Origin of the sequence: Oribacterium sp. KHPX15 (assembly GCF_900107835.1) — a bacterium.
Lineage (GTDB): Bacteria > Bacillota > Clostridia > Lachnospirales > Lachnospiraceae > Oribacterium.
Map to the genome: position 1 here is coordinate 1 of NZ_FNRG01000007.1, position 57,671 is coordinate 57,671.

Annotated in this window: 44 protein-coding genes and 1 tRNA gene (1 of these 45 running past the window's edge); 11 read left to right on the forward strand and 34 right to left on the reverse strand. The window is 43.3% G+C overall.

What is annotated here, in order from left to right; translation table 11 throughout:
* Positions 1 to 109: 109 nt before the first annotated feature.
* The 15 genes from BLV86_RS06125 to BLV86_RS06195 all read right to left on the reverse strand — a co-directional run bounded on the left by BLV86_RS06125 (position 110) and on the right by BLV86_RS06195 (position 16,740).
* Entirely contained in the window at positions 110 to 1,243 is a 1,134-nt protein-coding gene (locus BLV86_RS06125) for a cobalt-precorrin 5A hydrolase (protein WP_175456454.1), read from the reverse strand.
* Positions 1,240 to 2,022 carry a precorrin-4 C(11)-methyltransferase gene (gene cobM / locus BLV86_RS06130; protein WP_090815660.1) on the reverse strand — a complete coding sequence of 261 codons (783 nt, stop codon included), beginning with the start codon at positions 2,020 to 2,022 and terminating at the stop codon, positions 1,240 to 1,242. The genes BLV86_RS06125 and cobM overlap by 4 nt, the downstream gene beginning before the upstream one ends.
* Positions 2,023 to 2,174: 152 nt before the next feature.
* The gene (locus BLV86_RS06135) at positions 2,175 to 3,452 is read right to left on the reverse strand and encodes a cobalt-precorrin-5B (C(1))-methyltransferase (RefSeq protein WP_242873251.1); all 1,278 of its coding nucleotides are present in this window, start codon (positions 3,450 to 3,452) and stop codon (positions 2,175 to 2,177) included.
* Positions 3,453 to 3,869: 417 nt separating this feature from the next.
* Complete coding sequence (locus BLV86_RS06140) at positions 3,870 to 4,868, reverse strand: helix-turn-helix transcriptional regulator (protein WP_090815664.1); 999 nt, start codon at positions 4,866 to 4,868, stop codon at positions 3,870 to 3,872.
* A gap of 2 nt (positions 4,869 to 4,870) precedes the next feature.
* A complete protein-coding gene (locus tag BLV86_RS06145; protein WP_031554653.1) occupies positions 4,871 to 5,347 on the reverse strand; it encodes an NUDIX hydrolase in 477 nt (158 codons plus the stop codon).
* 172 nt (positions 5,348 to 5,519) lie between these two features.
* Complete coding sequence (locus tag BLV86_RS06150) at positions 5,520 to 6,470, reverse strand: DNA-directed RNA polymerase subunit alpha (protein WP_029199875.1); 951 nt, start codon at positions 6,468 to 6,470, stop codon at positions 5,520 to 5,522.
* Between the two features lie 264 nt (positions 6,471 to 6,734).
* Positions 6,735 to 7,586, reverse strand: a complete 852-nt coding sequence (locus BLV86_RS06155) for a replication initiation protein (RefSeq protein ID WP_031554650.1) — start codon at positions 7,584 to 7,586, stop codon at positions 6,735 to 6,737.
* Between the two features lie 1,074 nt (positions 7,587 to 8,660).
* On the reverse strand, positions 8,661 to 10,142 hold the full coding sequence (locus BLV86_RS06160) for a hypothetical protein (protein ID WP_090815666.1): 1,482 nt from the start codon (positions 10,140 to 10,142) through the stop codon (positions 8,661 to 8,663).
* Between the two features lie 18 nt (positions 10,143 to 10,160).
* Positions 10,161 to 10,490, reverse strand: coding sequence for a hypothetical protein (locus BLV86_RS06165; RefSeq protein WP_090815668.1), 330 nt, complete (start codon positions 10,488 to 10,490; stop codon positions 10,161 to 10,163).
* Positions 10,491 to 10,622: 132 nt separating this feature from the next.
* Entirely contained in the window at positions 10,623 to 11,726 is a 1,104-nt protein-coding gene (locus BLV86_RS06170; protein ID WP_090815670.1) for a sigma-70 family RNA polymerase sigma factor, read from the reverse strand.
* Positions 11,727 to 12,092: 366 nt separating this feature from the next.
* Positions 12,093 to 12,716 carry a rhomboid family intramembrane serine protease gene (locus BLV86_RS06175; RefSeq protein WP_044917167.1) on the reverse strand — a complete coding sequence of 208 codons (624 nt, stop codon included), beginning with the start codon at positions 12,714 to 12,716 and terminating at the stop codon, positions 12,093 to 12,095.
* 19 nt (positions 12,717 to 12,735) lie between these two features.
* Positions 12,736 to 14,211: a transglutaminase domain-containing protein gene (locus tag BLV86_RS06180; RefSeq protein ID WP_090815672.1), complete on the reverse strand. Its 1,476-nt coding sequence runs from the start codon at positions 14,209 to 14,211 to the stop codon at positions 12,736 to 12,738.
* Between the two features lie 133 nt (positions 14,212 to 14,344).
* Positions 14,345 to 15,712 (reverse strand): S1C family serine protease, encoded by a 1,368-nt coding sequence (locus tag BLV86_RS06185; RefSeq protein ID WP_090815674.1) that lies wholly within the window; start codon positions 15,710 to 15,712, stop codon positions 14,345 to 14,347.
* A gap of 180 nt (positions 15,713 to 15,892) precedes the next feature.
* Positions 15,893 to 16,417, reverse strand: a complete 525-nt coding sequence (locus BLV86_RS06190; protein ID WP_090815676.1) for a hypothetical protein — start codon at positions 16,415 to 16,417, stop codon at positions 15,893 to 15,895.
* Positions 16,418 to 16,551: 134 nt separating this feature from the next.
* On the reverse strand, positions 16,552 to 16,740 hold the full coding sequence (locus BLV86_RS06195) for a hypothetical protein (protein WP_090815678.1): 189 nt from the start codon (positions 16,738 to 16,740) through the stop codon (positions 16,552 to 16,554).
* Between the two features lie 192 nt (positions 16,741 to 16,932).
* On the opposite strand from BLV86_RS06195, the gene BLV86_RS06200 reads away from it, so the two are divergent.
* Positions 16,933 to 17,178, forward strand: a complete 246-nt coding sequence (locus tag BLV86_RS06200) for a thioredoxin domain-containing protein (RefSeq protein ID WP_031554636.1) — start codon at positions 16,933 to 16,935, stop codon at positions 17,176 to 17,178.
* On the opposite strand, the gene BLV86_RS06205 is transcribed toward BLV86_RS06200, so the two are convergent.
* Positions 17,132 to 17,713 (reverse strand): hypothetical protein, encoded by a 582-nt coding sequence (locus BLV86_RS06205; protein WP_031554635.1) that lies wholly within the window; start codon positions 17,711 to 17,713, stop codon positions 17,132 to 17,134. The two genes, BLV86_RS06200 and BLV86_RS06205, sit on opposite strands and share 47 nt — an antisense overlap.
* Before the next feature lie 153 nt (positions 17,714 to 17,866).
* Here BLV86_RS06205 and BLV86_RS06210 point away from each other — a divergent pair, with 153 nt between their 5' ends.
* Complete coding sequence (locus BLV86_RS06210; protein WP_090815680.1) at positions 17,867 to 18,490, forward strand: DUF4317 family protein; 624 nt, start codon at positions 17,867 to 17,869, stop codon at positions 18,488 to 18,490.
* A 114-nt stretch (positions 18,491 to 18,604) separates the two neighbouring features.
* Here the strand turns inward: BLV86_RS06210 and BLV86_RS06215 are convergent.
* The 9 genes from BLV86_RS06215 to BLV86_RS06255 all read right to left on the reverse strand — a co-directional run bounded on the left by BLV86_RS06215 (position 18,605) and on the right by BLV86_RS06255 (position 30,930).
* Positions 18,605 to 18,677: transfer RNA gene (locus tag BLV86_RS06215), tRNA-Thr, on the reverse strand.
* A gap of 181 nt (positions 18,678 to 18,858) precedes the next feature.
* On the reverse strand, positions 18,859 to 18,942 hold the full coding sequence (locus BLV86_RS18615; RefSeq protein ID WP_242826581.1) for a putative holin-like toxin: 84 nt from the start codon (positions 18,940 to 18,942) through the stop codon (positions 18,859 to 18,861).
* Between the two features lie 123 nt (positions 18,943 to 19,065).
* A complete protein-coding gene (locus BLV86_RS06220; RefSeq protein ID WP_090815682.1) occupies positions 19,066 to 21,222 on the reverse strand; it encodes an ATP-dependent helicase in 2,157 nt (718 codons plus the stop codon).
* A gap of 202 nt (positions 21,223 to 21,424) precedes the next feature.
* Positions 21,425 to 23,467 (reverse strand): HelD family protein, encoded by a 2,043-nt coding sequence (locus BLV86_RS06225; RefSeq protein ID WP_090815684.1) that lies wholly within the window; start codon positions 23,465 to 23,467, stop codon positions 21,425 to 21,427.
* 97 nt (positions 23,468 to 23,564) lie between these two features.
* Entirely contained in the window at positions 23,565 to 24,593 is a 1,029-nt protein-coding gene (locus BLV86_RS06230; protein WP_090815686.1) for a GTP-binding protein, read from the reverse strand.
* A gap of 71 nt (positions 24,594 to 24,664) precedes the next feature.
* Entirely contained in the window at positions 24,665 to 25,465 is an 801-nt protein-coding gene (locus BLV86_RS06235) for a sigma-70 family RNA polymerase sigma factor (protein ID WP_175456455.1), read from the reverse strand.
* 137 nt (positions 25,466 to 25,602) lie between these two features.
* Positions 25,603 to 27,075: an SseB family protein gene (locus BLV86_RS06240; RefSeq protein WP_090815690.1), complete on the reverse strand. Its 1,473-nt coding sequence runs from the start codon at positions 27,073 to 27,075 to the stop codon at positions 25,603 to 25,605.
* Positions 27,076 to 27,470: 395 nt separating this feature from the next.
* Complete coding sequence (locus BLV86_RS06250) at positions 27,471 to 28,316, reverse strand: HAD-IIB family hydrolase (RefSeq protein WP_139297887.1); 846 nt, start codon at positions 28,314 to 28,316, stop codon at positions 27,471 to 27,473.
* A gap of 607 nt (positions 28,317 to 28,923) precedes the next feature.
* Entirely contained in the window at positions 28,924 to 30,930 is a 2,007-nt protein-coding gene (locus BLV86_RS06255; protein ID WP_090815696.1) for a methyl-accepting chemotaxis protein, read from the reverse strand.
* Positions 30,931 to 31,088: 158 nt separating this feature from the next.
* Here BLV86_RS06255 and BLV86_RS06260 point away from each other — a divergent pair, with 158 nt between their 5' ends.
* Positions 31,089 to 31,613 (forward strand): cysteine hydrolase family protein, encoded by a 525-nt coding sequence (locus BLV86_RS06260; protein ID WP_090815698.1) that lies wholly within the window; start codon positions 31,089 to 31,091, stop codon positions 31,611 to 31,613.
* 26 nt (positions 31,614 to 31,639) lie between these two features.
* On the forward strand, positions 31,640 to 31,996 hold the full coding sequence (locus BLV86_RS06265) for a helix-turn-helix domain-containing protein (RefSeq protein WP_090815701.1): 357 nt from the start codon (positions 31,640 to 31,642) through the stop codon (positions 31,994 to 31,996).
* Between the two features lie 119 nt (positions 31,997 to 32,115).
* Here BLV86_RS06265 and BLV86_RS06270 read toward each other — a convergent pair whose 3' ends face one another.
* The 5 genes from BLV86_RS06270 to BLV86_RS06290 form a co-directional block, all read right to left on the reverse strand.
* Positions 32,116 to 32,520, reverse strand: coding sequence for a hypothetical protein (locus BLV86_RS06270; RefSeq protein WP_090815702.1), 405 nt, complete (start codon positions 32,518 to 32,520; stop codon positions 32,116 to 32,118).
* Between the two features lie 51 nt (positions 32,521 to 32,571).
* Positions 32,572 to 33,621, reverse strand: coding sequence for a class C sortase (locus tag BLV86_RS06275; protein ID WP_090815704.1), 1,050 nt, complete (start codon positions 33,619 to 33,621; stop codon positions 32,572 to 32,574).
* Between the two features lie 110 nt (positions 33,622 to 33,731).
* Positions 33,732 to 35,363 (reverse strand): SpaH/EbpB family LPXTG-anchored major pilin, encoded by a 1,632-nt coding sequence (locus BLV86_RS06280; RefSeq protein ID WP_090815815.1) that lies wholly within the window; start codon positions 35,361 to 35,363, stop codon positions 33,732 to 33,734.
* A 196-nt stretch (positions 35,364 to 35,559) separates the two neighbouring features.
* Positions 35,560 to 41,154, reverse strand: a complete 5,595-nt coding sequence (locus BLV86_RS06285; RefSeq protein WP_090815706.1) for an LPXTG cell wall anchor domain-containing protein — start codon at positions 41,152 to 41,154, stop codon at positions 35,560 to 35,562.
* Between the two features lie 75 nt (positions 41,155 to 41,229).
* On the reverse strand, positions 41,230 to 42,027 hold the full coding sequence (locus BLV86_RS06290) for a sortase B protein-sorting domain-containing protein (protein ID WP_090815709.1): 798 nt from the start codon (positions 42,025 to 42,027) through the stop codon (positions 41,230 to 41,232).
* Positions 42,028 to 42,743: 716 nt separating this feature from the next.
* Here BLV86_RS06290 and BLV86_RS06295 point away from each other — a divergent pair.
* From BLV86_RS06295 to aguB, 6 genes are all read left to right on the forward strand, one after another.
* Positions 42,744 to 44,204, forward strand: coding sequence for an aminotransferase class I/II-fold pyridoxal phosphate-dependent enzyme (locus BLV86_RS06295; RefSeq protein WP_031554600.1), 1,461 nt, complete (start codon positions 42,744 to 42,746; stop codon positions 44,202 to 44,204).
* A 61-nt stretch (positions 44,205 to 44,265) separates the two neighbouring features.
* Positions 44,266 to 45,126 carry a polyamine aminopropyltransferase gene (speE, locus tag BLV86_RS06300; protein WP_031554598.1) on the forward strand — a complete coding sequence of 287 codons (861 nt, stop codon included), beginning with the start codon at positions 44,266 to 44,268 and terminating at the stop codon, positions 45,124 to 45,126.
* Positions 45,123 to 46,382: a saccharopine dehydrogenase family protein gene (locus tag BLV86_RS06305; protein WP_031554596.1), complete on the forward strand. Its 1,260-nt coding sequence runs from the start codon at positions 45,123 to 45,125 to the stop codon at positions 46,380 to 46,382. Before speE ends, BLV86_RS06305 begins: the two co-directional genes overlap by 4 nt.
* A gap of 182 nt (positions 46,383 to 46,564) precedes the next feature.
* A complete protein-coding gene (locus BLV86_RS06310) occupies positions 46,565 to 47,860 on the forward strand; it encodes a carboxynorspermidine decarboxylase (protein ID WP_242873252.1) in 1,296 nt (431 codons plus the stop codon).
* Positions 47,861 to 48,051: 191 nt separating this feature from the next.
* Positions 48,052 to 49,155, forward strand: a complete 1,104-nt coding sequence (gene aguA / locus BLV86_RS06315; RefSeq protein WP_031554592.1) for an agmatine deiminase — start codon at positions 48,052 to 48,054, stop codon at positions 49,153 to 49,155.
* A 158-nt stretch (positions 49,156 to 49,313) separates the two neighbouring features.
* Positions 49,314 to 50,186 carry an N-carbamoylputrescine amidase gene (gene aguB, locus BLV86_RS06320; protein WP_090815711.1) on the forward strand — a complete coding sequence of 291 codons (873 nt, stop codon included), beginning with the start codon at positions 49,314 to 49,316 and terminating at the stop codon, positions 50,184 to 50,186.
* A gap of 161 nt (positions 50,187 to 50,347) precedes the next feature.
* Here aguB and BLV86_RS06325 read toward each other — a convergent pair whose 3' ends face one another.
* From BLV86_RS06325 to BLV86_RS06335, 3 genes are all read right to left on the reverse strand, one after another.
* Positions 50,348 to 51,619, reverse strand: a complete 1,272-nt coding sequence (locus BLV86_RS06325) for a dihydroorotase (protein ID WP_090815713.1) — start codon at positions 51,617 to 51,619, stop codon at positions 50,348 to 50,350.
* A 333-nt stretch (positions 51,620 to 51,952) separates the two neighbouring features.
* A complete protein-coding gene (locus tag BLV86_RS06330; protein WP_090815714.1) occupies positions 51,953 to 52,741 on the reverse strand; it encodes a hypothetical protein in 789 nt (262 codons plus the stop codon).
* A gap of 228 nt (positions 52,742 to 52,969) precedes the next feature.
* On the reverse strand, positions 52,970 to 55,468 hold the full coding sequence (locus tag BLV86_RS06335) for a bifunctional diguanylate cyclase/phosphodiesterase (protein ID WP_090815716.1): 2,499 nt from the start codon (positions 55,466 to 55,468) through the stop codon (positions 52,970 to 52,972).
* Between the two features lie 205 nt (positions 55,469 to 55,673).
* On the opposite strand from BLV86_RS06335, the gene BLV86_RS06340 reads away from it, so the two are divergent.
* On the forward strand, positions 55,674 to 56,711 hold the full coding sequence (locus BLV86_RS06340; RefSeq protein WP_090815717.1) for a lysylphosphatidylglycerol synthase transmembrane domain-containing protein: 1,038 nt from the start codon (positions 55,674 to 55,676) through the stop codon (positions 56,709 to 56,711).
* Here the strand turns inward: BLV86_RS06340 and BLV86_RS06345 are convergent.
* Positions 56,663 to 57,671 carry the 3' portion of a glycosyltransferase family 2 protein gene (locus BLV86_RS06345; protein WP_090815719.1) on the reverse strand. It continues 26 nt past the right edge of the window, so the window shows 1,009 of its 1,035 coding nt (coding positions 27-1,035); the start codon falls outside the window, past its right edge; it ends in the stop codon at positions 56,663 to 56,665. The two genes, BLV86_RS06340 and BLV86_RS06345, sit on opposite strands and share 49 nt — an antisense overlap.

Sequence of the window (57,671 nt, forward strand, 5' to 3'; positions counted from 1 at the left end):
TATGCGGTAATCCCTGTTACCTTTGTCTTATCAACTTTAGTATACAGGTAAATCCACGTTGCTACAAAGAGGAGGTCATTACATATTGTCTAATAATAGTTTAAATATATTATACAGACACCGCAACTGCCAATGTCACACTTCCGTATATCTGCTTGTGAATGAGGATCCGCTCATGTCCGTTTCGCGACGCGGCATAAGCAGCCGACCGTTCGCAGACATTGGACACCCCTGTTACACTTTCCACAAAGCTGCTTGCCGCAAAGTCCCCATCCATGGATTTAAGCTCAGCCGCCGTATAAGTCACAAAGGGAATCTCCCGCTTATAACTGAAGGTCAGTATCCCCTGCTCATTCTTTTTTAAGTCAATGCTTACCAGGGCATCCACTGCATCACCTGATATCCCCGCTGACTTAAGGCAGTTATCATAAGCCTTTGCCACATCTTCCTCAGAAACGCCCTTTCTTGCGCCGATTCCTACATATACACGCTTTGCTATAAGCTTAAGGCCTATGGCATTAAAGGGTCTCACCACCGGATCAGCCTTATCAAGAAGTTTACTCTGATAGCTTATGATGATATCTGCTTTGTCAATGTCATTTATCCCCACCGGCTCATATTCACCTATACCGGGTCTCATGTTCAGATGCTCCATGCCAATGTCACTGTATATACGCAGCTTCTCACCTCTCAGTACCTTAGCCGAAGCCTCCTTTGCTGCCCCGAAATCAGTGATGATAAGGCCATTCTCCTTTGCAAAAACATCAACAGAAAAAGCACCTTCCAGATCTGACGCTGTGGTTATCACAGGCTGAGCCTTAATAAGATCCGAAACAAAAGACGTAAGCTCATTGGCACCTCCCAGATGTCCGCTGAGAAGGGATATGACAAAATGCCCGGCTTCATCTATAACAAGTACCGCAGGATCCTCCGACTTGTGGGACAGGAAGGGCGCTAATGCACGAACCGCTATGCCGGTGGAGCCTATGAAAATTATGGCATCGGAATGATCAGAAAACCAGGATCCCACTACTTCATTTAAATCTCTTGTGTCTGAAATATCCGGAAGAGCTTTGGTTTTCGCATGAAGACATATTTCAAGCTTCTCATCCTTTTCTGGCATCCATGCTCCAGTTCTTCTGAAAAGTCCCTGTCCTTCCTTCTCCGCTTCCATCCAGCGATTCTTTAACTCCTCTGAAAGGCTGTATCCTTTTTCAGTAAATGCAATTACCTGAACCTTCACCTGGACTCCTTTCCTCTGTAACATGTAACAAAATCACGGTCATAGAGTTTTGAGTATTCATAGACTGTTTTATCGTCAATTGCTCTTCCAACTATTATCAAGGCCTGCTTCATGTTTCCGTCGGCTCTTCTTGCTTCTTCTCTCTTAAATGCCTCAGGGATTTTCTCCAATGTCGTCCAAACCACCTCTTCATCCGGCCAGGTGGCTCTGAATACCACAGCTGAAGGAGTATCCTCAGGATAACCTCCGGCTATCAGCTCCTTCCGGACCTTTTCTGAAAGTGTGGCTGATAAAAATATTACCATGGTGGACTGATGCGCCGCCAGAGCACTAAGCTTCTCCTTCTCAGGAACCGGGGTTCTTCCCTCAGCTCTTGTTATGATAACTGTCTGTGTTACTCCCGGAAGTGTATACTCTTTTCTGATTGCTGCTGCCGCTCCTGAAAAAGAACTGACTCCGGGACAGATATCATAATCTATTCCATTTTCCTTAAGCCAGTCCATCTGCTCCCGGATGGCACCGTACAGAGACGTGTCTCCGGTATGGAGTCTCACCACATTCTTTCCGGACTTTTCAGCTTCCTCAAAAACCTTCAGCACCTCCTGAAGATTCATTTTCTTGGAATCGTAGATTTCTGCATCACTTTTACAAGCCTTAAGGATATCAGCATTAACCAAAGATCCCGCATATACTACGATATCTGCTTCTCTTAGAAGCCTGAGTCCCTTTACAGTTATAAGCTCCGGATCCCCCGGTCCCGCTCCGACAAAATAAACCATTTATCCCCTCGTACATTCAATTCTTTTCCCGAAATCTGACTATTATTCTTTCATCTGTGTATATAGCTTCATACTCATCACTTTGAACTGACCTGTGATAACAACCACTATTGTCATGCTCATCATCTATCACAAAGCTTATTAGTAAATCACTAAACTTTGAGTTTCTCCATCAGATTATCCGAATTTCCTGTCCTTCCGATCATCCCGAACCTCTCGGAATATACTATTACACCGAACCTCATCCGACCCTTTATCCGCTGCTCCATATGAAATTCAATCTCCTTCATAATGGATTCCATAACAGCCTCTCTATGCCCCATGTCATCAAGAAGTGTAAGCATTTCCTCCGTGGTAGGTGCTTCCTTCATAGCCCTCACCTGAGATGCATTTCCTCCGCAAAGCGCCAGATGTGCCGCAAATATCTCCCATCTACCGTCAGCCACCTTGCTGTAGGTATTCATGATCCCTGCAGCAAGCTTACAAAGCTTTCCGATGTTTCCCACCAGCAAAAACTCCAGGCACCCATAGGAAACCGCAAGGTCTATGGCATCTCCTATATAATTTGAAACCGTAACAACCCGCTCTGTATCAAGCCCAAGCTTTTCAACATAACGCATTCCGTAATTTCCCGGAACCGCGATGATACTTAACGCTCCATCATTAATCTCTGCAGGAACCCCGGTCATATGATCATTTTTAATCAAATCTGTTTCCATATCAGTTGTATCAACTTTTGATAACTGACTGTTTTCCTTACACTGACAATACAGCTTCTGCCGTATTTCCGTCTCAATTGTGGCAACTATCGAAGCTTCCGACATAGGCTCAACTATCCCTGTGGTTCCCAGTATAGATATGCCCCCCTCTATTCCAAGCCTCGGGTTAAATGTTTTCTTCGCAATCTCCTCCCCCTCCGGAACAGAAACCGTAATGAGGAAACATGATTTTTCAGTTTCACTACTTTTTCCTTCTAAATCTTCAAACTCCCTATTGTTATCCTCTGTAGATTTAAACTTCATGTTTGATCTACAGATATCCTTAGGGAATTCTGCATCTTCCTCGTACATTTCCAGCACATCCATAGCTGCCCGGAATATCATCTCTCTCGGTACAGGATTAATGGCACTCTGCCCCACTTCCTGCTGAAGCCCCGGCTTGGTTACAGTTCCCACACCCTTACCACCAGTGAGAAACAGCCTATCACTCTCCTCGCATCTAAAGGCGTTTTCCGTAACTTCTTCATGACTTACAACCCGAACCTCAGCATGCACCTCAGTCCCATTAGTCACATCCGGATCATCCCCGGAATCCTTGATCGTATAAAACTCCGACTCCCCCACAGGATACACACTTAGTGTTACTATTTCTCCCCCCGGCAGTACTACATTTACCTTCTCTGCAACGTTACCGGTCATAAGCCTCTCCATTGCAGCCCTCGTACACGCCGCCGCACAAGTCCCCGTAGTCAACCCACGTCTCAGTTTTTTCTGATTTTTGCAAATATATTCATTCATATAAATCGATACTCTTCAGTACTTCATCGTAAACAAAAGTATACAAAACTCTAAAATCCGGATATGAGTCAATGTTAAGTCCGATTCTACATGACCCATATCACCAAAACACAAGATATGAGTCAATGCCAAGTCTGATTCTACATGACCCATATCGCGAAACACCGAATATGAGTCATTGCTAAGTCTGATTCTACATGACCCATATCACCAAAACACAAGATATGAGTCAATGTTAAGTCCGATTCTACATGACTTATATCCCCGTAAATCAGATTATGAGTCAAGCAAAAGCCTGGTCCACCGGCTGAACTGTTACCATTTCACCACCTACCGGTATCTCTTACTCATACCCTCAATATCCTCGCGGATCTTCTCCCTGAGGCTTTCCGGCTCCAGGACAGTGACCCTCTTCCCGTACTGCAGCGCCCAATACTCCATTGCCTGCTCATTACAGTAAACATGAATCTCCATCATATCCACGCCGTCTTCTGTGTACTTTTTCATTATCTGAAAATCTTTTCCGAACCAGTCCACAAGATCATTCATGAACTTAGCATCGGTCTTCAGAAGCACGCTCACAGAATTGCCGGAAAACATATAAACATGCTCAGCCATATGCTTGGGAAGATTAAGCCCGTTTTCCATGCCCTTTATAAGCCTGGTATCCTTTATGGGCTCCTCCAGAAGCTTCATCTCAGTCATCCTGTCTATACGAAAATGAGATATAGTGTCATACTTATCGTAATTTCCCACGAGATAATAGTGACCGTTGGACATGACCACCTGATAGGGATTAAAAACGAAGGGCTCCTTCCTCGTGGGATGCATCTTGAAATCCGTGCCGTAGACATTGTAAATAAAAGAAATCTTCTGCTTTTTGGTCATGGCATCATCAATGATATCCAGATTTATCATCACCTGCTTGTTTTCGGTATGCTGAAGATCCGTATAATTCTCGATATAGGATAAATGTGGCGAAAAATACTTATTACCCTTATTTTTGAGCTTTTCGATAAGTGCCGCGGACTGCGCCCTGGTAACACCCTTTGAAAAAATAACCGAATTAATCAGGAGCTGTAGTTCCGCATCATCAAATTCCCTTGAAAGAAGACAATACCCATCATCAATACTAATGTCATAGCCCAAATCTATCAGGTACTCCGCATTGTTCCTGACAGAACGCCTGTCACATTCAATACCGTAATTATCTTTAAGCAGTTTTAATATCTCCTGCTGTGTAAGTCTGTGATCCCCATCCGTATATTTTTCCAATATCTCAAGGATCAGCATATTAAGCATTTTCTTATTGCCTCTGCCCTCGTACATATTTACTCCTTATATGGCTTTCCATCCAGTATCGCTTCCATCAGTCGGTCCTCTTTATCATATACGAGTTTCAACGAGAAAAAGCTGTCCCTCTCCAGAAGAAGCTTCAGGAATATGCGGTCCCCCGGCCACACATTTAGCTCAGACACATCACTTTTGTTCACCCATTTAAGCTCTCCTTCATCACATTCTGTCTGTTCCCCGGTAAAACCGTCAGCTGTGAAAAGATGCATGTATTCCGACTCTGCCCTGCCGGATATAAAGGTTACTATCCCCCGGTATTTCCAGGAGGTTAATGTATATCCCGTTTCCTCCATCACCTCTCTGACCAGGCACTCCTCCGGACTCTCATCCTTTTCAAATTTTCCTCCTACTCCGATCCACTTGGCGTGGTTTAGGTCATTCTGTTTCTTTGTCCGGTGAAGCATGAGGTATTTATCATCCTTTTCTATATAGCAAAGAGTTGTGAGTATAGCCATTTCTCCTCCGTTTTTGCATTTTCAAATATTCCGAAAGAATCTTCCCTAATGATACTAATTTTACCAAAGATATCTCTGCCTGTCTCAGTTTTAACGAATTGAATATTTTTTTAATCACAAAAAAAGCGGCCTTCCATATAGGAAAACCGCTTTCGTAATTTCATATATTCAATTATTCTGCATCTCTGCTGCTAAGTGCAAGTCCCATAGAATCAAGCTTTCCGAGAATCTCATCGATAGACTTACGACCCATGTTACGAACCTTTGAAAGATCTTCAAGATTCTTGTTGCAAAGATCTCCAACAGTATTAATGCCGGCTCTCTTGAGACAGTTATATGAACGAACACTAAGCTCAAGCTCATCAATGTTCATATTCATAAGGTCATTGGAATCACTGCTGCCTGCATCCTCAACCTTAACTTCGTTATCTGTATCAACATCCATATCAGCAAAAAGCTTAAGATGTGAATCAAGAATACGTGCTGACAGTGAAACGGCATCATCCGGAGCCATAGTTCCGTTTGTAGTTACATCAAGAGTAAGTTTCTCTTCGTTTGTACCTTCGATAGGATCGATAACGATATTGACCTTTACTACAGGACAATAAATAGAATCCACTGCGATAACACCGATGGCCAGATCGCTGCGGTCACGTGTGTTTGCACCGTCATATCCACGACCCTTAGTTATCTTTATCTCAATATAAAGTCTTGCTTCTTTTCCGGAAAGTGTAGCAATAACCTGATCTTTATTAATGATCTCTACTTCAGAAGAAACCTTGATATCAGAGCCGCGAACAACTCCTTCACCGGCATAATCAATATATGCCATAACCGGATCATCGCTGGATGATGTATTTTTAATAGCAAGCTTCTTTAAATTAAGGATGATATCACTTACATCTTCCTTTACTCCGGGAATTGATGAAAATTCATGATAAACGCCCTCGAACTTTACCTCACTTACTGCAGCACCAGGCATAGAGGAAAGAAGGATACGTCTTAATGAATTACCGATGACTGTACCTTCGCCCTTAGCAAGCGGAGCACATACAAAACGTCCGAACTTCTTATCATCTGTGATTTCCTCAACTTCAAGAACCGGTTTGATTTCTACTGCCATTAGCCCACCTCTTTATATTAAATCATTGAAACAAATTTCTTTGCATGATCATAAAAAGTTTCTGTCAAAGAACATACTATCTCTATTATTTTTAGAATCAAGCTATTCTATTATAGCGTGTTTTTTTTGCATGTCTAGGGTTTTAGGAAAATTTATGAAAAAAGTGGATGCTATTTATTGCATCCACTTAAAAACGTAGTAAAATTTTATCTTTATAAGAAAAAACCTCATATACAAAGATTTCCGGACAGCCTCAAAAAAATCTTATGCTATCTCAACCAGCTTTCCTGAATCATCAAAATTGAGACTTAACTGACCCTTGAACTGAAGATTTCTCTTTTCTATCTTGCTGACTGTCTTGTTATATGTAGCAAAACGATCAAGTGTATCCTTGTTCTCTATATAAAGTCTGATATGAGTTATTCTCTTTCCCTGAAGTCTTCCTTTAACAAGTTCCCCCTTATCTGTAATACAGTCATAGGTAACTGTTATATCGGTATATTCATTGATCTCCTTTATGGCCGGTGACAGAACTCTCTGCTTGAAATTGCCAAAAGCACTGTAAACGTCTGCCATGAGGTTTTCCCTCAATGTATCGATAGGGATATCTACATGCCCTTTATAAGCATAGGACTTTGCAAGCTCATATAGTCTCGGAGAATACTTGCTTGTCATGGAAAGTATGTTATAAAGCTCATATTCCGTAAAATTGTTCTGAAGACCAAGAAGATATGTTTTTATACGACTGTCAAGAAGGAGGCTTATGGTTCCCTTTCGTTCATTATACTCAGGCTCATTGAACCATCTCAGCTTGATAACTCTGTTATCAATATTTACCCAGAATGCCTTTTCATCAATGGAATCGATCATATTCCTGAAATCACGATAAACATTCTTCGGATCAATACCGCAAAGCCTCGCAAAATCAAGTGCACGGATCTCATACTTTTTAAACTCTTCTTCACCGGGTTTTATTAAGGTGATAACAAAATTTACAAGCTTCTGCTCATTAGCAGTAAGATTGTACTTGGCTTTCTGTATGAGTGCGTTATCTTTTACAACAAGATATGTTCGTTGATCCTCAACTTTTTCTTTTTGCGTTTTAAATGCTGACATTTTTAAGAACTCCGTTTCTTTCGCATGTCAATATAGTAAAACTCTTAAACTGAAAAATCAATCACCGTAATTTTGTTATATCTCTATTCTGACCTGAATTTCCTGAAAAGGTAAAAATTATTGCATTATACTGGCCTTATAACCTCAAAATCTGCATCTCAAAGACATGTTATTATGCTTTTCTGACTCGCTTTCCACACGCGCAGGATTGTATTTTTTTATGTTTTGTTTTTTTATTTTATATATTTAATATTATATATATTTATATTATTTAATAGCGGATCACCGCAGAATAACGTCATTTTTTGTCCACATAAATAACAAAAACACGGTAAGGCATAACATATTAACGGTGACTCCTAACAAAATAACGGCAAAAGATAACAAATAAACGGTAAAAGCCCAAAGAGGTCTTTTTGAATACGGCGACAAATATTAATAACCGGAAAAAAGGAGTCTAAGCATGTGGAGGTCATGGTTATATTGTCAAAAAGCACTAATCGACCATCTGATTTTTGTCAAAAACGTCTTATAACAAAATTACGGTGATTCTAAGAGACAGATAACATCATTACGGTAATTAAGGTAAAAACATAACAGAATTACGGTAGAAACCTAAGGAATCAATTTTACCGTAATTCTGTTATAAACCTGTCTTTCAGCAGAGCAAATAACATTAATACGGTCAATCGTAAGAAATACTTAAGCCGTAAATTTGTTACAAGTTTTCCGGGAGTCTTCTTTTTGATGAACTTTATAACAGATATACGGTGATTAATACCTTTATTGGAAAAAAATAAATCAATGAATTCAGACATATAACAAATACACGGTATAAAAATAATGACTTAATTATATTTTAATGGTTCAGAAGATTTTTTTGGGTTTTGGATTATAACAAATAAACGGTATCCTTCAAATAATGAAGAATACCGTCAATATATATAGGTTTCAACCGTAAATATGTTATAAAGTCTGGATTTAAAACCGTAAAACTGTTATAAGTGGTCTATATCATTTAGTAGAAAGCCGGAGAAATATTTTTAAGTAACTGCTCTCCGGCTTCTATCAGGTTCAGATGTCAATCTTCTCCAAAAGTGCCTTGATATCCTCTGAGGGCTCAGCCTCCTTGAGATGCCATACAGCGTATTTTACAGCATTGGAAGGAACATAATCGTCCTTCAGCCACTCTTCCAGAACGCTCAGAGCCATCTGTCTCGTGCCGTTTACCGGAGAATTAAGGGAAGCAATTATAAAATCCTCTCCTTCTCCCGCTGAATCAGAAAGATTCTGTACCAGGAAACTTAGCTGATGATAAGGTCTGTATTCTTCTCCTGCTCCGAGATTATCCTTTGGCCCCGAAGCCATCATATCAAGTGGCAGCTTCTTTCTGAAAATGGAAAACACCTTGGAAAGTGTTTCACTGTTTTTGGGAAGAATGTCTACGAGAGAAGCATTGGCACTAAAATCCTCTTCCATGGCTGCAAGAACTTCTTTGGTGCAGTCTATATCCATACGTTTTGCAAGGCGGAAGTCTTTATTTTCAGTTAAAAGCCTTGATGCGAAGTCCTTTAATTCCTTCGAGTTAAGGATATTCTCAAGTTTTTCGCCAAGTTTTCCGCTTTCATTAAAGATGTTCCGGTTAAGATAATCCCTGAGATCAAGTAAAGTACTGAGAGCTTCAGTAGTCTTTACCCTGTGTTCTGACTGTGTTATATAGCCTGAAAGTATTTCTGTGCGGTCTGACATTGAGGAAATACCCTGGAGAGTTCCTTCATCCAGAAGTCCTTCAATGATGGGACGTGCCAGAAGATAATCATCATCATTAAAAGCAGGATTCAAAAATACTTTACCAAGGTTTATCTTCTCTGCTACAGTGCGTGCAGAATATGCGGCACCTACATTGTTCCGTACACCTTCGCGGAACAGCCAGTCCTTGATCTTTCCGGAGACAGCATCAATATGTTCAACACAGTGTATGCGGCCCCAGCCCTTTGTATGCTTTGCAAAATCCAGGATAGCTTCATTTCCGTCCTTCCAGGTTTCAGCTACCATTATGGCAAAAAGGGTCAGTTCTTCGGATCTTGAAAGTGTTTTAACAACATTCTTTACTGCTTCATTATCATCGGTATCCATCATCTCAAAAAGCACAAGGGCAAATTTGAGTGCTTCCGGGTTATTGGTTTTGATGATGATATTGGCGGCGAACTGAAACACTGCTTCGGCATCTATGTTTCCGGCGTTATCATTGACCCACTTCTCAAGTTTATCAACCAGCGGAAGCATGCGGACCTCCGGTGTGGAGAAGAAGGAATCAAGATCATATTCTGCCGATTCAAAATCATGCTGCGAAGCTTCATTTATTACATCGATAAGTGTTTCTTCATCGCTGTCATCCTTCATATCGTGGTATAGGTACATGCCGTCCAGGGCACCCTCCACAAGGCGGATGCCGAGTTTCCCTGAGGAAGTATCCCTTGATATACGGAAGTCCTCAGGAAGAGTGTCATCCGGTCTCAGGTTATCGCAAATTGATTCATATATTGAATTTGACATTAAAAGTTGCCTCCGATATCAATAGCCGTAATGCTCACGCTGTGTGTCTTCGTCGTAAACTTTTTTATAAGCTGCTGTTCCCTGATGCATTATCTTTATGAGATACCACTCGACACCTTTGATGGTCACCATCTCACCTACTTCCTTCTTTGCAAAAGGATGGCTGGGAAGGTTGATTCGGGTGGTTACTTTCTTTTTTCCATCGGAAATGACAATGTAATCTCCCTGCTGTGCGCCGGACTTGGCTTTAAGCTTTGTTTTGAAAAACGGACGCTGGCTGTTTTTGCCGGGCTGGTGGGACTTTTCGTTTTTGGATTTGTTAAAAGGACGTGGTTTCTTATTATTCATTTATCACCTCAGAAATCATGTGATTGGCGGTTTTTTCGCCAATAAAGTTTTATGCCGTGAATTTGTTATAAGTTATCAAAAAAAACAAGAGCTTTCTGTGATTATAACAGAAAGCCCTATATAAGTATCTAATCAGTTCTCAAGGAATCCGTCAAGCTCGCGCTTATATTTCGGATTCTGGAGTTTATGTAATGCTTTATTCTCGATCTGACGGATACGCTCACGGGTAACATGGTACATGGTTCCGATTTCTTCAAGAGTTCTCTCGCGGCCATCCACAAGACCATATCTCATCTCAATGACTTCACGTTCACGCTCACTGAGGTTTACCAGAATCTTTTCAAGCTGCTGCTTCATCATTACATTATTAATATTCTGTTCCGGTGAAGTTATCTTGTCATCGGCTATAAATGAGCCAAGATCTGAATCCTCATCCTCTCCCACCTTGCTGTCAAGGGAAGCAGGACCGGCATCGTAGTTGATAACCTCCTGAATTCGATCTTCAGGAATGTCAAGTGCTTCACTAAGATCATGAGTTGTTGGCTCATGTCCAAGCTCTAATGCCAGCTGACGAGAGGTTTTCTTTATCTTATTTATGAGCTCCACCATGTGAACAGGTACTCTGATGGTTCTTGACTGATCGGCAAGGGCTCTTGCTATTGACTGACGGATCCACCAGGTTGCATATGTAGAAAGCTTAAAACCTCTGTCCGGTTCAAATTTCTCTACTCCACGCATGAGGCCAATGTTTCCCTCCTGGATGAGATCAAGGAAATTCATACCACGGCCGGTATAGCGTTTTGCGATAGAAACCACAAGTCTCAGATTACATTCCACAAGCTCCTGTTTTGCAGCCATATCGCCGTTTTTGCAGCGGATTGCAAGTTCACGTTCACGTTCCGGAGTAAGGAGCGGATAGCTTCCGATCTCTTTAAGATATATACGTACAGGATCGTCAGCGGAAACATTTTCCAGATTTGTCAGAGCCTCCATATCCAGGGCTCTTACTTCCTTATCTTCCTCAGAAAGCTCTTCGTCAGATATATCCTCGTCAGAAAATTCGTCTCTTTCCGAATTGATACTTGTCAGTGAAGACTCTTTTATTTTTGCGATGGCATCAGAGTTGTCATCAAACTCACTATAACCACTGTCTTCCGGAGAAGTTACATTATAATCATCTGAATCAATGAATATAGTGTGCTTTTCCTCCAGAAGTGCTCTATCATTTTGTATCATAAAAACTTCCTATTATCCCCATTTATTACTTCTAAACAGCCTTGCTATTTTATTTTGAAAACAAATATATTGCAAGACATAAGGGGGATATTTAGGAAAATAATACATAAATCTTATTTATGATATATATAAATTTGTGCACAAAAAATCCCGGTAGGCGTCCCGGGATTTTTTATAAAAGGATTATAATTTGAAATTTGTAAAAAAAGGATCGTGCATTTATTTCGTTTCTTTTCTTAACTTGATTCTAATATACACAATCCTTGAAAATAGTGATTGAAGAAAAACGAAATCTCTGATTATGAAATTCTTAAGACGTACATTAAGAATTTATGAAGGTGATTTTGACGATAGAAGAATCTGGTTTTACCGTTGTTTTTTTGCGCTGTACCTTAGTATCTCCTGCATTATAAATGCAAGGATAAGACCGCCTCCGAAGCCGCCTACATGGGCCATAAAGTTTATGTTAGGATCCATGCGTCCTGCTATCAGAGAAAGGGTAACGGAAATAAGAACTCTCTTAATGGGGAACAGCTTTCTCAGGCGTGGGTTCATGGCAAACAGTATAAATACTGAGAGAAGGCCAAAGATTGCTCCGCTGGCTCCGGCTGAAACTACAAAATCCTGTGATATTCCTTCATATAACATGGTCAGCATATTCCCGGATATTCCGGAAAAAATGTACAGGACAAGATAGAGAAAGTGTCCATAATAGTGTTCTACATAGGGGCCCAGGGCAAAAAGAGATATCATATTACTGCCCAGGTGTTCTACTCCGAAATGAAGAAACATAGAGGTGATAAATCGGTAAAGCTGACCATCATAAATAACATAAGGCGTGAAGAAGGCGCCAAAAGCGAGGGAAGTTTCTATATCTTCACTTCCCCCAAGGATTTCTTCAGCGATAAAAACTATCACATTAAGAGCTATAAGATAGTAAGTTACATAGGGCGCCCATCTACGGGGCGTTTTAGCATTAGTGTTTTCCATAGAAATGATTATATTACACTTAAAAGATTATTACGATGGTATCTTTCGAAGCATTCAAAACATAGGTGCAGGAACTTACGTTTTCAAGGTAATTGTAAATCTTATGTTCCGTAAACAGCTTGTTTGTGACTTCGGACATGATGTCAGCATTGGCAGTTCTGAACTGGACAAGGTTTTCTCCGTTGTTCTGGGCGGAACTTATCTTTGACCCGATTGTTTCGATATCAGAACTTGAAAAGTAGTTACCGGTGTAAATGTAATAATTGTCATTGTATGAAGAGCAGGTGGGAACCGGAATATTTGCATCCGGGGTATGATTTACATACATTTCGTCATCCGTAAGTCCAAAATAGGAATAGTTTATGAAGGAGGTTGCTGAATCCTCGGTTGAGACCGTTGATTCTCCGAAGGTCACATCTATCTGGTACCAGCCTCCGTCCATGAGGATCACATTCCATGCATGAGGACCATTTTCTGCATAACCTGTAACAAGTATAGACGGGATACCCATGAGCTGGGACAGGTACTGGAGGGTTTTTGCGTAACCATTGCATACGGAACGATGGTAAAGAAGAACTGAAATGATATTCTGGTTCTCATCTGCACCTTCTTCATAGTCGGTAGTATTGACAATGTGATCATACAGATACTTGATCTTTGTGTAATCATCCGTTGAAGTTCCGTCCTTGAAGCCGGGAACTTCCGCCAGCAGGTTTCCGATCACCTCGGTCAGAGAGGCTTTATAGGAGGAAACCTCCTCTTCCGACAGGGTATACTGCCCTTTCACGGTTATGGAGGTGACAACACCGTTTATGGATTCCACGGAATAATGTATTCCGCTTGTGTAGAAAATTTCCGGATGGTCTGACATAACATAATTGTAGACAGTATTCAGTTCTTCGGAATCAAGAGTTGATACAGCCCGTTCTTTCCGGTTTGTTATAGAATCAAGAATCTCCCTGTAAACCGTCTTGCCCTTGTCACTAAGAAGATTGTAACAGTAGTAGCCTGCCTGGCTTTCATCTGTAATGTCACCGGTATCACCAAATCTCGCATCAAGGCTTTCCTGAAGATCCTTAATGATTCCTGTATTATCCTGAGTTTCCTTTGAAACATCGGTCTCTTCCGAGGGGGGAATTACTTCTCCTTCGGAAGAAGATTCTGCAGGTTTGTTGTCTGGTGTCGGATTATCTGCCTTGGGCAGTGAAACATCTCCTTTCAAAAGGGTCTTAAGTGGTTCGGGTAAAGAAGAAATCAGGTCACCGATTCCAAGCTGTTCCGAATAATAAGAAACTACGTAGTTAACAATAGTCAGGGGCGACCGGTTATAGTATCTGCCAAGCCCTATAAAAAGAACGGCGGTTAAAAATAAAATACAGAGAAAAACAGAAAAACAGCCTCCACCGGTGTTGCGACGTCTTCGCTTTTTCCTGTGGCGCTGTGGTGTCTCATTATATGGGTCTGTATAGTCATAATGTCTATAAGGGTCTCGCATTAATCAAAATCCTTTCTGTATCTGCCTGTGACAAATAGTATAAACTTTATAATCAAAATAGGGAAACGCTATTTGAGCGTTTCCCATGAATCCGACAGGATTCTGTCCTTGCATTCTATCAAAAAAGATTATCTTAGTTAGAAAAATATTGTGGGATTTCCTGTACAAAGTTACGGAAGTCCTGGTTACTGTCTGATGTATTTTCTCTCCTGTCAGCTGCCTTGTCCGGATTAGCTGTCAGGGTGATGGAGACAGTTACTTCATCGTAGTCACTTCCGTGAGGTCGCTTTACTGTAAGGTTAATGGTCTCACCGGCTGCATATCTGTTTAGAAGCTCCTGCATGTCATCCAGACTTGTGACGCTCTGGTCATCAAACTTAACGATGATGTCCTTCTCCTGAAGATCTGAGTTTGCTGCGGCAGAACCTTCGACGATCTTGTAAACATATACGCCCTCTATCATGCCATAGGCTTCCGCTGTTGCTGAATCTATGGTCTTTGCCTGAATGCCAAGATAGCCTCTGTTTTCTTCTGATACCTTGGATCTGGTTTCCTTAAGGGCCAGTGTATTGATAACCTCTTTAGCCTTGTTGCTTGGGATGGAATAGCCCATACCCTCAACGTCTGTGCTTGAATATTTGGCAACATTGATACCGATGAGCTGTCCTTCCATATTGAGAAGGGCGCCGCCGGAGTTGCCGGGATTTATTGCGGCATCAGTCTGAAGAAGTCCGGATTCTGTACCTTCACTGGTTTCCACGTCTCTGTTTTTAGCGGAAATGATTCCGGTTGTAACGGACTGACCGTAGCCGAGAGCATTACCGATGGCTACTACCTGATCTCCTACCTGAAGGGCATCGGAGTCACCAAACTCGGCAATTTCGATGGCAGAAAGTGTGTCTTTAGACATATCAGAGAGCTTTACAGCTATAACAGCCAAATCTGCCGAAGAGTCTTCTCCCTTGATTTCTGCTGCTACTGACTCCCCATCCACAAACTGGACACTGAGTTCGGTTGAACCCTCTATAACATGATGGTTTGTTACGATGAGAAGCTCGGAATCGGTCTTTCCGACGATGACACCTGATCCGCTGGCAGCAGCCTCTGTCTCACCGCCGTTTCCGAATATGGAATAACCGTACTGCTTATATCTTATGGTATTTGTTATGGAAACAACCTGAGGCATGGCATCCTGTGCTATTTCGGTGACAGATTTTACCGCGCCTGTGGTGGATGTTGTCCGGACGGTGGCATTGTCATCATTGCCTGAGAACAGAGCGTTACTTACAGTGTTGTTTTCCTGTCCTTCAATCATTTCACCGGCACTGTTTTTTCGGTCAAATGCATCTGATGCGGAAGCATCGTCAGCGGCCTCTGCATGAGCCTCTATAGTCTGCGAAGCTCTGGTTACCCCCACCATGGCAAGTCCTGATACAGAACCAAAAACTAAAGCACTAAGAACGATAGCTGCTACATTTTTTCCTAAGTTGTGTCTATACATAATAACCTCCGTTGTTAAGGTAAATTGATTTTGATGGTTGTATAGTAAGGAAAAAGTGTGACTTGTTTTTGTTGATTTGGTGGAGATTCTGTGACCAAAATGTCAAGAAAATGTGTCCTGCCCGGGAGTAAATGCCAAAGAACCGCAGGATTTCGGCTGATGTAGAAATCCTGCGGTTTTTTAAATGTTTTTAATATCGGCCAGGAGCAAAAGGCTCGAGATGTGCATGGCAGTAATGCCGGCGCACTGGAGCTTATCCAGGATCCTTATATCATCATCAATGAAGAGATGCGGAGTTTCCAGGCCATTGAACCTTTTTTCAAGGGTTTCTTTTACAATTGGGGTTTTGTCTGAACCTCTGGTAAAAAGGATGTTTTCCGGAGGGAACAAACCGGGATAAACCCTGTTGATGAATTTAACTTTTTGAGCATCCTGAGTATCGCAGCTGGATAAGCTTATAACAAAATTACGGTTAGGATCTGTGAAGCGGCTTATATACTGTTTCATTATCTCAGCTCCTACTGCGGTTTCATATATGTCATGCTCTTCTACAAAAGCATCAAATTCTTCATCACTGCAAACATTTATGCCGTCGGAACCGTATCCGTAGATCGCCAGCACACCGTCCACATCAAAAAAACGTACCAGATCCTTTCTTATCAAATAGTCTGTGTCAAGTCCAAGCCTGTAGTTTTCATCAAACATAATCTCACGTAAAATCCAATCATATTGGAAAGGTGATTGGATTATTCCTTTCTCCCAGGTTCTCTAGGCTATTCTAATCCGCTTCTATTCCACAGGTGACGGTTCTAGCCGGCGAGAACCGTCACCTGTGGCCTTTATCGGAATGCAAACTGCAGGATTACCGTTACCACTGCAAATGTTACGAAGCTGTAAATCATAGTTCTTCTGGAAATATCTATAAGCTCTGCTTTATTTTTGAAAAGAGCAAATCCGAAAATCACAAAAGATGTTACAAATACAAGCATTATGCCACATAATAAGAAGCCGATAACATTAGTCACCATAGGGAATCCTCCGTGAATATCACCGTGAATTTGTTATAAGTGCTTTTGAAGCAATAATTGAAGCCGAAATCTGGTCATGATACAATAATCTGACGCAGGAAGGAAGTTTTAAAAACCCTGTGAAAGCATGGCAATCCGGAGTTTTTAAGGATTGTCCGGAACTAAACTCACACTATGACAGAGAGGTTTTACATGAATCCGGAACCTAAATTGCTGACAACATTTAACTGCCCAAAATGCAAGCTGGTAAAAAAAGAGCTTGTTTCAAGGGGCATTGCATTTATAGAGTGTCCCTCAGACAAAAAATCAGGGATAGATCTGGTTGTTAAGTACCGTGTCATGACAGCTCCCGCATTGTTTATTCCGGAGGCTGAGGATGACTACAGGTATATCACTGATTTTCAGGAGATAATGGATTGGATTCATGAGCAGCAGTGATCTCCTCCGCTGTCATATGATCAAGCATCCCATAATCCATGTTGTAGGTCACAAAATCATCGTAATCATACATATCTTCAAAAATAGTCATTCGGAATTCAGGATCCTGTTCGTCCTTTTCGCCATCCTCAAGGTATTCGGCCTTAAGGATAGATATAACATATTTACGGTCTTCCGAAGGCATGTTTTTGGCAGGACTCTTTCCGCTGTCTTCGCAGGAATGGATATAACTCTGTATAACAGCGTGCAATGCATATTCCTCGTAGATGTTGGGAATAAATTCATCCTTTGATTTTACTCCCTTAAGCAGAGAAATGAATGCGGTCGCTGCATCAAGCTTTGAATAGTGATCAGGAAAATAGTATTTAATATTCTCTTGAAACTCTGAATCATCAGAATTTACCTTGAGATAGCTCTTTCCGGCTGCTGTTTCCATATATTTTATGAGTAGTGACATGATGCGGTTGTTTATGAATTCAGAGATGCAGGCATTGGCCTTCTGATCTCTTGTGAACTGTGTTGTGATCTTTAACATGATTTTATCCTTATAAATATAATTTGAAAATACGCTCATATAAAAGTATAACAAATTAACGGTACATGCAAAAGAGTACTTTGCCCAATACAACCGGGGACGATTATCGCCGGCGAGAATCGTCCCCGGTGGAAGAATTTCAATGGAGAATATATGATAAACAGAGAAGACATGCTGGAACTCACCAGAAGAATGACCCTTAGCAGAAACTGTTTCTACAGAGTGGCCGGAGCTTATATGGACCCGGAAGGTTATATAGATAATACTTTTAATGCCAACTTCCGGAACATGGGGACACACGATAAGAATGTGAACCTGGAGCTTGCCAAGACCATTCCCTTTTCAAAAACAAATCAGCAGCTCAGAAGTTACGAGTTTCCGAAAGGTGATATGGCTTATGACAGTATCCATAAACTGGTTATGGCACTGTCACAATATGGTCTGAAGGATGATCTTTTGGTTCAGACCCTCTGTGAGCAACTTGCGGAAGCGATCCATATTCCTCAGGAGTACGGAATCTTCATCTATCACGGACTTTATGACGTACCGAGGAAGGGCTCTGACAATGAAGAGCAGGGTGAATCAGAGGAAGTATTTCAGTTTATAATCTGCGCTGTTGCGAGAATTGATAAGGACTACAATGCCGCAAAACCGGAATTAGGCTTTCTGTTCCCGGCTTTTGAGAATAGATCAAGTGATCCGAGCCGTATAGATATTTACTGTCTTGATCCGGAAAACCCGGATATGGGGTTTGTGAAGAAAATACTGGGGAAATAAACTGATGAAAACAGAAAACCATCGGGGACGGTTCTCGCCTGTGAGAACCATCCCCGATGGTTTTCTTACAAAAAGAAAAACCCTGAGATTTCTCTCAGGGCTCCCAAGGGTTGAAGCCGGGATTCGGACTCGAACCGAAGACCTACTGATTACAAATCAGTTGCTCTACCAACTGAGCTATACCGGCGCAAATCTTATTGCTCAGATATACTATCAAATCGGTTCATGTCTGTCAACCACAAATTTTTGTTTGACGTAATATAATCATAATGTTATTATTGATTTACAAGGAGGTGCTTGCCGATAGACGGTTAGCCCTTCGCTAAATAGTTAAGAAAAAATAACCGTTCAGTTCGTGGCTGGGGCGGTTATTTTTTTACAATCTTATAAACAAGACCGATGATTGCTACTATCAAAATTCCAAATTGGAATAAATCAGAATAAGTAACCATAGTACCCTCCTTTCCGGAAGGGTTAACCGCCTACCGCATTGGCAAGCACATTACGGGATTGTAGCATAAACATTGGAATCTGCATATAGTCTGATTTCGGACTATATGGCATATCAATTCTTGTCATTTGCATTTCTGCAGCTTAACCCGGAAGGATATCTGTCTTTCTGTGGGCATATCGTCAAATTGGATAGTGTAGGCATTTTTATCCATATTCACATCTTTTATAGTGCCGAGACCGAAGGCTTTGTGGGCTATCCTGTCGCCGATACTGAAAAGCTCGGAATCGTCAGGCTTTCTTAAACGGGAGTTTACCAGGTTAATGTAGCTCTGGGTTTCGGATATAAGCCCTGCCCTGGGTGCTTCTGTGAAGCTGAGAAGTACGGGATCGATATCCAGAATGAATCTTGAAGGGTACCGGGGAGATCCGTCAAAGTTTTTTCCTGCGGCCTCCGAAAGATAAAGCCCCTTTTCCGCACGGGACATGGCTACAAACGCAAGTCTTCTCTCTTCTTCCATTCCTTCCAGAGTATTGGTCTTTTTTGATGGGAAAATGCCTTCCGACAGACTGCACAGAAATACATAAGGGAACTCAAGACCCTTGGCAGTGTGCACTGTCATAAGCTTTACTCTGTCTGTGGCATCGGCTTTATCCATATTTGAGAACATGGCTACATTTTTTAGATAGCCGGAAAGGTCAGTTTCCTCTCCTGCGCTGGTCTCAAATTCAAATACAGACTGCTTCAGCTCCGCCAGATTATCAAGTCTTTCCTGGGATCCTTCGGTTCTGAGCATTCGCTCATAGCCGGATTCATTCAGGATGGACCCGAGAACTTCTGAGATGGTTTTATCTTCATAAGTGGCCGCATATTTCTCGATCATGGCTATAAACCGTGCGGCCTCAGTTCCCTTAAATATCTCATCCTCAATATTCTTTACAAGTGCTTCATACAGACTGCATCCGTGCTCCTTTGTATAATCCTCCAGGAATTTCATGCGGCGAACTCCAAGGTTACGCTTTGGAACATTGGCGATACGTCTGAAGGAAAGGTCGTCCTTGAAAACAATCATCCTGAGATAACAAAGGGCGTCCTTTATCTCCATGCGGCCGAAAAACTGGACGCCGGAGTAAATGGTGTAGGGGATCTGGGATTTCAGGAAAACCTCCTCCAGAGTCCTGGTCACATAGTGAGCCCTGTAGAGACAGGTCATATCCTTGTAATCAACCCCCATCTGATGCAGGGTTTCAATGTTTTTGACTATCCATTTGGCTTCCCCCTCCGCATTCTCAGCCAGATGGCACACAACGGGTACGCCGTCCTGAAGAACCGGGACAAGATCCTTGGACATACGCTGCTTGTTTTTACTGATGAGTGAGTTGCATACCTTCAGTATCTGAGGGGTGGAGCGATAGTTCTCCAGCATCATGATGGTCTTTGTTCCCGGATAATGTTTATCAAAATCCAGCAGGTACTTAACATTGGCACCTCTCCAGGTGTAAATGGTCTGGTCGGGATCTCCAACGATAAACAGGTTCTTGTGGTAGCCGCAAAGCACCTCCATAAGCTTATACTGCAGTGGGTCAATGTCCTGGAACTCGTCTATTTCAATGTATTCAAGTCTCTTCTGCCACTTGAGGGCGATGTCGGGATTTTCCCGGAAGATATAGAGGCTGAGGATAATGAGGTCATTGTAATCCACCGCAAAGGTTTTACGCTGCTGATAGAGATAGCCGTAGAAAAGGATATCATCAACCGATTCGGCATCCATGTACTTTTGATAAAGTTTATCAATGGGGAGCTGTATCATATCGAGATAGTACTCCGGCTCAGACAGACATTTACGGATCTCAAACATGTCCCGGGCGTTTCCGTAGGTTTTATCCCGGAGCGTCAGGCCACGCTCCTCGTAAATGATCTTCAGCATCTCGTCAATGTCACCGTTATCAAGCACCATGAAGCTTTTGGGATAGCTGATGGCATGACTGTCCTCCTGGAGTATGTTGACACAGAAACCGTGGAAGGTGTTGATGTAGCCGGTGTCATTATCCCCGGTGAGCTGGTGAATACGCTGACGCATTTCATTGGCGGCCTTATTGGTGAAGGTCACGCAAAGGATATTGCCGGGGAGGACGCCCAGATCATTTACAAGATAAGCAAATCTGTGAGTCAGCGCCCTGGTCTTTCCCGAGCCGGCGCCCGCTATAACCCGCACGAAGCCTTCTGTTGTGGTGACGGCTTCAGTCTGGGCTTCATTTAATCCTACAAGTACATCTTCCATAAATGGTAATAATCTCCGATATAAATTCCCGGGCAGGCATGGAATCCCAAGGTCTGGCCGGTTTTTGGTTCTGTCTTCTATGATCTTGGGCTCCGCATGAGCATGAGCGGGCAGGCATGGAATCCCAAGGTCTGGCCGGTTTTTGGTTCTGTCTTCTATGATCGTGGGCTCCGCATGAGCATGAGCGGGCAGGGATCAGCACTTATTCACTTTTCATCAGCGGTGAAATCTCGCCGTCTGATATTATGATAAGCTTTTCCGTCGCTCTGGACATGGCGGTATAGAGTCTGTGCCTGAAAAGTTCCCTGTCCGGGTATTCCCTTATGTTCACATCCGGAAGGATAACGGTATCGAACTCCAGTCCCTTGGCAAGCTTAAGTTCCATAAGGATAATGCCGCTCTTCGGGAGCTTCTCGTAATTTTTCACCACATGAGGCAGCTCTTCACCGAGATTCCTGGTCATCATGTTGATGCCCGACCGGTCCTGACAAATGATGGCTGTGAGACCCTCTGTCCGGGTGTTTTCGGCTATGACGGATTTAAGTTTTTCAACGTACTCCTCATGATTCCCGAAGGCAAGGATCTCCGGCTCGATGCCCTCTCTCTGAACAGAATTTGTCTGCACACTGATCTCCTTTGGAAGGAGCCCCGTAAACAGAGAGGTTATCTCCGGTGAAGAACGGTAGCTGGTCATCAGTGACATATGGGTGACTTCTTTTCCCTGTGAAGTAAACATCCTGCTAATGTCTTTGAACTTAGCTGTTCCGCTGTGTATGGACTGGAACTCATCCCCCAGCATCATGAAGTGGGCATTCCTGAAATACTTCGTCATGACCATAAGCTGTGCTTCCGTATAATCCTGAACCTCATCCACGATTACATAGCGGGTGTTATGGTCGCTGTAGCCGATAAGTGACATCTTGAGATAAGTAAACTCCGCAGGTGTCAGATCATCCTTACCCAGGATCTTCTTACCGATGCCTTCGATGTCAAGCCAGCTGAGATTTTGGATTTTTTCCTGAACTCCACCAAACTGGTTCTCATCCGGATCAAAATCTTCGAAACTAATGTTGCCGAGATCCAGCTCTTTATTCTTATTCTCGATCTTTTTGGCATTTTTCTTTGCAAGTTCCTGAAGATCTTCTATTGCTGTCTGTATGATCCAGGCTGTGGAGCTGGAGCTTCTGTACTTACGAAGAACCCCGGCGATCTGCTTTTTATCAAGAACCTTTGCGTGCTTGAGATTGATTCCATGGATGAAACGCTCGTCTATCTTAAAGCCCTTAAGTCCTTCATCAATCTGTCTGAGGGAATCCGCCTCCGTGATATCCGCTTCCCCGAGACTCTTGACACCGATGGTATCCAGGAACAGTGACCAGGTCATGGTATTGGGGTTAGCCTCTCCCATTTCAGGCAGAACGTTATCGATGTACTGCTGGAAAACCGGGTTCAGGGTTATGAGACACACCTGATTCGGGCGCAGATTTTTACGTCTTCTGTAAAAAAGATAGGCTATTCTTTGAAGAAGCACAGAAGTTTTGCCGCTTCCTGCGATACCCTGAACCAGTAAAACCGGGACATCCGGGTGCCGGATGATGGCATTCTGCTCCTTCTGGATGGTTTCGGTGATGGACTGCATCTTATCCGTTCTTTTTCTTGTAAGGGAATGAATAAGCAGCGGGTCCTCCAGTGCGATCTTTGTATCAAAGTAGGCCTTCAGAAGGTTCTGTTCAATGTCAAACTGCCTTCTGAGCTTTAAATCCACAGGGATCTTTCTGTCATCAACAGAATAGAAGGTCTCTCCCATCTCCTGATTGTAGTAAACCTCCGCTATAGGGCTTCTCCAGTCAATGACTACGGGCTCGTGATCTTCATTGGACACAGAGGTGGTGCCGATATAGTAGGACTCATCTTCGGTTTCCTCCGGGAAACGGACATTGATACGGGCAAAGTAGGGCCTTGGCAATAGCCTGTTGACCTTTGAAAGAGCTGTGCTTACAGTACGGCTGCTGATATTAAGCTCTTCTACAGCCCGGCTCATAGTCTCAAACTCTATGAGAGTTTCCTGAGCCTCTTCTATACCGACAAAGTCATACTGAAGGTCGTCACTTACGGTATTTTTCTCTTCCTGGGCCTGGTTCTGGAGATCAATGAGTTCTGCCTCCATCTGAGCCTTCATATTCGTAAGCTTGTTATAAAGCTTTGTCAAATGATTCTGTTCTTCTTTAAAAATATTGTCCTGCATTTATTTCTTTCCTGAAAAATGTATGTTGACAGTAATATATCTTTGGTTAAAAACCATATGCATAATGATGCCTGACCCGGATGGCCGGTTTGAATGTTTATACCGTGACTGCCCCCGGGAAATAACCGGAAATTAGTTCTTTGTTAAGCTTTTCTCCTATGACGATGAGGACATCCTGAGCCTCTCCTGATACAGGTTTTATTTCAATGTTTTCGACCGTGGCATTAATCTCCAGAGAAAGGTGGTCTTCACTCGTACTGTCTTCGTTCCGGGCATCCATACCGGGTTCATAGGGCTTATCCGCAGCAGCTGTCCCGGTGTAGTTAATAAATCCCTTAATTCTGAAGATACTCCCGGCTTCCTTGTCTTCAAACAGTTTTGAAATCTTTTCCCGAAGCTCCGTCTCCGTCGACCTATAGTAAAGATAAAACAGTGACTGATAATGATCATCGTCTGAAGAAAGCTTTACATGAGAAGCATTCACGAAGCCGGCATTCTTTATGCTTTCAAAATCCTGATCCGTAAGCTCCTCCCAGGGTTTTGCCAGAATATCCTTTTGATCGGTGAAGCGCCTTTTACACTTAAAATGCTCCATGGAAGCATTAAGGTAATTTACTGCATCCCGGGTTACCGTAATTATGTTAGATGTGCTGTCAAGCTTGCTGATCAAAATCTTTCCGGCTCTTGCAGCTTCTGACATAAGAAGGTAGCGTGATTCCTCAGACATGACGGTTGATGTGACCGGATCCATAACCGTGATAACGGAACCTGTCTCATACCATTCGTCCAATGGACTTTCGTAAAGTGTGTCGAAGAACTCATCCACATCGTAGATGCCGCTTGGCTCAACGATGACACGGGTGAATCCCAGCATCCGGATGCTTATGAGCTTCGTGCGGAAGCGTCTCTTGTGAGCTTCTGCCCCGTCACCTCCCACAACCATCTCAAGCTCGCAGTTGGGACCAAGCAGGTCCTTAAGCAGAACCATGTCAATGTTTATGGCGCCGTAATCATTCTCCAGAATGCAGACTCTCTCGCCCTGCTCTATCAGGTATTTCGCATATTTTTTTATAAAACTGGTTTTACCGGAACCAAGGAATCCGGTTATCAGGTCAATCTTTAGCATGGTGATGTTTTAGCTGAATTCTCAGGGTGATCATTTCCTGTCAATAGTTATCAAAGCAGCAGGAATCCGGTTCAGTCCAGTTCCTTTCGGAGTTTTCTTAGGGCTCTCTGTTCTCTCTGCCTTATGGCTTCAATGGAGACATTGGAAAGTGCTGCAATTTCCTTTAAAGTGTGCTGTTTTCCGTCATAAAGACCGTATCTCAGTACCAAAGTGTCACGTTCGTCATCGGAAAGTGTATTCAGGGACTGGTACAGCTCCTGATGGAGCTCGTGCTCCATAACGATCTCTTCAACATTATCAGGGGAAATGGTCATATCCCCAAGCTCAGAGGTTTCGTCGTCCTCTTTTCCGACTTTTTTGTTAAGAGAGGTTGCCCCCAGAACCACGTTGTTAAGTCTGAGACATTTGCGAACCTCTTCTTCGGAAAAACCGGAGTCTTCCATGATGGCATGGATCATGTCATCACCCAGAAGATGCTCAAGATCACGTTTCCTAAGGATGCTCTGAACCTTGAAGATTCGTTCCAGCTGATGATTTGAAAGACGGATGCCGAAGCCGGCATTGTAGATTTCTTTTACAATGCTGTCGCGGATCCAGTAAACCGCATAGGTTGAAAACTTTGCTCCGTAGGAAGGGTCATAGCTTTGAGAAGCTTTTATAAGACCTATCTTTCCTACACTTTCCAGATCTTCATGGCTAAGTGTATGGTTGGACAGATTCACGTAGTTACGGACTATCTGCAGGATAAGTCCTTTATTTTTCTCACAAAGTTCTGCTTCCGCATTTTTTTTATCAAGATTTTTCTGAATGCGTTCCACAAGCTTTAAGTTTTCGTTTTCCAATGCCTGATAGTCCAGGGTTTCCTTGTCCAAATAACACCTCCGGATTTGTAAAGGTAATTTATTTATTTTAGCATTTATAAACTAGCGTGTGAAGAGCCGGAGGGCATCCCTTTAAACGCGGGTCGTTTGCTTAACGCGTTTAAAGGAATGCCCTCCGGCTCTTTTTATCATTTACGTCTTGCGCTGAGGTCAATTACGTTTGAGGAATCTGCCTGAGGCTTTGGGGCAGTCTTTATGCTTGCGGTTGGAGCATCTGCCTTCGCAGCAGGCTGACCGTTAGGAGCCTGAGCTCCGGGGCGGCGCTCGATGACCATGCCAGCACCCTGAGGGTTGATGACCATACCGTTGTAGTTTGCTATAAATCTGTTAATGCCCTTAAAGTCAGCACGGATAGGCTTGAAAGTCGATTTGCCAAACTCCTTTGAGTACTCGAAGATATCTGTGTATACAGGAAGCATGTTCTTTCCGTTTATCTGAACTACAGGCAGTTGTATACGGCGGTTTTTCTTCTGTGCTTCGGCAGCTGCAGTATCGGCATCCTCTGTAGACTGCTGAGCGGCAGCTGTATTTTCAGGAACATCAGCCGGCTTTGCAGTGCTTTCACTTTCACTCATGTCTGGAGCTTCCTCAGAAGCTTCATCTATTGAACGAAGAGGAACTATGAAATTTGACTTAGGAACCAGCTGCATGATGCGGTTAAACTTGGCCTTAAGTATATCCTGGCGCTTTCCATAGTTGACAGGCCACTTAACTTCAGCCACATAATCAATAAGGGCAAAGCTGAGAGCCGGGTTGTATGGAGGAATCTTTTCGGGATCTTCGTTAATGTAGAAGGGCGCTGAAATCTCACTTCTGCGGAGGAATCCTTTGTACCATCCGTTATCAACGATGACATTCTCAAAGCCGAGGAAGTACATGAAGTCAAATATCTTGAGCTGTTCTTTTCCCTCGATTAATTCAGTTTTTGCTGACATTCCGGGAACTGCGATCACTCGTGTCTTACGGAGCTGATCATCGTAAAGCTTTGCTGCAATGTTTGCGTGCTCCTCATCGAGGTACATCTGAACGTAGCCTCCGTCCAGAAGAGGGTAGCCGGTTCTGGCATCATAAATTATGTAAAGCTTTTCTGCGGCACGAACCATATTAAGGAACTGGTTACGGATCTTCTGATGATTCTGCTCATAATTCTCAAGAGCTTTCATTCTGTTGGCGGTAACCATGGCTACTTCCAGGAAAAGGATTTCCTGGAGGCTCAGATCCTTGAGCATCTCTGGCTTGAGCTCCGGCTCATATATAAGCTTTCCTATCTCATCCTTACGTTCTTTTGTGAGAGGATCATCGATCTGAACTGTTGCCCTGGGCTTTTCCTGTGGTGCAGCCTGTTCATCAGCTGTTGTATTCTCAGCCTCTTCAGTCTCTAAAGAAGCATTCTCTCCACCGTTCACAACTGTAAGATGAGGTTTTTCTTCAGGCTTCCGAACAAAAAGGTTTAATGGCATGAGCTCCGGCCATGTAAAATCCTTGTGTTCTTCTTCCTGTCTCTGAACAGCCTGATCATGCTGTTCCTGTTTCTGTTCTTCTATCTTCTGCTCGGCCAAAACCTTTTTCTTATTTCCGTTTAAAAAGTCAAATAATGCCATTTCATATGCTCCTGTAGATTTATTTTGCGGATTCCGTGCTCTATCTCATAAGGTAACAGAACTTCATCCAACATCTGTACTCTGTGAATCAGATTTACATATTTTCTAAAGTTTCCCTTTGTTATCCACCAGCGCTGTTGTTCTCTTTTGCCTTCGCTTCTGCCAAGCCGGATGTATTCAAGCTGCAGTTGCCCTGCTTGTCTTAACAAAGATTCATGTTCAAGCTTTTTTTTGGTATATAAATCTCCGGTCATCCTTAACCTCACTCACATGAGACAATATTATAACAAAAAAGCCGAAAGCTTGCATTAAGATAATGCAGACTTTCGGTATAAAAGAATTTGTCGCAGCATAAGGACACACTGAAAAAAAGGTTCGCTTCGGCTCCTTTATGGTTAAATCAAATTCAGTTCTTTCATGGCATATGCCACGCCGTCCTCTTCCACGTTTTTTGTGATGAAGGGGTCGAAGGCTTCAAGCTCCTTTGCGTGAACGCCCATGGCGATATTGTTGCCGCAGGCCTTAAACATCTCGATATCATTGGTGCTGTCACCGAAGCTGTAGGCATCCTCAGGGGTGAGGCCAAGGTACTTTAACATACGGTCAACGGCATTACCCTTTCCGTGACCCTTTGGAACCATTTCGAAAAAGCCCTTGCCACGGTCAATGATATGGAAAAGTCCGGCAAATTCCTGACGGAAGCCCTCCATATCGGATGCTTTGTGACTTGCGAAATCCAGACCCTTTCCGTTTCCCTGACCGTCGTCAGTCTGGATACAGAACTTTGAGATCTCATAGTCACCGTCAAAGGGTGTGGGATCCAGGGCATCATCACCGGACAGTGCGTTGTAAAACCTGTCGTAGTGAGCCTTAAAACTCGGGTGATCCTTTAGCAGGGACTCTGAGGGGTTGCTGTGCCAGCCGGCTCTGCCCTCCAGTAAAACCAGGATGCCGTATTTATCTGAGGCCTCAATAACACGGGCCTTCACATCCTTTGATACTTTGTAATAGTAAACAGAGGCACCTTCGTATATGAGTTCAGTGCCGCAGCCGCACAGGAATCCGTCCACTTCCACCAGCTTCTGCACAGCTTTCAGCATACCGATGGTGCGTCCGGAATTTATAAAAACTTTGTTTCCAAGTTCTCTTGTTTGTTTAATGGCAGTAAGGGCGCTTTCCGGTATACTTCTTGTCTTTTCATCCAGTAAAGTGCCGTCTACATCAAAGAATAATGCTTTCATAATAAAAAAATCCTGTCTTAAAGATAAATGTTTTGAAGTGCAATAAAAAACGCTCTTGCTCCTCAGATTATAAGGAACAAAGGCGAAATAATAAAGAACAAAGATAAAAATATAGTAGCTGTGGATGCCAAACTCGTCTGCCACCCACAGCCATTGCGCAGCGCCCACACATTCCTACACGCAAAGGCCTGCTTTAAACACATAATGATAACTACGATAAAGTTTCTTCGCGGTTTTACAGTACACAAAAGTCCGACAAGTAAGATAAAGGGAGGACAAACTTGACGGACTCTTGTATTTCGAACTGATGCCATTGGATTGGTCACATCAATTACTGTTTTAAATCTATGACGCTATTGTATCAGAGGGTTAATCACAAAAGTGTCACAAATGTAAAGAATTTTGCGTTTTATTTAAAAAACTTACAAAATTTTTACTTTATGTTAAATATATCGACAGATAAGCTCCGAATATTACCCCCTAAAGCGAAAAAATTCAAAAAAATTTCGAGATCCACCAGTGACGGTTCTCGCTGGCGAGAACCGTCATTGGTGGATCAAAATACAAGAAGGAGGGGATTTCCCCTCCTTCCCGGTTTACAGCACTGTCAAAGTGAGAACTTATTAACTTCTTCGTTAAGGACATTAGCCTGTCTGGTAAGCTCCTGGCTGGCTGCGGCACTTTCTTCAGCGGTAGCAGCATTGGTCTGAACAACGCTGGAAATCTGATCGATGCCCTGCTTGATATCATTGAGAGACTGCTGCTGATGGTCTGTTGCCCTGGTGATCTCGGCAATAAGCTGAACAGCCTTCTCGGTTGATTCCTGAGTACTCTTGAGATACTCTGCGGTCTGGATGGTGAGCTTGTCACCGGTCTGAACTGCAGCGATAGTCTCGGTAATGAGGTTGGAGGTATCAAGTGCAGCAGTTGATGACTTACCGGCAAGGTTACGAACCTCGTCAGCAACAACTGCGAAGCCTTTACCTGCGGCACCTGCTCTTGCTGCCTCTACCGCAGCATTAAGCGCAAGGATATTGGTCTGGAAGGCGATATCATCGATGGTCTTGATGATGGTTGAAATACGCTGAGACTTATCAGTGATATCTTCCATTGCCTTACGAAGATCAATCATCTGGGTGTTACTTGTATTGATCTGCTCTTCTGCACTGTGGATCTGACCCTGAGCAGTGCGGGCATTTTCTGCCATGCGGATAGTCTCATCATTGATCTGATTGATCTCGGCTGACAGCTCTTCAATCGAACTTGCCTGTTCTGTAGCACCCTGGGCAAGACCCTGAGCACCGTCGGAGATCTGAACTGCTCCACTGTCCACAAGCTTTGCAGAATCCATGATAGATCCGATAATGCTTCTAAGCTGTGTAACCAGCTTATCCATGTTGACCTTGAGCTTGGCAAACTGACCGACATATTCGCGCTTTAATTCAACATTAAGATTGCCTTCGGAGACTTCTGAAAGGGCTCCGGAGATTTCATCGATATAACCCTGATAATTCTTGAGCTGTTCTGTTGTCTTGCTGAAAGCAACGGCAAGCTGACCGATTTCGTTCTGAGACTCTGTAGGAAGGTCAACATCGAAGTCGCCCTCGGAAATCTTGACTGCCGCAGTTGTAACCTTACGAAGAGGAACAGTGATAACTGTGCTTATAACTGTCAGAAGTACAAAGATGATGACAGCTATGATGATAACCATGATAATGATGCAGACTCTCTGGAATGCTCTGAGTGATGCAAGAACATCTGCCTCAGGAACTGCTGAATAGAGAACCCAGTTTGTATTTGGAACTTCGGAAGCTGCTACGTAGTAAACGCTCTTACCGTTCTTAAGCGAAATCGGCTGATCCGGCTTAACCTTTTCTACTGCCTGTGCAAGAAGAGCATCTCCGGATTCCGAAACAAGCTTACCGTTAACAGAAGGATCCGGATTTCCAAGGATCATTCCGTCAGCAACAATTGCGGAAATACCGGTCTGCATAGGCTTCATAGCTGCAGTTTCAGATGCAAGCTCGTCAAGGAAAATGTCTATTCCGGCAACACCGGTCTCACCGCTCTTTAAGTTCATCTTTCTTATGAAGGATACACAAAGAGCGTTGGTCATGGCATCAACGTAAGGCGCTGTTATGGTGAAGGAAGTCATATTCTGATTGAGGGCATCCTGATACCATCCTCTGGATCTGGGATCGTAATCAGCCGGAACCTCTGTATAATCAGCATAGAACATACCACCGTCTTCAAATCCGGTGTAGATTCCCTGATTCTTGAGGTCACCCATATTGTTTGAGCTGCTCATGAAATCCTGATATTCTTTCTTATTTGCGAAATCTGTGGATTCTGCAGATTTGGCGAATGCTTCGCCTCTTGCAACAACATTCTGCACTCTCGCACCGAATTTCTCAGCATTGTAATCTGATTCTGCCTGGAGCACATTTGCCGAGAGTGATTTTATCTGGTTTTCTGCCTGCCCGCTCAGAAAAAGGATGATAAATACGATACTCACTACGATGATGGGGACAAGGATAAGAAGAAGTGTTGTGCTTATGCGCCTCTTTGGTCCCTGACCGGGGTCTCTCTGAAATCTTTCTGTAAATGCCTTCATGTTACTCTCCAATTCATAAAAATTTTGCCAAATAATTACACGTTCATTTGTAGACTAAAGATAACTTCGGCAAATTTTACGATTTTATAACGAAAATTCTTTTTTGATATAATATTTGTCGTATATTAAATATAGTAGTTGTGATAAAGGAGGGAGTTATGAGAAAAATACTTGTTGTCGTAGATATGCAGAAAGATTTTGTAGATGGGGCACTGGGTTCGAAGGAGGCTGTGGCTATAGTTCCTGCAGTTGTGGAAAAGATCAAGTCCTATTCCATCAAGGATGTTTTTGTGACACGTGACACACATCAGCCGAACTATATGGAGACTCAGGAGGGAAAGAATCTTCCGGTGGTGCACTGCGTGGAAGGTACTGACGGATGGCAGCTTGATTCCAGCGTGGCACAGGTGGTTGAAGGTGCAACTTTTATCAACAAACCTACCTTCGGTTCTACCGTTCTGGCGGACACTATCAAAGCAATCAGTGAAAAGGAAGACATTGAGATCGAACTTGTCGGGCTTTGTACTGACATTTGTGTGGTTTCCAATGCTCTCCTCTTAAAAGCCTCAATGCCTGAGGTTCCTATTTCGGTAGACCCTCTGTGCTGTGCCGGAGTCACTCCCGAAAAGCATGAAGCTGCCCTTGAAACCATGCGTTCATGCCAGATTTATGTGAAATCTTAGTAAAATTAATTGTCAAGGAGGAATTCATGAAAGCATCGTCCAACACACTTATTCCTGAACGGTTAAAATCTGCCAGAGAACAACTTCACCTTACTAAAGCAGAAGCAGCAAGGCGGATTGGGTTAACGGCTGCTTCCTATGTCAGATATGAGTCCGGAGATCGTAGTCCTTCCTCTCAGGTTATTCAGTCGATAGCGGAAAGTTTGGGAACTTCAGTTGCGTATCTTACCGGTGGAACGGATGATATAGCACCTGATGTGATTAGTGTTTTCAAAAATGATGCTCCACTCCTGTTTGAACTATTAAATGGAGTACAGAACGCTGATGAATCAACTATACAGAGGTTGCTCAGCTATTATGATCAGATAAAGAATAAGGATTAACAAATATTAGTAATTGATAGTGAAGCGACTCCCAAAAGGTAGACATTAATCTTAACTTTTGGGGGTCGCTTCACTGAACGGTTATTTTCTAAAATATAGTTTAAGGGCTAACTGTCAATTTATAATCTATCAAGAAATATATTTCTTTCAGACATAGGAATCTTAAGTGCATCCATAGCTTGATCCACAGAGAGCTTTAATGTTTCCATGAGGTTTTTAATATTATTCAGGGTTGTATCAATGTGCTCTTCTTTTTTTGCTTCTTCGCGCATATCTTCCATCACTTTACACACGGCTTCCACTCCTTCCTCTGTTTCTTTAAAATATCTTGTTCTGTCTGCTAGTTCTTTATTTATCATATCATCGGGATCTGAGCAAGAAAAATCGTGCATCAGATTTCCGATTTCGTCATCACCGCGGTAGGTACCATTTATGTAAAGAATATATGATCCATCATTAAAGATTTCTCCGGTCGCCATATTCATACGTTCTATGTCATAAATAGCTTTTCTGACAGCAATCAAAAAGAGCCTGGGAGCATCCGTTAAATTGATGCTCCCAGGCTCTTGTGATATTTACTGTTCTGATGAACTGTTATTTTCTTTTTCAGGAGTTTTTTTATCTTTCTTCTTCACCGGAGCAAAGAGCGCGAAGCCCAGGATTAGTACTGCGCATACTGCGAATGCTATCGGAACCCAGTCCGGGATAGCTCTGCCCTGATCCATGGTGCTGTTGTCGGAGGTTACAGTGGAGGCAGCAGCTGAGGTCTTCTCGTAGGTAGCTTTGTACTCCTCTTCTGTTATGGTTTCTGTGTGCTCGCCTCTTACCAGCATACGATGTGTATTGACTCCGTAGGGGGTACAGGTTATCAGTGTGCAGTAGTCCTTTCCCTCCACGATATCTATCATGTTTGCTTCTTCAGGAAGGACGATGTTAATGTTATCGACCTGATAAACAAGCACCTTATCCAGGATATGAAGGAAGAAGCAGTCTCCTTCTCCCACTTCATCAAGTCTTGTAAAGAGCTTTGCGGAAGGCAGGCCTCTGTGTCCGGAAAGTACAGCGTGGGTACTATCTCCGCCTACCGGAAGTGATGTGCCGACAATATGACCTACTCCGATCTGAAGAACCGCTTCGTCGGTTGTGTGGTAGATGGGAAGCTCCACATCAATCTTTGGAATGGTGATGTAGCCCATAATCCCGGAACCGTTGATGTCAAGAGTTGACATATACTCTTCCATCTCTTCATCGCTTGGATTATAGCGATCGGCCCTTGACAGCAGATCTTCATTATACTTAGTGGCAAGATCACGTATTTTTTTTAGTTCTCCTACATCAGTTGTTTTTAGCTGGTTTGTGTAGCCGGAAATGGCTCTTGACTGATGCAGAGCATTCCACTTCTCGCTGATGGTAGGGTAAAGCAGAAGCCCGATGCCCACAATCATGACAAGCACGATTATTACCGTAATTATGTTAGATGTTAGGCGATCCTTTTTCTTTTTGGGGGATTTTGTTGTTTGGGGTTCGTTAGGTCCTGATTCGGTTTTTGGTGAATCTACAAACTCAGTAGTAGGAATACCCGTATCTTTTTGAGTCAGATCTTTGTTCTCTGTAGTATCATTCATTTATCTTTTCACCCGTTAAATAAGAAATTAGATTTTGTTTAGAAAAAGAAGGCGAAGGACATGTCCCCCGCCTTCAATATATTATTCGTCAAAAGTTATGTTGTGATAAATTATTCAGCATCCTTTTTTCTCTTGATGAAGATTGCTGCTCCACCGCCGATTACGAGGATACCACCAATTACATAAAGGATAGTTGTACCCATACCACCGGTGCTTGGAAGAACGGTGCCGGACTGGTTAACGATTGCGCCGGCAACAGCTGCCTTATCACTGGTATATTCGTGTGTCTTTGTATTGTCTGAATCCTTAACAAAAGTAAATGTACCACCATTTGCATTAGCCTGGAAATTTCCACCATCAGCGGTCAAGCTGGTGATTTCTGTCTCATGTTCCGCAGAAACTACTATTGTTACGTCATCAGCCTTATTATATCCGGTAGGAACCTTAGTCTCTGAAAGGATATATGTACCATCATCGATTCCGTCAAATGTGAAACTGGTTAATGTACCATCGGTATTGGTCCAGACATTAACAACCTTGTAATACTTATTATTTTCTGTGAAGAACTCACCTTCAACAGCAGTAGATTTTTCTTTTGCAGTAACACCTTCTGGAAGGCTCGCATACTCTTTGTAAAGGGTAAATCCAGCTCCTGTAAGTGAGTTATAATCAGCATCAATCTTATCAACATCAATTCGGTATGTGAATGTCACAACTGTATTTTCAGGTGTCTTTCCACCTTCTTCGCCATCCTGATCGCTGTTAGGATTGTTGTCATAAGTAATCCATGATTTATTGAGATTACCGGGATTTCCGATAACTGCATTTTCGTTAAGAGTAGCATCATACTCGACTCTTATCACGCTGCTATTAGTAACACCAATGGTAGTCAGATTAGCATATGTGAAGACAATGTCAAAAGTATCGTTATCCGTAGTAGCAGTTACAATATTATAGTTGGTACTTGCAAGTGCAGTCTCACTGTTATCAAGGTAAACTTTTACAGAGTCTTTGTTAAAAGTAAGACCAGAATCCATCTTATCATGGAATGTCAGATGATAGGTCTTGAAATCTGTATAGTTTGAAGGAAGGGTAGCTGTCAGCTGATAAGGCACCTTATCGCCGATATCATAGTCAGAAGTTGCCTGCCATTCTGTGGTATCACCGGTAGAATCATTTGTGTCTTTGATCTTCTTATCCGATGAAGGCTTATCACTCTTCGGAGTAATAGTGAGGTCGGAATCAAGAACAGACATGAGATATAAAGTATATACTTCTTCAGTATTATTTAAAGAGCCATCCTTATCCTTAATGAGGTAATAACCTTCTTCCACTGTGGCAGAGGATTCAAGGTCTTTGCCTATTGTAGCTATAGGGCTTGTAAGATTTACAAACGGAGCAATATTTTCAATATCATCCTGGTCATTCGTACGTGCAGCATCAGCCAAAGCTGTAAGAGTTTCCATGTCAGCCTGACTAACAGCATCTCCAATAGTACGGCCTTTTGTATTAGAGCCGTAAGTAACGTTATTTAAACCTTTCTGACCATTCTCCTCACTCGTGTAAGCATTACCTGTGAAAATCTGATAAATCTCATATATGTGAGTAGTATTTGCCGGTGCATTAATTTTGTGAGTAGTTGTTGTCTGTGTTTCAGCATATGCAACTACACCTGTTGTTGCAACATTGCAAAATGTCATTCCTGCAGCAAGAGCTAAAGCTATAAATCTGTTCTTCTTCATTCTATACTCCTATAATTTATTAGTTTTTTCCCTCAACGAGTCCTAATATACCCCATGTGATATTAAATCGAGACTTAAAAAGTGATAAAAAATTGCTGATATAAGTAAATTGTTAAACATTGCCATTGGATTGTTAAAATCCATCTATCTCTTTGGCAAATTTTGTGGGCGGCTATTGGCCGCCCACGATTAGTGATCAAAGCTGGTTTTCTTTTCTTTTTCTCAAGACAAGGAAGATTCCGCCAAGAGCAACCATAATTGTACCTGCGAGATACATAACGTTTACTCCGATGCTTCCTGTATCCGGAAGTGCAAATTTGATTTCTTCATTTGAAATCGAAAGTACATATCCCTTCGGATAAAGAGGGTTCTCTGAATCATAACTGAAGGTAGTTGCTTCCGGGTTTGCAAAGGCAAAGTAGTAAACATTGTTTTTATCAACCTGGTAACCTTCAGGTGCCTGGCTTTCTACGAGGCAATACTTTTGTCCGTAGGCAAATGCTTCTTCGGTATCAATATCGTTTAATGATATTTCGGCAATACCTTGATCATCGGTTGTAAACTGAATGATTTTTGTTTCACCATCCTCATCCGTATATGTCATTGGTATTCCCTTACACTGGGTCTTTCCTGTGCTGTCTTTTATAGCGGAACCGCTATTGTCAACCTTATAAAGATCAAATACAGCGCCCGCAAGCTTTTTGGAATCCTCTCCCGCCTTATGCTTTACAAGTTTTATGCTGGCTGTGGTTCCTGAACCCTGGGCTGCAAGATAGAACTCAGCGTCAAATTTGGTTTCATCACTTGACCAGAGAAGTGTAGCCTTGTTGGTAAGTGTCACCTTATTGCTTGTAAGCTGAGGTAAAGCATTGTAAGTGATCACAACCTTTGTTTTATCAGGGATGTTAGTAAAGGTAAGCTTATTTCCTTCAATGCTGTACTTTATGTTGTCGGCTTTCTTTACGACTCCGTTCAGATCCTCTTCTGTTATCTCTATGGTTGAGATGTCAATGATCTGGTTTTCAAATTCATCCAGAAGTTTCATGACTTTTTCATCGTTTAAAGTATCCTTGTTAGGATTTATAACGATTTCGTAGTCTGCGAGACCTGTTTCCTTATTGTAAGATCCGTCCTTGTCAAGAATCTGATACTCATAAATGACGTCAGCTTCTGTTTCGAAGGATCCCCACTTAACCTTATTGTTGAAGGTAACGCTTCCTTTACTGTCATTCTTGTTCTGTAATGCAAGAGCTATGGCAGTATCCTTTTTGACCTTAAGGTAATATCTTATTCTGTATGCATCATAGTACTTTCCTGAACCGTCTACAGGTACCTTTGGAATACTTATAGTAAGTTTGTGGTTAGCATTATCTACAGAGATATCAGCTTTTCCGCGATCATCGCCCTGATACCAGACGCTTCCGGTATAGATTGTGCCGTTGTCTGTGGTTCTGTAAGGAACTTCCGTATCCACAAATGAAAGTCTTTCATCATAGGTATCTTCAAATATAAGACCATCCGGATAGGTTCCATTTAAACCGTTAAATGCGATGTCATAAGCAAAAATATAGTAGCCGTCATCAGTAACATAAGGTACGGTGCCATTGTTATCACAGTAGATGCTTCCGGTCTTTCTTATATTACTGTTGACAATGATAACGGTGTCGCCTCTCCATACATAGTCGTCATTAAACAAGAACTTTGCTGTGTTGTAATGACCCTTATATGTTTCGTAGTCATTACCGGATGCTCTCGTTACCCAGTCTGTATTGTTTTTGGATGAATAAGTAATGGTAATGGTTCTTGTGCTTCCTGTACCTGTGAGACCGGTATTGTCATTATTCTTATCAGTACTTATATTCTTGGTTTCATCCTTATAGAAGATAAAGGATAATAAATAACCGTGCTGATTGTCAGAATGGCCTATCAGCTGTTTTGAAACAACACATTTTTCCTTATCTGTTAAACCTGTTATTGTAATATCCTGAGTGGTACCAAACAGGTCATCATAATATTCGTATTTGTAAGGCAGATAATCGTTTATTCTTAAGTAGTTATAACCGTTCGCAGGAACTTCAACAGTAAGCTCCCAGGTTATCTTCTCACTGGTGTAGGATTTTGCCTTCTTTGTGAATTCCTTGTAGTAAGTATACGGATTTACACCGGTTTCTGAAGTTACTGAATCATGGTGATTTGTTTTAACGCTGTTCTTTATGGATAAAATGTCTTTACTTGATCTGTCAACTTTGGTTTTGTACTTTATCTTAAATGAAGCATTTTTTCCGTACTTTTTAACAAAGTTACTATCAGTAGGTATCCTCCATGTCCAACCGTAAACCTTTCCGTCAGAATCCTTAACTAATTCAAGGTCATCCCATTTAACAGTCATATTGACTGTGTCGCTGCCATTTATATAAATATTCAATCCGGTTCCGGTGTAACTGAGATACTGTCTTGAGTTGGCATCGATGGTATCTGTTATATAAGAAAGATTCGCAATACGCTCTTCATTGGCTTCAATTGTATATGTGATCTCTCCGTATAAATTTCCGTCGCTATCTTTAAGTACTCCTCCTACACCATTTGTGTATTTTTTCAGGGTCGAGATGTTGAATATATATTCCTTCTTATTGTTAGAAGGATCTTTATCATCATCGGCAGTGACATTACCTGTATTTCCGGTTGTATCCAGAGTTGCCTTTGCACCATCAGGGACTGAATCGATCTTGGCAAGGTACTCGATATTTACAGATTCTCCATCCTTCATTTCAGGTACTTTTACTGTAAATCCCTTACTGTTTTTATTTTCTACTGTGGCTTTGATACTTCCCTTGTTGCTGGTTATCTTTATATCGCTGCTTGTATCAAGGCTTATAAGGGAACCATTAATGGTATCGGTAACCACTACATTTTCAGAAACACCGTTAGAATAAACATTAACAGTGTAGTGAATCATGCCGTCATTCTTATCATAGTATGCCCACTTATTGATGCTGACATCATGCTCTTTATTTATTTTGATAGTCTTTATTACACCGTTCGGGAATTCGAAATTAACTTCCTCGTTGTTTAATTTACCGCTTATCTCCGCTGTAATCTTTACGTCAGTGGCACTCTGTAAATGCTTAAAGTTCTCATGTTTTGTGTTCCACTGGAAATAAAGTCTTCTTTTCTGAGAGTCTACTATGACTTTGTTTCCGCTTATGGTGTATGTGTGGTCAATGATGACGTCAAAAGTTGTTTCCTTATCTTCTATGTAGAGGCCTGCCGGGATCTCGTAGTACATCCAGGTGGTATCATTAGGGAACTGAACACCTCCGGATACCTCGCTGAAAGAGAGATAAAGGGAATATAGAGTCTTGTTCTTTACTGTCCAGGTATTTCCGTCTGATGACTGCTCGGCTCCGGTTATGGACAAAGAGGACAGGAATTCTTTTATGTCCTCTTCAGGACCGGTTATCTCTGTCAGTATGACTCCATAAGTGGAAAAGGAATCTGTTACCAGTTCCACATTCTTGATTTCACCTTTGGAGTTCTCGTTGATAACGGTATCGTCCATGGAAGTAAGGTCTTCAATATCAGAGATATCATTATTCTTAACGTGTATTACCTTAACCTCTTCATCATCTTCTGATTCTACAGGTTTGATAAAGGTAATCTTAACAGAAACATGTCCATCCGGTTCTATCTTATCGTCTTCCTCGTCAAGGAAGTAAACGTCATAGAGATAAAGGTCAGATACATGACGCTCTTCTTCACTTATTTTTTCATTGTAGGCATTTTCGATGTCAAGTTTTGTCTCTTCATCCAGAGAATCTGCATGGAGAGTTACATTTCCATCAAAGGTTGAAGCTCCGAAAGTTGCTGTAACACGTACTTTTCCGTCGTCAGAAATTACTGTCTTTGTAATCTCCTTATATACATTCAGGCTGCCTGCTGTGCCGCCAAGCTCTATGGTTAGGCAGTCTTCATCTGTGTTGTTTTCAACACGACCCTTGAAGAAAAGTGCGCCTTCGATTGATTTTCCGGATTTTACAAATGCGGTATCAAAGGTGATCTCAATCTCGTTCTTCTTAAGCTTGTAGGTTCCTACGGTCTCATCGCCGGAAATTACTTTGCCCTTTCCTTCAAATTGTGAAGTAAGTCCTTCAGGCATGGAATATGCAGCGACTCTTGTGTCCTTGTCGTACATCACATCCTCAGGGATGGAGAAGTACAGTGTAAGACCGATCTTGTTTCCTGAATCAAAGCTTTCTGACTCGATCCAATCCTCGTGGAACTTCTTAACTGCTGAGGAAATGGTCATATACTCAGAAAGGTCAATGACATCATCATCATCTTCTTCGTCTGCAGAATCCTCAAAAGATTCATCAACAGAATCCTCAACAGATTCATCGGAAGAAGCTTCAGTACCCTCCTCTGTCTGAGCTATTGCAGTCTTATCGGAGTGAGCTGAAATACCGAGCGCCTTTGCTTCTGTGTTTTCAGCTTCAACTTCAGTATCCTCCTCTGTCTGAGCTATTGCAGTTTTATCGGAATGAGCTGAAATGCCGAGTGCCTTTGTTTCTGCTGTTTCATTTGTCTCATCAGAAGAGTCGTGATCTTCATCCTCAGAATTCTCTGAATCGTCTTCATAGACCTCTGCTGTCTCTACAGAATCAGAATCCTCGTCCTCTACGTAAGAGTCGATTTCAAAAAATTCATCTATTTTTATGGAATCGAAATTATTATCCTCGGAGTCGTTTTCATTAGCCGATGCTGTTTCAACTATGTTGGAATCTTCGTCTTCTTCCTCATCCTCAGAGTTATTATCGAAAACTTCATTATCTTCTGCAGAATCGAAAACTTCGGTCTCCTGATCCTCGGAGCTGTTTTTGAGAACTTCATCAGCAACTGCAGAATCAGAATCCTCGTTTTCCTGATCCTCGGAGTCGTTTTCGTTAGCCTCAGCTGTTTCAACTAAGCTGGAATCTTCTTCCTCTTCGGAATTATTTTTGAGAACTTCATCATCCTTAACAGAATCAGAATCCTCATTTTCTTCATCTTCAGAATCATCCTCGAAGATATTTTCAGAAACCTGATTCTCATCAGACTCTTCATCTTCAGAAACGATTTCATCTTCAAAAACGATTTCTTCTTCGTCTGCTTTATCCTCAGCAGCATCCTCTTCTGCTTCGATTTTCTCAAACTCAATTACTGAATCGGTTTCATCAGCCTGGGTTGTTTTGCTGGACTCATCATCGTTGATATCTGTGCTCTTACTTGAATTCTGGCTGTCGTCAGTTTCTGTCTCGGTTTTTTCGAGGTTGCTCTGTGAAGCAATATCAGAAAGCTTTTCCACAACTGTATCAACGTTTTCATGATGCCATGCGAAAACAGCGCCGGTGTCAGTGTCGCGATTGTCCTCGATGATCTTTCTGATCTTTTCGTCTATAAGACGATCCTTCTCACCAAGCTTTTTTGCGAGATCACTTTCAGTCGCAATCTTGTTTCCGTCTTCATCTTCGTCTAAATCAATAATTGGTGAATTGGTCACACCGTTTCTGATGAGAGCTCTTTTGGCTTCGTCCCTGCTGATCTCTCCGTTCTGATACTGATCGATGATCCTGTTAATGACATCATCTTTCTTGCCGGCAAAGGCTACGGTTGTGTTTCCAAAGATAGTTACCATAAAGATAACTATAGACATGATAAGGCTGGTCAGCTGTCTGCTAAGCTTTGAGCCGACTAATGCCTTGATAAAGACAATGGGGTTAAAACCGGTTTTAGTTCTGTTTCTCGTTTCCTTCATACTATTCTCTATACTCTATAATCAAAATTCAAAGTTAAAATTAAATCCGCGGGGTTTAAGCAGTTTTTTAGAGGATCAGCTTCTGTTTCTCTTTACATAAATGATGATCCATGCAAAAAGGATGGATGCTGAGAAACCGGCAATGCTGAGATAAAGCATCATGCGGCTGTTATCACCGGTCTTTGGTGTTCTCTTGGCGCCAAGGACGATTTTCTCTTCGGGACCCTCAACGTCAGGTACTTCCTTTTCACGGCTATCACCAAGTACACTTCCGGGTTCAGGCTCCTGGCCGTCGTTGTCATTACCGTTTCCGCCTCCGTGAGGAGAATTTCCGCCGCCTCCGCTATGAGTTGAACCGCCGTTTGATTTATCCTCGATCTTAGCTTCAAGGGTTACGGCTGAGTTATTGTCATAATCAGGAACCGCTATGAAGCTGGGTGATGAATCGAATTTTGAATTTGTGCTGTAGCAGATGATATAAAGACCGTCTTCGAGATTATCAAAGGAAGCATTGCTGTTTGCATCAGATTTCACAGTGCTCTGTGCAGTGATGTCCTTTTGAGAGATGACACTTTCAAGCTCCGCAGCTTTCTCTGCGATCTCATTGGCAGTCTTTTCTTCATTAATAAATGCGATATCGATATACTCACCGAAATCATCTGTTATTAAATAGGAATAGGTTGAGGCGTCAAATCTGGCCACCTCATAGATTGACAGTTCCCAATCCGGGATCGGAACCTTGTCTGTATCATGAATATTGATTATCTTTATAGAATTGTTTCCGGCAGCGCTGGCTGTGAAAACCGTAAATGCTGTCATCATAAATGCTAATGCCCCCAGCACCAGCTTTCTTGCTCTACTCTTTTTTTCCATAAACTCTATACTCGCATTCTTTAATTTAAGAAACTGTCCCTCAACAGTTTGGTTATGAGCCGGAAGGGCTCAGAAAAGCTAAGATCATGATTGTCGTAAAAAACAAATAATATTTGTCATTTGCGGCAATTCGTATGATAGTACCATTATACTTATAAAACAAATTAAATTGTCAAAAAAATTTAAGAAATTCACAAAATGTGCAATAGCGACACAAAATTTAAAATTTTTTAGTTAAATTTCATAAATAATATAAAAATATTGTAAAACTGTACATTCAAATTAATTTAGCCATATTATAAAAACCGTTTATGAACGTAGTTGAACGAATATGACGGTTTCTTAATAAATGCGGAAAATCAAGCTCCTGAATAAATGCGTAAAATTAAGTTGACATAGAGTTTTTTTCTGATAATCTAAACTCTGATAGAAAGGTAATCCGTTTCTATACAGGCCTGTTGCAGGAACCACGGGTTCACTGTGAAAAGCTCATCGGACAGGGCCGGCCATTGCCGAAGTGGCATTATGCCACATATTGATCGAGTTAAAAGCTCAATTTTATAAGTTGGTTACTTCATAACCAGTGCTTGAAAGCACACTACTTGTGAAACGTTCAATAGGCAATCTGACAGAGGCGGATCTGAAATGATTAAAGGTTGATTACAAGGCAGTGCTGCGAAAAAGCGGCGCTGCCTTTTGTGTTAGGAAGGAAAAACATGAATCCGGAAAGACAAAAAAAAGCACCTATATATGATGCCCTTGAAAGGTTTAGAAAGCTCCACGTGGTACCCTTCGATGTCCCGGGACATAAAAGGGGAAGGGGAAATCCGGAGCTGGTCCGTTTCTTAGGTCAGCAATGTGTAGGTATAGACGTAAATTCCATGAAGCCCCTGGATAATCTCTGCCATCCTGTTTCTATTATCAAGGAAGCGGAAGAACTTGCGGCAGATGCATTCGGCGCAGCCCACTCTTTTCTTATGGTGGGAGGAACGACCTCTGCCGTACAGGCAATGGTGCTTTCCGCCTGCAAAGCCGGGGACAAGATCATACTTCCCAGAAATGTACATAAAAGTGCCATCAATGCTCTCGTGCTCTGCGGTGCAACGCCGGTATATATAGATCCAAAGGTGGATGTGGAGCTTGGGATACCTCTCGGTATGGAGGTTCAGGATGTAAAGAAGGCCATGGAGGATAATCCCGATGCCAAGGCTGTACTGGTAAACAACCCGACCTACTATGGCATCTGCTCGGATTTGAGAACCATCGTAAAGCTGGCTCATGAGCACAACATGCTTGCCCTGGTGGACGAGGCTCACGGAACCCACTTCTACTTCAGTGAGGAGCTGCCCTGTTCCGCTATGGAAGCAGGTGCCGATATGGCTTCTGTTTCAATGCATAAGTCTGGAGGAAGTCTCACCCAGAGCTCTCTCCTTTTGCTGGGACCTGAGATGAACCCGGGATACGTGGGACAGATCATTAACCTGACCCAGACCACCAGTGCTTCCTATCTCCTTATGTCAAGCCTTGATCTTTCGAGAAGGAATCTTGCATTGAGAGGAAAGGAATCCTTCGAGAAGGTGGCCCGCATGGCACAGTATGCACGTGATGAGATAAATGAGATCGGCGGGTACTATGCCTATGGCAAGGAGCTCATTAATGGCGGAAGTGTTTATGATTTTGACGTAACAAAGCTTGCGGTCCTCACAAACAAGATCGGTCTTGCGGGAATCGAGGTCTACGATCTTCTGAGAGATGAGTACGACATACAGATGGAATTCGGAGATATCAGCAATATCCTTGCCTACATTTCCATCGGAGATTCTCTTCTCGACATAGAGCGGCTTGTGGGGGCGCTTTCCGATATCAGAAGGCTTTATGCAAAACCGAAAAAGGATCTTTTTACGGCAGAATACATTTCCCCTGTGGTGGCTACAACGCCGCAGCAGGCATTTTATGCGGAAAAGACCAGGGTGCCTATCAATGAGTGCGCCGGACATATCTGCGGAGAATCCGTAATGTGCTATCCGCCAGGAATACCGATTCTTGCGCCCGGGGAAGTTATCACGAAGGATATCATCGATTATATTCAGTATGCAAAGGAAAAGGGATGCTCCATGCAGGGACCGGAAAGTGATGATATTTCCTACCTTAATGTACTGAAGAAGGGGTCGTTCTAAAAAAATTTTCAGTACTGTTTGAACCGCCGGATAAGAGCGACGGAATGGAGATTAAGATAAAATGGAATTTTGGTTTGAAGAATTACATACAGACAATGTGAAGCTGTCCATACGTGTAGATGCACAGCTGTTTTCCGGGGAAAGCGAGTATCAGAGAATTGATGTTTTCAGGTCGCCGGAGTTCGGGAAATTTCTCTGCTCCAACGGCAGCGTGATCTTTTCCGAGGCGGACGAGTTTGTTTATGACGAGATGATAGTACATGTACCCATGTCTGTTCATCCCGGTGTCAAAAAGGTGCTGGTAATCGGCGGAGGTGATGGAGGCGTTGCCAGAGAGCTTTCCTATTATGATGAGATCGAGGAAATCGATGTGGTTGAGGAGGATCAGCTTTTTATCGATGTCTGCAAGGAATGGTTTCCCGATAATGCCTGCGGTCTCGATGATCCCCGGGTAAAGATCTACAACGAAAACGGTTTAAGATTTCTGAGATCCCGCCACGATCAGTACGACCTTATCATTAACGACTGTACGGATCCCCTGGGACATACAGCAGGCATGTTTACTAAGGAGTTTTACGGCAACTGCTTCGGAGCCCTTCATGAAGACGGAATAATGGTATATCAGCACGGAAGTCCCTTCTTTGACGAGGATGAGGAGTCCTGCCGCGCCATGCACAGGAAGGCTTTCAGAAGCTTTCCGATAAACAGAGTTTACCAGGCTCATATCCCCACCTGTCCGGCAGGCTGCTGGCTCTTCGGTTTTGCCAGCAAGAAGTATCATCCGCTGAAGGATTTCAACGGTAAAAGATGGAATGCGCGGAATATCAAAACCTGGTACTACACAACACATTTGCACCGCGGAGCATTTATGCTGCCGCGTTATGTAGAGGATCTTTTAAGCGAGGAGGAAAATAAGATATGAGTAGAGTTCTTGTAATCGGCTGCGGAGGCGTTGCACAGGTGGCTATCCAGAAATGCTGCCAGAACAGTGAGGTTTTCGCTGAGCTTTGTATCGCAAGCCGTACAAAATCAAAATGTGATGCCCTTAAGGAAAAGCTTGAAGGGAAAACTTCCACTGTTGTTACAACCGCACAGGTTGACGCGGATAATGTGGATGAGGTTATAGAGCTCATCAGGTCCTATCAGCCTGATGTTGTTCTCAATGTTGCACTCCCCTATCAGGATCTCACAATCATGGATGCATGCCTTGCCTGCGGAGTACATTATGTAGACACAGCAAACTATGAGCCGGAAAACACCGAAGATCCTGAATGGAGAAAGATCTATGAAAAGCGCTGCAAGGAGCTTGGCTTCTCTGCATACTTTGATTACTCATGGCAGTGGGCCTACGATCAGAAATTCAAGGATGCGGGACTTACTGCTCTTCTGGGAACCGGCTTTGATCCGGGAGTTACCAGTGTGTTCTCGGCTTATGCATTAAAACACTATTTTGACGAGATCCATACCATAGACATCCTCGACTGTAACGGCGGAGATCATGGCTATCCTTTCGCCACAAACTTTAATCCTGAAGTAAATCTTCGTGAGGTAAGCGCTCCGGGAAGCTACTGGGAGGACGGTCACTGGGTAGAGGTTCCCGCCATGTCCATAAAGAGAGAATATGATTTTCCTCAGGTGGGAATGAAGGATATGTATCTTCTTCATCATGAGGAGATCGAGGCCCTCGCAAAGAATATTCCGGGAGTAAAGAGAATCCGTTTCTTCATGACCTTCGGACAGAGCTATCTTACACATATGAAGTGTCTGGAGAATGTGGGAATGCTTTCCACCACTCCTATCAATTTCAATGGTCAGGAGATCGTGCCTATTCAGTTCCTGAAGGCGCTTCTTCCGGATCCTGCATCTCTCGGACCGAGAACTGTGGGAAAGACCAATATCGGCTGTATCTTTACCGGAGTTAAGGATGGAAAGGAAAAGACCATCTTTATCTATAATGTCTGCGACCATCAGGAGTGCTACAAGGAGCTTGGCAGCCAGGCCATCAGCTACACAACCGGTGTTCCGGCCATGATAGGTACTGCCCTTGTTGCAAGCGGTGTATGGAACAAGAGGGGAACCCTCACAACGGATGAGTTTGATCCGGATCCATACATGGAGATGCTCACAAAGTTCGGTCTCCCATGGGTGGTTGATGAGAATCCGGTAACTGTTGAATGAAGGTTTAACTACCGAATAGAAAAATGCAGGTTTCGTGCCCGGCACGCATTCCCTGCATTTTCTTCTGATAAAGCATTTGATAATCAGCCGGAATATATAATTCAGAAGTCCTGAAACAACGTGAATTCTTTAGTTCAGACAAATGAAGACGCTGTAGCTGTGTTAGTGTTTAGGTGTATGAAGTGGAAATCAAGGAATTGAAAACACCGGTATATCTGGTGGACGAAAAAAGAATAGAGGATAATCTCCGTATCCTGAAGGGTGTGGAGGAACGGACGGGATGCCATATACTGCTTGCCCAGAAGGCATTCTCCATGTTCCGGATTTATCCCCTTATAAGAAAATATATCTCTGGAGCAACTGCCAGCGGTCTTTTCGAGGCCAGGCTTGCACATGAGGAAATGGGCGGGGAGAATCATGTGTTCTCTCCTGCCTTTACTCATGAAGAGATGGTGGAGCTTTGTGAGATCTGCGACCATATCAGTTTTAATTCACTGAGGCAGCTGGAGCTCCACAGACCGGTCTGGGAGGGGGCTAAGCCGGGCCCGGATTCGGAAATGGATTTCAAAGAATATCCGGGTATGAAGGCCGGAAAGGATGTGCTCTCCCACGGGGATTCCTGTGAAGGTTCCGGTGAGGACTCCGTCAGGAATTTTAAAGATAACTCAGGTGTGACATCTGAAACCCATTACGAAAAACAACACCGGGTCAGTGTCGGACTTAGGATCAATCCGGAGTTTTCCACCCAGGAGGGGCACGAAATATACGACCCTTGCGCTCCCGGTTCACGTCTCGGTATCCGGAGGAAGGATATGCCGGAGCATTTGCCTGAGGGAGTTGAAGGTATACATTTCCATACCCTCTGCGAGCAGGGGGCCGAGCCTCTGGCTGCTACTGTCAGGGCTGTGGAGGAAAGCTTCGGAACATATCTCAGGGAAGCAAAATGGGTGAACCTCGGGGGCGGCCACCATATCACAAAGCCGGGATACAATCTCGCGCTTCTGGAAAAGACCATAGGTCATCTCAGGGATACCTACGATGTTCAGGTTTATCTGGAGCCGGGGGAGGCTATCGCCCTTGATGCCGGTTATCTTTACACGAGGGTAATGGATATAGTTGATAATACTCTCCCCATCCTCATTCTGGATGCCTCCGCTGCCTGCCATATGCCGGATGTGCTGGAGATGCCATGCCGTCCGCCTCTTCGTGACGGTGGTATGCCCGGGGAGAAGCCTTTTACCTGCAGACTTTCCTCAAGAACCTGTCTCGCAGGGGATGTCATCGGGGATTACAGCTTTGACAGAATGCCGGAAATCGGAGACACCCTGGTTTTTGAAGACATGGCCATCTATTCCATGGTGAAGAACAATACCTTTAACGGTATGCCTCTTCCTGATATCGGACTCCTGCATGAGGATGGTTCCTGCGAGATTGTGAAGAGCTTCGGATATGAGGATTTTAAATGCCGGCTTTCGTAGTACATATGGTTTTCCTGTTTGATTATTACATATGACAGAAAAAAGATCGGAATATATAGCCGATTAGATTGACATCTGTGTGTCAGAAATAAACGGCGGAAAACATGCATTTATAGATGAGGAGCTTATTGGCTCTTCATCTGTGTTTCAGAGAAAAAGACTGAAACCGGAAGTTTATAGGAGAAAGGTTTATGCTGATCAAAGACAGAATCCCGTCAGAGGACGGATTTTATATGCCGGCTGAGTTTAACGAGCATGAAGGTACTCTTCTCATTTGGCCAACGAGACCCGGAAGCTGGGGTGTGGACCCGTCAAAGGCTCAGGCGGCCTTTTGCGAGATCGCAAGGGTACTGTCCCGTAATGAAAAGGTATGGTTCCTTTGTGACAGCGAGCATAAAGAGGAAGCCTCGGCTGCTCTCTCAGACTGTGCTGAGATCCTGGAGATACCTACGGATGATGCCTGGGCCAGGGATGTGGGACCTACCTTTGTTACTGACGGTAAAGAGTTGAGAGGCATTAACTGGAAATTCAACGCCTGGGGTGGGGATTATGACGGTCTCTATGCTCACTGGGATAAGGACGATGCTGCCGCCGTCGGGTTCTGCGAGGCACTGAAAAAAGATATCTATGACTTCGGGGACTTCGTTCTGGAAGGCGGTTCCATCCATACTGACGGAGAAGGAACACTTCTTGTAACGGAAACCTGTCTTCTCAGTAAAGGAAGAAATCCGGAGCTCAGTAAAGAGGAAATAGAAAAAAGGTTGTGTGATGCCCTGGGGGTTAAAAAGGTTTTATGGCTGCCATATGGCATTTACAATGATGAAACCAACGAACACGTGGATAATGTCTGTGCCTTTATACGTCCCGGGGAAGTGGTGCTTGCCTGGACCGATGACGAAGCGGATCCCCAGTATGCCATGTCAAAGGCTGACTATGACTACCTTTCCGGGATTACGGATGCAAATGGAAGGAAGCTCATCCTTCATAAGCTTCCTGTGCCGGAGCACCCCATACTTATCGGTGATGAAGACGTAGATAAGTATGAGTTTGAGGAGGGCGAGGACATTCGCACCGAAGGGGAAAGGCTTGCGGCAAGCTATGTGAATTTCTATTTCGGAAACAAAACGGTGCTGGTGCCTCAGTTCGGAGGAGAAAACGCTGAAAGCGATGAAAGGGCTCTTAAGCTTTTCAGAGAGCTCTGCCCTGACAGAGAGGTTGTGGGGATATATTCCATGGACATACTGCTGGGTGGCGGGAACATTCACTGCATAACGCAGCAGGTGCCGATGGCGTGAGCTTTGGAATGAGGAGTGGCTGCATGTCCGGTGGATCCGGTATGCAGTGCCGGATTTTGTTAAGTGGTTTTAAATGGGATAACCTTCATGCCGTCATTGAGAGTAAGAACATCAGATGCCGGATCTTATTGTAGAGAAGATTCAGAGAGGATTATTTTATGAGTTCTGTTAAAGCAGCAGCCATTCAGATGAGCTGCACTGAAAGACCCGAGGATAATATAGCTCATGCTGAGGAGCTTGTAAGAAAGGCTTATGAGCTGGGGGCAAGGATCATACTGCTTCCTGAGCTTTTTGAGAGACCTTATTTTTGCCAGGAGCGAAGGTACGAGTACTATGACTATGCTCTTCCCACGGAAGAGAATTCGGCGGTTAAGCATTTCAGTAAGCTTACGGAGGAGCTTTCGCTGGCAATGCCGGTGAGCTTTTATGAAAGGTCCGGGAACTGTCTTTACAATTCCATCGCAATGCTTGATTCGGGATCTCTTATGGGAGTATACAGAAAGACTCACATTCCGGATGACCACTACTATCAGGAGAAGTTTTATTTCACCCCAGGGGATACAGGCTTTAAGGTCTGGAATACCAGATATGGTAATGTTGGCGTCGGGATATGCTGGGATCAGTGGTTTCCCGAGACCGCAAGATGCATGGCTCTGATGGGGGCGGATATACTGCTCTATCCTACCGCAATAGGAAGCGAACCTATACTTGAGGTTGACAGTTCGGGACATTGGCAGAGAACCATGCAGGGACATGCAGCAGCCAATATCGTTCCGGTAATGGCCGCAAACCGTTACGGTCTCGAGAAGGTTGAACCCTGTGAGGAAAACGGAGGTCAGTCCTCTTCTCTTACCTTCTACGGCAGCAGCTTCATCACGGATGAAACCGGAGCAATACTTCGGCAGGCCGGCCGTGACAAGGATGAGATCCTTATATCCGAATTCGATTTTGACAGAATAAGAAAAGACCGCCTGTCCTGGGGCTTATTCAGGGACAGACGTCCGACGTGCTATAGTAAAATCTGTGAATAGTAATTGAGATCCAATTGGAATTGCATATGTATGACAGAAATCAAGGCTCAAAAAAGCGTTGATAGATTTGGCTATAGGGTGAGTTATATATTGAAAACTCGCCCTCAAAAACACCACAGTGGACGGTTCTCGCCGGCGAGAACCGTCCACTGTGGTGTTTTTTAATCCCTGAAAACTATCTCACCGCCGCAGATGGTGGTCTTTATTTTTCCGTAGAGCTCCCAACCGATGAAGGGGGAGTTTGAGGCTTTTGAACGGAAGCTGTCGCCCACCGTCCACTTTTCTTCAGGATCAAAGATTACGAGGTCTGCATCAGCTCCTTCCGATAGTGTGCCGGCCGGAAGCTTATAAAGCTTTGCGGGATTTATGGTAAGGGCTTCGATGACTCTTTTGAGAGGCACCTGACCGGTGCGGACAACGCTTGTCAGAACGAGGCCGAGAGCTGTTTCCAGCCCGATCATGCCGCTTGGTGCCGATTCGATGGGCTTCGACTTCTCTTCTTTGCTGTGAGGTGCGTGATCCGTGGCTATCATATCGATGGTGCCGTCACGGAGACCTTCTATAAGCGCCTGACGATCCTTCTCTGTTCTCAGCGGGGGATTTACTCTTGCGAGAGAACCCTTTTCGAGAACCAGCTCTTCAGTGGCAGCAAGATGCTGAGGGGTTACCTCTCCGTATACTTTTATGCCCATTTTCTTTGCCGACCTGAGTATATCTACTGTTACACCGCTGGATATGTGCTGGATGTCCAGCTTTGCTCCGATCTTCCGGTTCAGCATTACATCCCTTGCAACAAGCACGTACTCTGCTTCATCCGGAGCTCCTCCCAGGCCAAGCTTGTCCGAAACCACACCCTTGTTAACTCCTGCACTGAACATCAGCGCCGGATCCTCTTCATGAAGAGATATGGGAACGTCGAGCTCTTTACATTTCTTAAGTGCCTGAAGCAGCAGCTTCTCATCTGCTATTGGAACTCCGTCATCGGTGAAGCCTGCAGCCCCTGCAGCAAGCAGCGCCTCCATATCGGTAAGCTCCTTGCCCTGCATCCCGGCTGTAACATTGGCAGCCTGAAGGACATGGATGGGAAGCTGTTTTTCCCTTGAGCAAAGCTCCGCCAATGTTTCCACCGAGTCAACAGGTGGTTTGGTGTTTGCCATGCAGATGACTGTGGTGTAGCCCCCGGCAGAAGCGGCAGCCGCACCGGTGGTGATGTCTTCTTTATAAGTAAGTCCGGGGTCACGGAAATGAACATGAACGTCTATGAAACCCGGAGCCACTATCAGGTTTTCCGCATCTATAACTGTGTCGAAGTTCAATGCCGGATCTACGGCACCTATGCGTTCTATTTTTCCTTTATCGTTTATCATCACATCTGTTATGGTATCAATGTTGTTTGCCGGATCAATAACTCTTCCGCCTTTGATCAGTTTCATTTCGTCCTCCGGATGTATAAGTATTACGCATTGTTTTGCGTTTATTTTTATATTATAAGGTTTTTACGCAACAAAAAAGAGGTAAGCCATTGTATTGGTCACTTACCTCTATATTGTTGTAGGTTTCATTAATCCCTACCTCCTACTTTTCGTAGAATTTTGCTTAAATTTAGTATAGATTATTGCAAACTCTTTTGCAAGGATTTCGTAAGATTTATGTTATAAAAAATATACATATAAGTTATGGTGACTTCCCCGGGAAGTTATAACAAAAAAACGGTATTCCAAAACAGAAGATACTATCCCGGAATACCGTATTTTATATTTGGAAAGCTATACGATTCCGCTGTCAAGATCCGCCAGGGAATCCCTTACCTTCACGCTGTTTGTCTCTGCCATGTAGGAAGCATAAGGTACAAGAAGGTAATCATTGGTGCCGTAGAGATCATTGGCAGAGGTATCTACAACATAGTCGGCGCCGCCGATGTTTACGATATTATAGGTATGGCTGCCGGTGCTGTTGTGTGCACATTCTGCCTTAACATTAAGACCGCAGTTCATGCCGATGATGTAGAAGCTTGCTGTGTATCCCCTGCAGTTGGTGATGCCGCTTTTAAAGCCCTCCACCGCACTGGAGGATGAACTGGTATGGCGCCGGAAGGAAAAGCTGTCACAGATGTAGTTATTGATGAACACGGATTTTTCTCTGTCACTCATGCCGGAGGTCATAGCCTTTACAGCATTGATGTGATAAATGAGAAGATCCAGATCCTGCTCTCTTTCAGCATAGTACTCATCATCATAAGTTCCTGATTTTCCGAGACGCAGAACGAAGGACCGGTCAGTAAGGTCAGCTACGGACTGTCTGTTGACATTGACCAGTGAAGTCATAGTTATGAAGTCATTGTCACTTCTTGAAAATGTTCCGATGGTACGTACATCACTGCCCGTATCCAGACCAAGTTCCTTTTTCAGCATTTTTACGCCCATACTTCTGACATTGGGATCAGTTTCGCCTGCATAGAGAGCTTCGATTTCGGCTGCTGAACAGCCATAGGCACACAGAGACCCTGTGAATAGAAACAGTACAACTAAAATGAATAAAATACCCCTTTTAAACATAAGTTACACCCCCGAAAGCAAATACCCCTAATATTTACATTCACATATTATTTTCGGATAATATTTCCAAAAAAATAAGACTTTCGGAGCGTAAATTTAATAAAAGTTATTTATGAAAATAATTTCCCTGAAAAACGGATTTATGAAAACGAAAAGGAGCGGACTGAACCGCTCCTTTTATAAACGCTATAAGGTTGTCACGGAATGATGAACAGAGAGTTCTTTCATCTACTCGATTGCTTTAAACTCTATTGCATCCTCCGGATTCAGAGGCTTAGAGAAATAGTAGCCCTGAATGGCATCGGCATTAAACTCCCGAAGCTTTTCGTACTGCCACTTCTCTTCCACACCTTCTATGGTGATAAGCTTTCCGATGTCGTGTACCAGCTGTATCACATCTCTTATAAAGGCATCCTTGCCCTCTACCAGGTAGGTATCCACCAGAGATTTATCGAGCTTAACATTATCAACCGGCACATAGGTCAGATATGCAAGTGATGAGTAACCGGTTCCGAAATCATCAAGAAGAAGCTTTATGCCGAGCTTTCTGAAATCTTCAAACAGTTTTCCGGAAGTCGCAGACTCTTCCATCAAAAGACTTTCCGTAATCTCGATCTCGATGTACCCCGGGTCTACTCCGTACAGCTTGAGAAGCGATTCCAAAAATTCAACATAACCCGAGTCGTTGATCTGTCTGCTGGAATAATTGACGGATACAGGATAAATGGTCTTCCCGGCTTTCTTCCACTCTGCCAGCTGCTTTACTACAAGAGCTGTGGTGGCACGGCCAAGTTTTGAGGCCCATCCGTTTTTTTCTGCTATGGGAATGAACTGTCCGGGTCCGTAAGGTGAGTCCTTAAGCCGAACCAGCGCTTCATAGCCGATGACCTCTTTTGTCTGTGCGGAAACCTTCGGCTGGTACTTCATGTACAGGCCGTCGTTCTCCAGTGCATTCAGAAAAGCCTGTTTTACGTTGGTTTCCTCGGCAAACTTCTGCTTCATCACATCGGTATAAACGCAGACCATGTTTTTTCCATGCTCTTTGGCTTCAAACAAAGCCATCTCAGCATTAAGGATATGGTCCTGAGGTTCGGTGACTCCGTCAGAGTTTGAGATACCTGCACTTGTTGAAAGAAGTATACCCACATCCTCCACCATGAAAGGCTTGTTGAAGATATCCACTATGCCGGTAACTATCTCCGAATCTTTGTTGAGCCAATTGCCGGAATTGATGACGATAAACTCGTCTCCTCCGTATCTTCCCAGAGTAAGGTCGAGGGAGTCCGCAAAGCTTTTCAGACGGTCTGCTATGTCATTAAGAATCCGGTCTCCTATTTTGTGACCGTAGTTTTCATTTACATCCTTGAAACCGTCGATATCAAAAAGCATAACAGAGTATCTGTGGTCAGCCTTTAAATTATTACGCATATATTTCAGGATACTTCTTCTGTTCAGGAGATCCAGAAGCTCATCATGCTCAGCCTGGTACTGGAGCATGAATTTGGAGTTTTCTATCTCGGATTTGGATTTTTCCAGATCCTTTACATGCATTTTTTCGTTGATGAAAGCGAAGCTTATGGCTGAGACAAGACACAGCATGGAAATCATCAAAAGAGCAACAGCGGGGATGATTTCCTTGTAAGTTTCGCGGAATGACAGTGGTCTGTTAATATAGACGGTATCGTCCGGAAGCATTTTTTCGCTTATACCGTAACGTTTCATGAGACCATAGTTGAAACATGTAATGCTTGCGGCATCGGTGTAGAGCCCAAAATCGGATACCTTTGCACCATTGATCAGGATGTCAGTCAGTATGGTTGCAGCCAGTCTTGCCTGGTCGAAGGCATTCATGTAAGTTCCGCCCAGTATTCCCACTTCTCTTCCTCCCACATAATTTCTCATAATGGGAGCGTCTGTGTTTTCCTGGATGATATTTGCAATATCCAGGAGGGAATATTTATGTCCGGTGGCATCATTGTAACAGGCCATGAAAAATATGATGGAGTCATCCGGTAATGTTTTCAGCTTCTCTATTATCTCTGCCATGGTGAGTTTTGCGGCATTGAGTTCTATTACAGTGTAGTCCGGGAAGGACTTCATATACTCATTAAATTCATCAATATCCACAAGGCCTGCTTCGGATTCGTCATGGAGTGCCACAAGAGTCTTTCTGTCCGGCATGGAATTCATGGCGGTTTTAGCGGTATCCACTATATAGTCCGGTTCGAAAACACCGGTCATATAAGGATTGGCAACTGCTTTCTCAGCCCTCTCTTTATTGTTGATGGCAAAGAATACTATGGGCAGATCCTTGAAGAATTCCTCCTGGTGATCCATAGCAAACTGGAGAGCGTTATCATCGCTTACCACAATTCCGGTGTACTCTGCAGAGTTGTTGTTGAATCTTTCTTCGAAAAAATTGTAGAAACTGGATACATCTGAGTCGCCCTTGAAGCTCTTCACATCCATGAAAGAAATGTCAAATTCGATTCCATTGTCCAAAAAGACACTTTCCAGGCCGTTTTTCTTATCATCGTAATTTGCATGCATGGAATCAAAGGAACTAAGGAAAAGGACATTCTGTGTTATGGGGACAGGGGGCTTTTGTTCATCCGGCTTTTTTCTTACTGCATAATAGGTGATTTGGGATAATGCTAAAAAAAGACAAAGTATACCTGTGGTGGCTATAGTGAATCTTAAAAAATTAAAGATGTTCTTTTTTGGCATACAGGTATATTCCTTTATAGCTGGTAAATAATATGGGCGCAAATAACTGTCTCGACAGAATCTATATCGTCATATAATGAACATTTATTAATTAATTTGGCAAAATGAACTGCGTAAAATACCGTGCATATGCGGCGGTGACACATACATTGTATTATGGTACAATTTATTGGGTGGACGAGGGAAACGTCCACGGAGGTAATTAATGAATTTATGGAAGAATAAATCTGTTTTGTTTGGCGTGCTTCTCCTTTTGGTACTTGGGGGAGCAACGTTTTATATTATATATAAAGAATTGAATGGACATGATATAGCGGGTACATTAAGTCATGCGGATATTCGCTGGGTGGCTGCCGCGGTGATTTCCATGATCCTTTATTCTATCGCTGACGGTGTAAACATCAGAAGATGTCTTCGGCTTACGGGATACCAGGTAAGTGTGCCACAGATGATGAAGTATGCATTTGCAGGATTCTTCTTCAGTTCCATAACACCTTCTTCATCAGGAGGACAGCCGGGACAGTTGTACTTTATGTACAGGGATAAGATCAAGTTGTCTCACGGGACTTTTTCTCTACTGTGCGCTTTTCTGAGTTATCAGATTATGGCAGTTGTATGGGGAATCATCGGAGTTATCTTTATTCCCAAAGGGATAATGAGTCTGGGAGGACAGTTTTCCTACGTATTCCCAATAGGCTTTGCTATAAATATTGTAACGATAATCATCCTGATATGCATTCTCTTTTCCAGGCGGATGACCATATTGTTTGCGTACGTAGCACTCCGTTTAAACCGTAAAAAAAATAAACCGGGCAACAAAACCGAAATAATGCGATTTTTCGCAACATATCGTAAGGCTGCCGGTTTAATGAACAGTAATAAGCGGGTATTTCTAAAGATACTTCTGACTTCATTTGTGCAGATGTCACTTTTCCATTCGATACCGTTTCTTTGTGCCAGGGCTTTGGGCTGTAATGATTTCAGCTGGTTCACCGGAGTCTGCACCCAGGGAGCTCTGTTCCTTTCCGTTTCCTCTCTTCCGCTTCCGGGAGCTGCAGGAGTTACGGAATACGGTTTTGCACTGTTTTTTGCAGATCTCATACCGAAGCATCTCATGGGCAGTACCATGATCCTGTCACGTTTCTGCAGTTTCCTGTTCCCGCTTATAGTGAGCGGCTCCCAGCTTCTGCTTCTTCAGTTGAGCGCCAGCAGACGGCGTCCGATCCGGAATGCAATGCGGTAGACCGGATAGCATATAAAATGTGGAAGGATCCGGATTGGACGGATGGGATGTCTGTGCAAAGGTTTACTCATTATCCAATTATAAACATCAGGCTTCTTTTCCATTATTTCATCGAGGAACGATTCCATCAGTTCCTCGTTTTCTTTTGTTCCGGAATGAAGAAGTAATGTAATGGTAACCAGAGAGATCAGTTCTATATAATAGTAAAAATACTCTCTCTTAGGTGTGCTGCTGATGTTTTCCAGGGCCAGGTCATAGATCATGCGGCGGTTTACTTCAAGCTGCATGTTGATTCTTTGCAGCATGATGTTTACATTAACAGACTGGTCAGCCCGTCCTATAAAGTAACGGTAAAGGTCCACATCCAGATAAAACATACTTTCCACGTGTACCAGAGGATATGATACGAACAGGTGATCCACGTAGAAGGTGTGCTTCGGAAGCTCCATATTGCAGCTTACGAGCAGATCTGTTCTGAAGGTGGTGGCATGCATGAGAAGATAGGAACCCATCTCAAATTTTTTCACTTCATTCCAGGAGAAGCGGCGGTTTATGGGCAGGTTCTTATGGTAGTTGATGCTGCAGCTCCGTTTTTCAATGACATTTTCATGGACGTAGTTTGTGATGATAAGGTCTACCGGATCGCCACTGTCCTGCATTTTCTTCAGAGTTCCGAGAAAGATATAAAGAGCGTTTTCGTCGAGCCAGTCATCGGAGTCCAGGACTCTGAAATAAAGACCGGTGGCTTCCCGAAGACCTGCCATAACAGCATCTCCGTGTCCTCCGTTTTCTTTGTTTACAACCTTTATTGTGCCGGGATATCTTCCGGCGTACTCTTCTGCTATTTTTTGTGTATCATCCGTTGAGCCGTCATTAACAACGATTATCTCTATCTGGTCCCTGCCGGGCAACAGACTTTCGATTGAGTGACGGACATATTCCTGAGAATTGTAGCAAGGG

Excerpts from the sequence above, each read along its gene's own strand:
- cobM (WP_090815660.1), bottom strand. The coding sequence starts at position 2,022 with ATGGTTTATTTTGTCGGAGCGGGACCGGGGGATCCGGAGCTTATAACT.
- BLV86_RS06135 (WP_242873251.1), bottom strand. The coding sequence starts at position 3,452 with ATGGAGAGGCTTATGACCGGTAACGTTGCAGAGAAGGTAAATGTAGTA.
- BLV86_RS06140 (WP_090815664.1), bottom strand. The coding sequence starts at position 4,868 with ATGTACGAGGGCAGAGGCAATAAGAAAATGCTTAATATGCTGATCCTT.
- BLV86_RS06145 (WP_031554653.1), bottom strand. The coding sequence starts at position 5,347 with ATGGCTATACTCACAACTCTTTGCTATATAGAAAAGGATGATAAATAC.
- BLV86_RS06150 (WP_029199875.1), bottom strand. The coding sequence starts at position 6,470 with ATGGCAGTAGAAATCAAACCGGTTCTTGAAGTTGAGGAAATCACAGAT.
- BLV86_RS06155 (WP_031554650.1), bottom strand. The coding sequence starts at position 7,586 with ATGTCAGCATTTAAAACGCAAAAAGAAAAAGTTGAGGATCAACGAACA.
- BLV86_RS06160 (WP_090815666.1), bottom strand. The coding sequence starts at position 10,142 with ATGTCAAATTCAATATATGAATCAATTTGCGATAACCTGAGACCGGAT.
- BLV86_RS06165 (WP_090815668.1), bottom strand. The coding sequence starts at position 10,490 with ATGAATAATAAGAAACCACGTCCTTTTAACAAATCCAAAAACGAAAAG.
- BLV86_RS06170 (WP_090815670.1), bottom strand. The coding sequence starts at position 11,726 with ATGATACAAAATGATAGAGCACTTCTGGAGGAAAAGCACACTATATTC.
- BLV86_RS06175 (WP_044917167.1), bottom strand. The coding sequence starts at position 12,716 with ATGGAAAACACTAATGCTAAAACGCCCCGTAGATGGGCGCCCTATGTA.
- BLV86_RS06180 (WP_090815672.1), bottom strand. The coding sequence starts at position 14,211 with ATGCGAGACCCTTATAGACATTATGACTATACAGACCCATATAATGAG.
- BLV86_RS06185 (WP_090815674.1), bottom strand. The coding sequence starts at position 15,712 with ATGTATAGACACAACTTAGGAAAAAATGTAGCAGCTATCGTTCTTAGT.
- BLV86_RS06190 (WP_090815676.1), bottom strand. The coding sequence starts at position 16,417 with ATGTTTGATGAAAACTACAGGCTTGGACTTGACACAGACTATTTGATA.
- BLV86_RS06195 (WP_090815678.1), bottom strand. The coding sequence starts at position 16,740 with ATGGTGACTAATGTTATCGGCTTCTTATTATGTGGCATAATGCTTGTA.
- BLV86_RS06200 (WP_031554636.1), top strand. The coding sequence starts at position 16,933 with ATGAATCCGGAACCTAAATTGCTGACAACATTTAACTGCCCAAAATGC.
- BLV86_RS06205 (WP_031554635.1), bottom strand. The coding sequence starts at position 17,713 with ATGTTAAAGATCACAACACAGTTCACAAGAGATCAGAAGGCCAATGCC.
- BLV86_RS06210 (WP_090815680.1), top strand. The coding sequence starts at position 17,867 with ATGATAAACAGAGAAGACATGCTGGAACTCACCAGAAGAATGACCCTT.
- BLV86_RS18615 (WP_242826581.1), bottom strand. The coding sequence starts at position 18,942 with ATGGTTACTTATTCTGATTTATTCCAATTTGGAATTTTGATAGTAGCA.
- BLV86_RS06220 (WP_090815682.1), bottom strand. The coding sequence starts at position 21,222 with ATGGAAGATGTACTTGTAGGATTAAATGAAGCCCAGACTGAAGCCGTC.
- BLV86_RS06225 (WP_090815684.1), bottom strand. The coding sequence starts at position 23,467 with ATGCAGGACAATATTTTTAAAGAAGAACAGAATCATTTGACAAAGCTT.
- BLV86_RS06230 (WP_090815686.1), bottom strand. The coding sequence starts at position 24,593 with ATGCTAAAGATTGACCTGATAACCGGATTCCTTGGTTCCGGTAAAACC.
- BLV86_RS06240 (WP_090815690.1), bottom strand. The coding sequence starts at position 27,075 with ATGGCATTATTTGACTTTTTAAACGGAAATAAGAAAAAGGTTTTGGCC.
- BLV86_RS06250 (WP_139297887.1), bottom strand. The coding sequence starts at position 28,316 with ATGAAAGCATTATTCTTTGATGTAGACGGCACTTTACTGGATGAAAAG.
- BLV86_RS06255 (WP_090815696.1), bottom strand. The coding sequence starts at position 30,930 with ATGAAGGCATTTACAGAAAGATTTCAGAGAGACCCCGGTCAGGGACCA.
- BLV86_RS06260 (WP_090815698.1), top strand. The coding sequence starts at position 31,089 with ATGAGAAAAATACTTGTTGTCGTAGATATGCAGAAAGATTTTGTAGAT.
- BLV86_RS06265 (WP_090815701.1), top strand. The coding sequence starts at position 31,640 with ATGAAAGCATCGTCCAACACACTTATTCCTGAACGGTTAAAATCTGCC.
- BLV86_RS06275 (WP_090815704.1), bottom strand. The coding sequence starts at position 33,621 with ATGAATGATACTACAGAGAACAAAGATCTGACTCAAAAAGATACGGGT.
- BLV86_RS06280 (WP_090815815.1), bottom strand. The coding sequence starts at position 35,363 with ATGAAGAAGAACAGATTTATAGCTTTAGCTCTTGCTGCAGGAATGACA.
- BLV86_RS06285 (WP_090815706.1), bottom strand. The coding sequence starts at position 41,154 with ATGAAGGAAACGAGAAACAGAACTAAAACCGGTTTTAACCCCATTGTC.
- BLV86_RS06290 (WP_090815709.1), bottom strand. The coding sequence starts at position 42,027 with ATGGAAAAAAAGAGTAGAGCAAGAAAGCTGGTGCTGGGGGCATTAGCA.
- BLV86_RS06295 (WP_031554600.1), top strand. The coding sequence starts at position 42,744 with ATGAATCCGGAAAGACAAAAAAAAGCACCTATATATGATGCCCTTGAA.
- speE (WP_031554598.1), top strand. The coding sequence starts at position 44,266 with ATGGAATTTTGGTTTGAAGAATTACATACAGACAATGTGAAGCTGTCC.
- BLV86_RS06305 (WP_031554596.1), top strand. The coding sequence starts at position 45,123 with ATGAGTAGAGTTCTTGTAATCGGCTGCGGAGGCGTTGCACAGGTGGCT.
- aguA (WP_031554592.1), top strand. The coding sequence starts at position 48,052 with ATGCTGATCAAAGACAGAATCCCGTCAGAGGACGGATTTTATATGCCG.
- aguB (WP_090815711.1), top strand. The coding sequence starts at position 49,314 with ATGAGTTCTGTTAAAGCAGCAGCCATTCAGATGAGCTGCACTGAAAGA.
- BLV86_RS06325 (WP_090815713.1), bottom strand. The coding sequence starts at position 51,619 with ATGAAACTGATCAAAGGCGGAAGAGTTATTGATCCGGCAAACAACATT.
- BLV86_RS06330 (WP_090815714.1), bottom strand. The coding sequence starts at position 52,741 with ATGTTTAAAAGGGGTATTTTATTCATTTTAGTTGTACTGTTTCTATTC.
- BLV86_RS06335 (WP_090815716.1), bottom strand. The coding sequence starts at position 55,468 with ATGCCAAAAAAGAACATCTTTAATTTTTTAAGATTCACTATAGCCACC.
- BLV86_RS06340 (WP_090815717.1), top strand. The coding sequence starts at position 55,674 with ATGAATTTATGGAAGAATAAATCTGTTTTGTTTGGCGTGCTTCTCCTT.